This window comes from Enterobacter sp. Lyrl_3, from assembly GCF_051948675.1.
Lineage (GTDB): Bacteria > Pseudomonadota > Gammaproteobacteria > Enterobacterales > Enterobacteriaceae > Enterobacter > Enterobacter cloacae.
Genome location: NZ_JAYJLI010000009.1, coordinates 114,403 through 167,671, shown reverse-complemented (window position 1 = coordinate 167,671; position 53,269 = coordinate 114,403). Strand labels below are relative to the sequence as shown.

Below are 53,269 nucleotides of genomic sequence, written 5' to 3'. Positions count from 1 at the left end.
TTCCCAAACCGACGTTTTATAGATTGCTCTTGAGCGGCCTGGCCGATAACTTCACCTGATTTTTTTGCAGAAATAATTGGGTGAAAAATATGCAAATTGGCTATGTTAGGGTGTCAACAAATGACCAAAATACGGATCTTCAGCGGCAAGCGCTCGAACGCGCAGGATGTGAACAAATTTTCGAAGAAAAAATGAGCGGAACAGTGGCTAACCGGCCAGCGCTGAAAAAACTTCTTAAGACGCTGAAAGAGGGAGATACGCTGGTGGTGTGGAAGCTTGATCGCCTTGGGAGAAGCATGAGGAACTTGGTACTGATGGTCGACGAACTACGGCAGCGCGGGATCCACTTTAAGAGCCTCACGGACAGTATCGATACATCCAGCCCGATGGGGCGCTTCATCTTTCATATCATGTCAGCCCTGGCGGAAATGGAGAGGGAGTTGATTGTGGAGCGCACCCGGGCAGGTCTGGCTGCAGCTCGTGAGAAAGGGCGTATCGGCGGCAGGCGTCCGAAACTTACCCAGGAACAATGGGACCAGGCGGGCAGACTGATTGCGAACGGCGTGGACAGGAAGCAGGTGGCGATCATCTACGATGTAGCTGTATGCACACTGTATAAAAAATTCCCCGTTTCAAAATCTACACTTTCTCAATGAGCCGGGAGCAGGCAAAGATCACTTTTAATTCACTCTCCCGTTTTTAAGAATATTAGCACTGCGTTATTATTCTTTGATTTCTGCCAGAGCTTTCCATTCAGCTTTTCTGGTTTCATCTAATCTGCCTTGGGTTTTAGCGGTTGCTTTGCATCGGAATTCGACTTCAAGTAATTTCTCAATGTCTTGATAGAGGTTATTTTAATGTCATGAAATTAGTCCTTTTATGACCAATTCAAGTCTTTTGCTCAATTGTGGGACTTTTTATCCGAAGAGACATACCAGAGGGCTGTTTGGCTCACTTAACTGCTGAATAGTTTATAGTTATAGTATCTGCTGAGAAACGCAAACTGAGGGAAAAACGATGCAACGCACTTTTTCGGCAATCTGGATTGTCCTGTTTTTCTTCGTCGCACCTCTTCATGCGGAGCCCAAAGTTTACGGAGAACAGCGCATTAACGGCTGGTGGAACGCGCTAACGGACGATATTTCGCAAACCTGGGAGCAGCCTCAACGCTACGATCTCTATCTGCCGTTTCTGAGCTGGCATGCCCGCTTTATGTACGACAAAGAAAAAACCGACAATTACAACGAAATGCCGTGGGGCGGGGGATTGGGCGTGTCCCGCTACAACGAAGAGGGCAACTGGAGCGCACTCTTCGCAATGATGTTCAAAGATTCGCACAATGAATGGCAGCCCGCTATGGGCTACGGCTGGGAGAAGGGCTGGTACCTGGATAACGCCAAAGATTTCCGGCTTGGACTCGGCGCCGCGGCGGGTATCACGGCGCGCGATGATTTTGCGAACTATGTGCCCCTGCCGTTTATCTTTCCGCTGTTTTCTGCGGGGTATAAGCGCGTTACCGTCCAGTTCACCTATATTCCAGGCACCTATAACAACGGTAACGTGCTCTTTGCTTGGCTGCGCCTCGGTTTTTAAAGGGTGATCACCTTTTTTGCCACGGAGTTAGACAGGATCAGCATGGAGAACAGCACCGAGGTGATGAACGTGAGGACGATCAGCGCCAGCTTCATGCCGAGAGACGTCACCGGGATCAGCGCCGTCAGCAGGTGAAACACCGAGTAGTGGACGATATACACGCCGGTCATAGTTTTGCTGATGGCCGCCAGCACCGACTCTTTAAACTCAGCATTGCGGCGAAAGCGTACCCCGTTCGCCGCAATGACCAGCGCAATAATCAAAATGTAGATTTGCGAGCCGGTAAGAATAAAAGCGTTTCTGTCGGCCTTGAACAGGGCAAAAAAGAAATGGCGCTCGTAAAACCAAGTGAAGAGATAAATAAACGGGATAGCGATAACCGCCGTCCTGACCACTACTTTGCGGCCAATCCACTCGGCGATCCTGGGATCGCAGAAAAGCTGCCCCGTCAGGTAAAACAATAGCCACGTCCACAGGCGGTACTGTGGCGAAAGGGAAAGGACATGGACGTTCGGATAGAGGGCTGAAAGCAAATCATACCCGTAGGAGAAGAGCAGCAGGCAGGTAATCACGCCGCAGAACAGCGCGCGGCGCTGGCTAAGCCACTCCACCACCGGATGGAAGGTGTAAATCACGACAAACGAAAACACAAACCACGGCTGGATTAAATATCCCCGCTGATACGGCTCCCACAGGTAGTAGATGGTTACCCAGAACAGAAAAACAATCACCAGACTTTTAATCTTGCCTAACTGCCAGCGGGCACCGTGCCGGGACTGGCCATCGAGATAACCCGCGACCACAAAAAACAGCGGCGTGGCGATGGTCGAAATAAAAGTTAAAAATCCCAGGATCCAGTGATAGTCATAATCATAATGATCCCAGGTATTGTAGATGGTGAAGAAGGTGACCGCCGTCATACAGCCCAGCGTCTTAATAATATTCAGTCCTGTCGCATTCATTGTTGTTCCGCTTAGTCCTTACGATGGAAGCACGCGTAAATTATGGGAAGTACCAGCAGCGTCAGGATTGTAGCAAACCCAAGTCCAAACATAATCACAACGGCCATGCTCTGGAAGAAAACGTCCAGCAGCAGCGGTGCCAGACCCAGTACGGTGGTGAACGCGGTGAGCAGGATAGGGCGCAAGCGCGAGGTGGCGGCGTAAACGATCGCCTCGTGCTGATCTTTATGCGCTTTCTGCTGCTCGATCTCTTCCACCAGCACAATGCCGTTGCGGATCAGCATCCCGCTCAGGCTCAGAAGACCTATCAGCGCCATAAAGCCAAACGGAATACCGGTGATCAAGAATCCCGGCGTGACGCCAATCAGCGCCAGCGGCACGGTCAGCCAGATGGCGACGGCGTTTTTCACCGAGCTGAACATCAAAACGGTGATGACAAACATTACCAAGAACCCGATCGGCAGCGTGGTGAAGATCCCCTGCTGTGCTTCGCTGGAGTTTTCCGCGTCGCCTCCCCATTCGATACTGTAGCCGTGGGGCAGGGTGAGGGCGTCAATGTGCGGTTTCACCCGGGCGAGAATGTCGCCTGACGTTTGCTGGCTAAGGGGATCAGGATCGGTCTGAACCGTCAGCACCCGCGAGCGGTCGCGGCGCAGAATCAGCGGATCTTCCCACTCCAGCGAAAAGCTGCTGACGACGTTACTCAGCGGGATATACTGCTGCCGGGTATGGCTCCAGACCAGCACGTTGTTCAGATGATTAGCGTCCAGCCGTTCGCTTTCCGGGGGGCGAACCACGACCGGAAGAAGGTCGCTGCCTTCTCGGTATAACCCGGCCCGGCTGCCGGAGAAATTCATCTCCAGCGCGTTGTCGACGTCCTGCTTGTCTACGCCAAGCTCGCGGCCCAGCGTGGCGACGTACTGCGGACGGATCACCTTGCTGCGGTTTTGCCAGTCATTTCTCACACTTGCAATGGCCGGGTCGCGCGCCAGAATATCATCCACTTGGCTGGCTATCAGTCGCAGCCTGTCAGGCTCGGGACCCTTGATGCGCACCTCAATGGCGCTGTCGCCGGAGGGACCAAACATCACGCGTTTGGTGCTGGCGTTCACCTGCGGATAGTTTCGCGTAATGTACTCATCAACGTGGCGTGTCAATGCGGCTATGTTGCGCTGGTCATCCATGCGCACCATGATCTGCGCGTAGTTGCTGTACTGCCGCTGTCCGCTGTAGGTAAGAATAAACCGCATGCTGCCCTGACCGATGGTTGAAACGGTAGTTTCGACGCCGGGCTGACCGTTGATGGTTTTCTCAATATCGCCAGTCATCTTCTCGGTCCATTTGATATCGGTGCCGTAAGGTAACCAAAGGTCGACAAAGAAAATCGGCGTATTTGACGATGGGAAGAAGTTTTGCCGCACGGCGCCAAAACCCCAGACAGATGCTGCCAGCAGCGCAGCCATCACGATAAGCGTCGGCGCTTTCCAGTGCAGCAGCGCGTTGAGCAGGCGCTGGTAAAGACGGTAGAGGCGTTTGTCGTAAGGGTCTGACTCGTCAATTTTTTCCGGCGCGCTGTGGTTTTTAAACAACCACCACTTGATCAACACCGGCGTAATGGTGAGCGCCGAGAACCAGCTCAGCATCAGGGAAATCAGCAGCACCTGGAACAGGGATTTACAGTATTCCCCGGTGGAATCCTGCGACAGCCCGATAGGCGCAAACGCCAGGATGGCGATCACCGTTGCCCCCAGTAGCGGCAGGGCGGAGCGACGAATGATGTAGTTAATTGCGTTCAACAGCGGGGAGCCCTGCTGACGCGCAACCAGCACCCCTTCAACAATCACGATGGCGTTATCCACCAGCATGCTGAGGGCTATAATCAGCGCACCGAGCGAGATACGCTGCAGCTCAATACCCCACAGATACATTATCAGCAGAGTTCCCAGCACGTTGAGCGCGAGGGAAAACGCGATGATGATCCCGCTGCGAACGCCCATAAAGATCAGCAGTACTCCGATGACAATCGCCAGCGCCATCAGAAAGTTAATGATAAACCCGTTAACAGAGTGGCCCACTTCCGCTGCCTGATCGTAGAACAGGTCGATGTGTATCCCTGCCGGTTTTTCCGCCGACATCTGGCTGAGCTTCGCCTCCAGCGCGTGTCCCACGTCGATCACGTTCACGCCAGGAATAAATGAGACGCCCATGGTGACGGCTTTCTTACCGTTGGCATGATAAATACTGGCGGGCGATTCGTTCAGCCCGCGCGACAGCGTGGCGATATCCCGCAGACGCGTCGCCGCCCCGGTGCCGGAAGGGGTAATGATGAGATCCGCGAGCTCATCAAGATTTTCGAACTCACCGGTTGGATGCAGGCGAATGGATTCCGTTCCCGAGGTGATTTCTCCGGCGCTGGAAACCACGTTAAGCCTGCTGAGCAGGGCGGAAAGCTGGTTCAGCGTAATGCCGCGCGCGGCCATTTTGGTCAGGGAGATATCGATGTTGACCTGCTGGCTGATGGCCCCACCGATGGCGACCTTGGCAACGCCGGGGACCAGAATCAGTTCGCGACGCAGCTGCTCGGCATACCTCACCAGTTCAGGATTACTGAATTCTTCCCCGGAAATCGCGAAGAAAAAGCCGAATACGTCGCCAAAATCGTCATTCACGAAGGGCGCCACTACGCCTGGTGGGAACTGGCGCGCGGCATCGCCCACGCGACGACGCAGTTCGTCCCAGATCTGAGGCAGCTCGTTCGAATGATAGCGTGAGGCAATGTTCACGGTGATTTGCGACAGGCCGTTGGAAGAGATGGAGCTTACGTTGTCCAGATAGGGCAGCTGTTGAAGGGCATTCTCCAGCGGCAGCGTGACCTCCTCTTCAATCTGCTGAGCGGAGGCACCGGGATAGTGGGTGATCACCACCGCGGTTTTGATGGTAAAGGCGGGGTCTTCCAGCCTGCCGATGTTCAGCAGTGCGAAAATGCCGCCCACGCCCAGCAGCAGGATCGTCAGCCAGACGCGAATGGGGTTATTGATAAACTGACGAGTAATATCCATTACAGTCCCCGTTCACGCGTCCAGATACGCACCGGTTGGTTAGCATGAAGCTCACCCACGCCAGCAGCCACCACGCGCTCGCCGGCCTTAAGCCCACCAGTGATCGTCACGCCCTCTGTGGTCACCTGGCCCACGGTTACCTTGCGGTCTTCAAGATGAAGCGCGTCACCTTCCCCCGCCACGACCCATACGTGCGGCTCATTGCGCGGGCTGTTGTTCGGGTTAAAGACCGCCTCAACCGGCACAATTAAAGCCTGAGCGCCAGCACCAGCCGGGAGGTTGGTTAAATTGATCGTCACCGTACCGCTGACACCGCCCACGGCGGGGAAATCATCCGGGCGCGGCATGGTGAGTATCACCTGCCAGGTCAGAGTATTGCTGTCGCTGCTGCCCGAGTGCTCTTTGTAGACAGCGGTAAACTCCCGATCCGGGATGGCGTTAATTCTCACCACAGGGCGATACTGGGCGTTACGGATATCAAAGGCCTTGAACAGATTCTCAGGAATACTGAACACCACGTCCAGCAGGTCGGTGCGGGTCAGGGTCGCAATGGGCTGACCGGCAGACACCACCTGATGATTCCGCACATGCAAGCTGGCCACCGTTCCGCTAAAGGGGGCGACGAGCGTCATCTGATTCAGCTCTTCACGGGCAATCTGCAGCGCCGCATTCGCCGAATCGCGGTTCGCGCGCTGTACGTCCATCTCCGCTTTAGAGATAGCCTGGCGGCCCGCCAGCGTCTGGAAGCGATCGAACTGTCGCTGGGCCAGCGTCGCCGCTGTTTGCCTGTCGTTAACCCGCTGCTGTGCTTCACGGGCGTTTAGTCTGGCAAGCTGTTGCCCCTGCTTGATGACTGCGCCCTGGCGTATATCCAGCGCTTCAATTTGACCCGCGCGCTTAAATGATAGGTCGGTCGCGTCGCCCGATTCTATGCGGGCGGGGAAAACGCGCTGCTGGGCATGACCGGGAACAGCCACCTCCGCCACTTTTACCATGCGTGGCAGGGGGGAAGCTTGCTCGGGTTTCGGATCGCACGCAGTGAGCGTTAACACCACGAACGGTAAAAGATAGAGGTAGCGGTTCACTGTATTCCCCTAATAAATAACTATTTTATTTATTCCATAGCAAGGGCTGGAAGTAACACTATTCTGCCAGAACAGTGACAACCATATAGGTAAATAGGCCAATTGCAGTGCTGGCAATAATGGCAAGCGCGATAAACAAACTAAGACGAAAAAGGCTTAAACCGTACATTCATTCCTCCATGAGTCGTAAGCAGTGTCTTTCTATGAGCATAGTTGGAGAAAAGATAAATGTTAAATAACCATTATCAGGGGGGACACGCTAATCCTGAAATTCCTGTGCTACGTTTAATATCATTCGCCTTTTTTCCCGTGACGGTCATAAAGGGTAAGCCCCTGCATGTAATGCGTTTTTTCTCTACCCACAATCATTTTAGTAATAAAAAGGATACTCGATATGTACAAAAATATTCTGGTTCCGGTGGATGTTTATGAGACTGGCCTGGCAGATAAAGCGCTGCAGCATGCACAGTTCCTGGCACAAAGCGCGTCGGGAGATATTCACCTGTTGCACGTCATGCCAAAATTTTCCGCTGAGCTGACCCGCGGGTTTATTTCAGATGCGCGAAAGATGGATGAATATATGGTTAATAATTCCAAAGAGAAACTCGCTGCCCTGGTCAAAAAACTGAATCTGCCGGAAGAACATGTCCATCTTCATGTGCGCAGCGGGAATGTCCGTGATGAGGTGATTAAGTTGGCGGATGAACTTGCTGCTGGGGCAATTATTGTCGGTTCTCGAAATCCCAATATTCAAACCCATTTGTTAGGGTCAGAGGCTGCCAGCATTGTGCGCTATGCCCATGTCCCTGTTTTTGTTATTCGTTAATGGCATGAAAGCAAGGTGATTTCTGAAAAGAACCTGAGGAAGAAACGATGAAAACAGGAAAACCTGACCGTCCGTATTATCAACAAACTGTTGACGACACCCTGGCAAATATCAATTCCACCGCGGAGGGGCTGAGCAGCACTGAGGCATCGGCCCGCCTCCAGCAGTATGGTGAGAATGCGTTACCGCAGAAAAAGGGCAAGCCCGCTTGGTTGCGTTTCCTGGCCCACTTTAACGATGTCCTGATCTACGTTCTGCTGGTGGCCGCGTTGCTGAAGCTCTTTATGGGCCACTGGATCGATATGTTTGTGATCCTCGGCGTTGCCGTCATTAACGCGCTGATTGGCCATATTCAGGAGAGCAATGCAGAAAAATCGCTGCAAAGTATTCGCAATATGCTCTCCAGCGAAGCCGTGGTGGTGCGTCAGGGTAATCATGAGACGATCCCCACAACCTCGCTGGTGCCGGGCGATATCGTGGTGATCCGCGCCGGGGATCGTATCCCTGCGGACCTTCGCGTGATCGAGGCGCATAACCTTCGCGTGGAGGAGGCCATCCTGACCGGTGAATCCACCGTGGTAGAGAAAAACAGCGATGCGTTAACTGGTGAGCTGCCTTTAGGCGATCGGTATAACCTACTCTATTCCGGCACCACCGTCAGCTCCGGCGGCGGCAAAGGCGTAGTGGTGGCGACCGGGGGTGAGACCGAGCTTGGTCATATCAACCAGATGATGTCAGATATCGAAAAACACCGTACGCCGCTGATGGTGCAGATGGATAAGCTCGGTAAAACCATCTTCATTACTATTCTGGTGATGATGGTAGCGCTGTTTGTCTTCAGTCTGCTGTTCCGCGATATGCCGGTTTCCGAGCTGGTGCTGTCGCTCATCAGCCTCGCCGTTGCCGCGGTGCCGGAAGGCCTACCGGCCATCATTTCCATCATTCTTTCGCTTGGCGTACAGGCCATGGCGCGCCGCAAGGCCATCATTCGTAAGCTGCCTACGGTAGAAACGCTGGGCGCGATGACGGTCATCTGCTCGGATAAAACCGGCACCCTGACCATGAATGAAATGACGGTCAAAGCGGTCATAACCGCCGACACGACCTATCGCGTGGAGGGCGACAGCTACGAGCCGGTTGGTAATATTCATCCTGTAGATGACCCGAATCCCGTCAGCGTGACGCAGGGCTCCCTGCTGGAACGCTATCTGCGCACCATCGACCTCTGCAATGACAGCCAGCTGATTAAAGATGACCAGGGCCAGTGGAAAATCACTGGCGGCCCGACCGAGGGTGCGCTGAAGGTGCTGGCGGCAAAAATCCCGCTTCCACCGCTCGATACTGAAATGCGCAGTAAAATTCCGTTTGATTCGCTGTATAAATACATGTCCACGCTTTACCGTCTGGGCGATGAAGAGGTTATTTTGATTACCGGCGCTCCGGACGTTCTGTTCCGCCTGTGCCAGTTCCAGCAGACCAACACCGGGTTGCAGCCTTTTGATCAGTCTTACTGGGAAGGGAAGATTGAAGAGTATGCCCGTGAGGGGCTGCGCATGGTGGCGGCAGCCTGGAAGCCTGCCCGTGAGGGACAGCGCGAGCTGGATCATCCGGACCTTAAGGATGGCGTGATCCTGCTTGGCATCGCCGGAATGATGGATCCACCGCGTCCGGAGGCAATTACCGCGATTGCCGACTGCCTGCAGGCGGGGATCCGCGTAAAAATGATCACCGGGGACCACCCGCAAACGGCGATGAGCATTGGGCAAATGCTTGGCATTGGCAACGCCGCCAGCGCTATAACCGGCCGCGAACTGGAAGCGATGGACGATCGTCAGTTGAGCGAAGCCGCGCAGCAGTACGATATTTTCGCGCGAACCAGCCCGGAGGATAAATTCCGCCTTGTACAGGCCCTGCAGAGCAAGCAGGAAGTGGTGGGAATGACGGGGGATGGCGTGAACGATGCCCCGGCGCTCAAGCGGGCGGATGTGGGTATTGCTATGGGGATCAAGGGGACGGAAGTCACCAAGGAAGCCGCCGACATGGTGCTCACGGATGACAACTTTGCCACGATTGCCAGTGCAGTACACGAGGGCCGGCGGGTTTACGACAACCTGAAAAAGACCATTCTGTTCGTTATCCCCAGCAACATTGCTCAGGCTATGCTGATTATCATCGCGCTGCTGGCGGGGAACCTGATCCCGCTGACGCCGGTCCTTATTCTGTGGATGAACATGGCCACCTCGGCGACGCTCTCTTTTGGGCTGGCGTTCGAAGCGGGCGAGAAGGACATCATGAACCGGCCTCCGCGCAAGGCGAACCTGCACGTGATGGACGGCTATGCCATCTGGCGCGTGATATTTGTCGGCTTAATGATTGCCATCAGCGCCTTTATCCTTGAAGCCTGGCTGCAGCCGCGCGGCTATTCAGCAGAATTTATCCGTACCGTGCTGCTGCAAACTCTGGTGACCGCACAGTGGTTCTACATGCTTAACTGCCGCGTGAATGACAGCTTCTCGCTGAGCATAGGCCTGCTGGCGAATAAAGGCATTTGGATTGTGAGTGGTGTGCTCCTGGCGCTTCAGCTTCTCATCATCTACGCGCCGTTCATGCAGATGCTGTTTGGCACGGAACCGCTGCCGTTCCGTTACTGGATCATTACCTTACTGATAGGATTCGCGATGTTCCTAATAATTGAATTTGAAAAGCAACTGACCAGACGTTGGCGCAAAAAACATCTCTGACTGCCTTTATTCAAAGTTATCTCAGGTAGGTAGAGTGTATGTAGATACATACTTTTGGGTGTGTATCTACTCGCGCCTAATGAATATAAATAATACGTTTAGAAAACCTAGGCAGTAAGGGATATTGAGTGAAGCTAAGATCTATAAAGCCGTTAGGTTGTCGCGATCGGCTTTGTCAGCCAAATAGACAAGGTATTCTTCACGTGTTTGAGCTTGTGCCAAACGTTCGCACATGATTACCTCCAGTCAGTCAAACTGAAAGTATAGAAGAAACGAAGAGGGCGGAATCGATAGCTCCAACAGCCCATGTTTCGATTAAGACTGTTGGAGCATAAACACAATGTGTACAAATTTGCGTATTAAAACTCAAAATCGGTAGCAGTTTTTTTGTCTACTTCATTGAATTTAAATAAAAAATACGCAGCCCTATAGCCACTATCGTAAGGCATACCATTCCTTATGCTTCAACGGGTTGGCCATTGCACCCAAAATATCGGAAATTACGTTAACAATAATCACCAGCGAACCAATCACCATGACGCCTGCTGAAATGGCGGCGTAATCCTGCTGACGAATGGCGTTAATGAGCCACCGGCCCAGTCCCGGCCAGCTAAAGACCATCTCAGTGATCATCGCCAGGGTCAGCATGGTCGAAAACTGCAGCCCAAGGCGCGGAATGACCGGCGGGAGCGCGTTATGCAGTACGTGACGACGCAAGATAGTCAGGCGTGAGAGCCCGCGCGTGGCCGCGGCTTTAACGTAGTTCTGATCAAACACTTCCATGGTGCTCAGGCGCATCAGGCGGATCACTTCGGTGGTGGGTGCCACCGCAAGCGTTAGCACCGGCAACACCATATGACGCAGGGCGCTGACGATCATTTCGTGACGCCAGACGGAGTCAGAGAGCCATGCATCAATTATGGCGAAACCGGTCACCGATTTAACCGTGTAGAGGAGGTCAAAGCGGCCTGAAACCGGCAGCCAGCCCATCGTCAGAGAGAAGAACAGCGTCAGCAACAGCGCCAGCCAGAAGACCGGGATAGAAAAGCCGAGCAGGGCGAGGGCGCTGATAAATTTATCCTGCCATTTATTGCGATAAATCCCCGCCAGCATGCCCACCGGAATGCCCACCATCAGGGCAAAGCCGAAGGCCAGAATACAGAGCTCCATCGTGGCCGGGAACACGTCTTTCAACTGCTCAGAGATAAGCTGTCCGTTGATACTGGAGACGCCAAAATCCCAGTGCAGCAGGCCGTTGAACCAGAACAACCAGGCATCCCACAGCGACGATCCCTGAAGCGGGGCGTGCGGCGTAAAGTAGCTCAGGCTGAAGCCCACGAAGGTCAGTAAAAAGAGCGTCACCAGCAGTAACAGGAGTCGACGCAAGGTAAAAATGATCATGGTTTTTTCACCTCTTGTTCTTTTTCACGGTCGACCCCGGCGAAGGAGGCGTTGCCAAACGGGCTCAATACCAGGCCTTTAATATCGTAACGATAGGCCTGCAGACGCAGGGAAGAGGCCAGCGGCAGCACGGGCAGTTCCTTAGCGAGGATCTTTTGCGCTTCATCATAGGCATCAATGCGTGACGAGAGCTGTTGTGACGCCAGCGCTTTTTGCAGAACGGCGTCAAACTCGCGGTTGCACCAGTGAGCGTAGTTGGTCTGTGAGTTTATTGCCGCGCAGCTTAACAACGGACGGAAGAAACTGTCCGGGTCGTTACTGTCAGTCGCCCAGCCCGTCAGCGTGAGGTCATGGTTCATATCCATCAGGCGCGCTTCCTGGAAACGCCCTTCAACCGGAACGATGATCACTTTTACACCCACCTGCGCCATATCAGCCTGCAGCAGCTCGGCGGTTTTCAGTGGGCTAGGGTTCCATGCCTGAGAGCTGGTCGGTACCCAGAGCTGCAGCGTCAGGTTTTCAGCACCCAACGCTTTAAGCTGTTCGCGTGCTTTTGCCGGATTGTATTCCGTGATTTTGGCTTCACCGTCATACGCCCACGAGGCGCGCGGTAAAATAGAGGCAGCGGTTTCCGCGGTGCCGTAATAAATGGACTGCATCAAACGCTGGTTGTTAATGGCCAGCGCCAGCGCATGACGAACTGCCGGGTTATTCAGCGGCGGCTTATCGGTGTTAAAAGCGAGATAGGCAATGTTCATACCCGGGCGCAGCGTCAGGCGCAGGCGCGGATCGTCGCGTAAAATAGTGAGCTGGCTGGCGGCAGGCCAGGCCAGCACATCACATTCGCCGGTCAGCAGCTTTGAGAGCCGTCCTGTACCGCCAGACCCGAGGTCGACCACAACCTGCGGCATCAGCGGCGTGCCGCGCCAGAAGTGTTCGTGGCGCTGCAGGCGAATATATTGCCCGGCGCGGTATTCGGCCAGCTGGAACGGACCGGTGCCGACCGGCTGGCGGTCAAGCAGCTCCTGACGATCCTGCTTGTTCAGCTTTGCCGCGTACTCAGCGGACATGACGGACGCATAGTGGGTCGCCAGATGCCAGAGGAAAGAGGCATCCGGGCGCGTCAGGGAAAATTCAACCGTCCGGTTATCCAGTTTGCGCACGCTTTTAACGGTGTCGGCAAACTGCAGGCTGTCGAAATAGGGGAAGTTCCCCCCGTTGACGTTATGCCAGGGGTGATGGCGGTTGAAGATACGCTGGAACGTAAAGACCACATCGTCTGCATTCAGCTTGCGCGTGGGGGTAAACCACGGCGTATGCTGAAACGCAACGTCATCACGCAGACGGAAACGGTAAGTTGCGCCGTTGTCCAGCACCTCCCAGCTTTCCGCCAGCTCCGGCACCAGACGGTAGGTGTACGGATCAACATCAAGCAGACGGTCGTAAAGCTGAGCGGCGAGAGTATCCACAATCAGGCCGCTGCCCGCTTTTTGTGGGTTGAAGGTATCAACCTGTCCGCTGACGCAGTAGACGAAGCCACTGTCACGAATATCAGGCTGCTCAGTTGGCTCGGGGGCAGCAAAGGCCTGGCTACTGAACAGACTGAGTGCAAAAAAGGACGATAAAACCAGACGCATAATTTTTAAGGTATGATATGTTAAGTGGCTATCTTACTAATATTAAACGAAATTATCCAGTGTCGTTTATCCCTGAGGGCATCCTGGGGGCAGTAGCGTTTGCAGTCGCTCATTCAGCATACCAACCTGATCGGCATTCATACCGACTCTCCACTTTGAATATACCTCATAAACCATCTTAGCATTTTCATGCCCTGTCTGACTCGCTATAAACGAAGGATTCGCCCCGACAGACCGTATGCGGTTAGCAACTGCGTGCGTGATTGGCTGATGGAACTCACGACTGACATCTTCCCGTTACCTCGCGATGCGATATTGGGTGGGCAATAAATCCCCTATAATAAAGTGCGCGCTGTTTATCCTGTGCAAGCATGATGCGATGGCGTGAATTATTATTGAGTCGATGTATTACAATAAGAAATATTCACTAAACGTATACTTGCTTAATTAATGGTTGCGTTACGAGTAATGTTGATTTATATACTGACCCTCTGTTCCTGCAATTTGGCAGGGCGAAAGAAAAAGAATAAAATGAATCATCATAACATCTAAGAAAATTACAGTTTACTGTTGGGGCATACCGAACGGCACTGCGCCTGACTGTCTGCTTTTTTTATATTGATTGTTAAATCTTTTTCATCATGGACGTCTCACGCCTTTCTCGTGGCATGAGAAGTGACTAAAACATCAGAGAGTTAGGGAATGATTGAACCTTTGGGGCTCATTAAGAATTTTGCACGCGTTCGCACGCGCATATTCGTGACGATTGCGTTTTTCTCATCGGTCATAAATATACTGATGCTGGCACCATCTATTTATATGTTGCAGGTTTACGATCGCGCACTGTCATCCGGGAATACCACAACGCTTTTTATGTTGACGCTGCTGGTGTTATTTATGTTTGCCGTCATGGCACTCCTTGATTACGCGCGTGGCATCGTCATCATCCGATTGGGTAATCAATTTGATAATGCGCTTTCGCCTGCACTCTATACCGCTGCATGTGAAAGTAATCTCGTTAAGCACAGCCCGAATGCCGGGCAGGCTATCAGCGACCTCACCGTTATACGCCAGTTTGTTACCGGCCCGGTGTTATTTGCGGTTTTTGATTCCATTTGGTTTCCCGTTTACCTCGGCGTTATTTTTCTTTTTAACACCTGGCTCGGGGTGTTCTCGCTTTCAGGCGCATGTCTGCTGCTGGCCCTGGCGCTTATTAACGAAAAAACGACGCGTCAACTTTTGAATGAAGCGGGGGGGTATGCCTTGATCTCAAATCACCAGGCTAACAGCTCCTTACAATCTGCTGAGACGCTGCATGCCCTGGGGATGACTGACAACGTGAAGGCGCGCTGGTGGCGCGGACATCAACAGTTCCTTTATTGCCAGAGTGCAGCCAGTGAACGCGCTGTATTGATGTCTGCCGTCACCAAAACCGTACGCATGGCGCTTCAGTCCCTGATGTTGGGGCTGGGCTGCTGGCTGGCGATTCTGGGAGACATCTCGCCGGGCATGATGATCGCGGGCTCAATTTTGCTCGGAAGAGCGCTGTCACCGGTGGAACAACTCATCAGCATGGCGAAAGGCTACCGGTCAGCTCGTCTGGCATGGGAACGCGTGGTTCGTCTGACGGGAGACTTTCCCCCGGCGCAGGAGAGCATACGCCTGCCGGCTGCGCAGGGAGTGCTCACGGTTGAGAATGTCACCGTTTTCCCTCCGGGAAACCCCCGGCAACCCATACTGCAAAACATCACTCTGCGGGTAAACCCGGGTGAGGTGCTGGGAATTGTGGGAGCCAGTGCATCGGGGAAATCCTGTCTCGCCAGAGTGTTGTGCGGTGTCTGGCCTGCCGGAGAGGGGGATGTCAGGCTGGATGGGGCAGATATTTACCAGTGGCAGAAGCAGACGCCGGGTCCCGGAATCGGCTACTTGCCGCAGGACGTTACGCTTTTCACGGGAACCCTCGCTGAGAATATTGCCCAGTTTGGGGAGATTGATTCAACGCAACTGATCGCCACGGCAAAGATGGCCGGGATCCACGACATGATTTTGCGTATGCCTGACGGGTATAACACCCTGACCGGCGAGCAGGGGATGGCCCTGTCGGGTGGACAAAAACAGCGCATTGGCCTGGCCCGGGCGCTGTACGGCAATCCGGCACTGGTGATCCTTGATGAGCCCAACGCTCACCTCGATGAATCGGGTGAGCAGGCTTTGCAGCAGGTTATCCGGCAGCTCCGGCAGCAGAAAAAAAGCGTCGTCATCATTTCTCATCGTCCGGGAATATTGCCGCTGACCAGCCATCTGCTCGTCCTCGAAGGCGGAAAAACCAAGCTTTATGGCCCAACGGCACAACTCTTACAGCAATCAGCTCGCCCGGTAAATAAGACAAACAGCGTCACTGCTGAACAAGGAAAAGTCCATGCATAATAGCGATGCGCAGAAGACGCCCCTTGTTGACGTCGTTCCGTTTGTCCGCCTTGGCTGGGTAGTGTTGCTGGCAGGTCTGGGATCTTTCTTGCTCTGGGCGGCACTGGCGCCGCTGGATAAAGGTGTTGTTTCCACCGGAACCGTGGTGGTGGACGGCTACCGTAAGGCCGTTCAGGCACCCACAGGCGGTGTGGTGACAAGCATCGCCGTCAAAGAGGGGCAGACGGTACATAAAGGCGACCTGCTGGTGCTGCTCAGCCAGCAATCGACGCTCGCCCAACTCTCCGCTGCGCGCCAGCATTATCTGACGTCGCTCATTGCTGAAAGCCGCCTGCAGTCTGAGCTGGCGGGCATGCAAACGCTGACCTTACCCCCTGAGACAGAAGACGAAGCCCTGCGGGATGCGATCAAGCCCATTGTGGCTCAGCAACGCCAGCTTATGCATGCCCGGCAGGAGGCGCTGAAAAATGCCCAGGAAAACGACGCTCAGGCCATTGCAGGGCTGGCTCGCCAGCGCGATTCGCTTGCCAGAACCTGCGAGACGAAAGCGCAAGGGCTCGCACTGTTAAATCGTCAACTCAAAGACCTGAAACCACTAATGGAAGAGGGCTATTTCCCCCGTAACCGCTATCTCGATATCCAGGTGCAATCGGCGTCTCTGGCGGGCGAGGTGGGTGAAACCCGCAGCAAAATCGTAGAGTTAGGGAATCAGATCGCCCAGCTCAAACGCGGCATGCGGCAGCGGTTGATTGACAACCGGAAAGATATTGAAACGCAAATTGACCAGCTTCGCCTGCAGGTCAGCGAGAGCAAAAAACAGCTGACGCTCTCCGGTGTCGATCTCTCCCTGACCCGCGTTGTCGCACCGCAGGATGGTGTGGTAATGAACCTCGCGCTTGCCAGCGACAGCGCGGTGGTGAGCGCGGGCGAGCAGCTACTGGAAATTGTCCCGCAGGCCTCCCCCCTGATTATCGACTCGCAAATTGACGTCGCCCTGATCGATAAAGTCCATAAGGGCATGCCCGTTACCCTGATGTTTACCGCCTTCAACCAGCAAAGCACGCCGAAAATCCCGGCCCAGGTCTCGCTGGTGTCAGCGGATCGCCAGACCGATCCCACCACCCAGCAGCCGTACTACAAGATTCAGATCGCCGTTACGCCGGAGGGGATGAAAAAGCTGAAGAGCGAGGAGGTTAAACCGGGTATGCCAGTAGAGGTCTTTATTAAAGCCGGAGAGCGCTCGCTGTTGAGCTATCTGCTGAAACCCATTGTGGATCGTGCATCGCGGTCGTTCATCGAGGAGTAAAGATGCTTACCGCAAAATTCATACCTGTTGTGTATCTGCTCGCGCTGATGACGCCCTTTTCAGCAGGTGCGCTGACACTGACTCAGGGCTGGTTCATGGCGCTGGACAACGATCCGCAATACCGCGCTGCTGTGAAGGATCAGCTTGCCGGAGAAGAGTACATCCCCATCGGTCGCGCCGGGTTACTGCCAAAAGTCAGCGTTAGCTATCAACGCGCACCGCGTAACTGGCAGCGGCAGCAGTACCAGCAGACAAATTTGTTGGGGGAGCGTTCTGAGGTGGTGCAGCATCAACAATATGACAGTTATTCGGGATCGGTTACCGTTGTTCAGCCGCTGTTTGATTACGATGCCTATGCGGGGTATCGCATCGGCATTATCAAAAAAATGCAGTCTGATGAACGCTACCGAAGCAGTCTGATTGATCTGCAAAACCGCTTCATTACCGCCTGGCTGGATCTGACCGAGGCGCATCAACGGCTCCAGCTTGCGACTCTGCATCGTCAGGGGCTGGAAGAGCAGAAAAAGCAGGCTCAGCGACAGTTCGAGGCCGGTGAGGGCGCAGTAACGGATGTCACAGAGACCGCCTCTGCGCTCAGCCTGGCGATTGCGGATGAGGTGGAGGCGCGCGATACGCTGGATACGGCTAACGTTGCGTTATCAGCGATCGTGGGCATGGATCTTTCGCAGACGGCAGCGCTGCCGATACTCGGTGAAAAGCCGCTTAAGCTGCCGCTGGCATCAGGAGACTATCGATACTGGGAACAAAAGGCAGCCGCGCATAATCCCGATATTCTTTCTGCCGGACATAGCGTGGAAGAAAAACGCTATGAAATTGAACGCAGTCGCGCTGGCGCGCTTCCCCGGGTACAGCTTTACGCGATGCATTCAGAGAACGATTCAAGCAACGACAATACCATTCATCAGAAATATCGTACCGACAGCATAGGCCTGCGCGTCAGCATGGATCTCTTTTCCGGGGGCGGCGTTTCAGCGTCCCTGCGTCAGGCAGCGGCCCGCTATGAGCAGGCAAAATATCTTCATGATGCACAGCGGCTGGCGACCTACAGCGAAATTAAAAAATCCTTAAATAAATGCCTCCATGCTTCAGAGCGCCTTGCTGCCTATGCTTCCGCGGTGGACGCCGCCAGGCGACAGATTGAAGCGACGAAAAAAAGCATTCAGGCTGGTCAGCGTATGAATATCGATTTATTAAATGCAGAACAATCTTTCTATAAAACCAAAGTTGAGCTTACTGCAGAAAAACATGCTGTCATTAAGGCATGGGTCAGTTTGCTCGCGCAGACGGGCGAAATAAACAATGATAACGTTATGTTACTTGATTCGTATTTTGCTCAATGATTGTTGATAATAAACAGAGGGACGACTATGCCTGTATTCGATTATCAGGGCGAGAAAAACACGCAGCTTATTAAGGATGCACTGACCATTGAAAGTATCAATTTTGGTGCAGCCACGTATGCTGATTATACCTATACAGAAGAAAATGGCTGGAAAGTATTAGACGGGACCACGCTTAACTACAGCGGCTGTACTAATCCCTATGGTGCTTTTTATGGCGAAAGTCTTCTTGAAACCAGTGCCGAATGCAACGTTATGGGAAAATATGACGCCAATGGCAAGCTGGTCAATATAGGCATTAGCTTCTGGGGGACGGGCACTTACGCCAGCGCGCCTTCACTTCAGCATACCATCAATACCGCGATGGATACCGTCAGCGACGTATTATCTGCACTCGTCGACGGCTATGCGGATAACTATGTTCTCAACGCGTATAAAAACCTCATGAGTTCGGTGGCCGCGTTTGCCACGGCAAATGGCCTGACCGGTAATGACATCATCATTACCGGACATAGTCTTGGCGGACTGGCTGTTAACAGCATGGCAACCCTGTCCGCACAGGGCCAGTGGGGTGGTTTCTTTGAAGACGCAAGCTACGTCGCATTCGCCTCTCCGACTCAAAACCTGGCCGATGACAAAGTGCTTAATATTGGTTATGAGAACGATCCGGTATTTCGTGTGTTAACGGGTCACAGCTTGACGCTGGACAGTTTATTTAACCACGACACGCCGCTTGAAACCTGCACCAACAACATCGTCTCCTTTAATGATTACTATGCCGGCCTGACCAACGATTGTAAGATCTTTTCGATCGCGAATATGGCGTCCTGGGCCGGGCACTCCGGTCAGGGCTATACGGACGGTGCATTACGAATTATGGATTCTGAAATCTATGATTTCACCCATCAAAATTCCAATATCATTGTTTCTAATCTTTCTGAAGCATACCGTTCCACGACCTGGGTTTCGGATCTCAATAAATCCGTAACGCATGTGGGGTCGACATTTATTATTGGTACCGAAACAAATGATTTATTACAAGGCGGGAAGGGTAACGATTATCTCTGCGGTGGTGGCGGAGATGACAGTTTTAAAGATCACAGCGGCTACAACGTTATTTATGGCGGCGCAGGGACTAACACCTACGTAACGGAATGTCATATTGCCGATTTTACGTTTAGCCACGATGCAGAAGGGACGCTGTACTTTAAATATTCCACCGGCGATATTACACGGGCGGAAGATATCCATTACGTTAACGCAGACCACACCTTGTTCAGCCTGTTTGGTATTAACATCAACCAGAACGCGACATGGCAGGTCACGGATTATGGCTTAGAAGGTGACAGTGGCTCAATCGCGTATGCGAAAAGCTATTATGCCGATACAGAGAACAGCTTCACTATCTCGACCGCCAGTAATGACAGCTGGTTCTATTCAGGAGCCAATGACAGTGAGATCAGCGTAAACGGGAACAATAACAATGTGGTTTCCGGGTATGCCGACGACGCCATCCACCTTAACGGCAGCGAAAACACGCTTCTCTTCTATGGTGATTTTGGTCATGACACGGTCTATAACCTCTCCGCCAGTGACAGCCTGATCTTTATGGCTAACCAGAACATTGCCGATAATGACAGCTATCTCAACCACCTGTCGTTTGAAGGTGATAATGCCTTACTTACCTACGGTGACAGCAGCGTCACGCTGGTCGGTGTGAATACCGATATGCTTTCGCAGATGCATATTGCGGTAGCATGACTCTTATCCCCGCGGGATCCTCGCGGGGATAAATCCCGTCAGAATGGCTCTGTCCGTCAGCGCATCTGGTGCTTTTTGAGCAATGCCCTTAACTGGTGGTAGGTCAGCCCCAACAGTTCAGCCGCCCCTTTCTGGTTATATTTCGCCATCCTCAGGCTCTGCTCCAGTAGCTGTTGTTCCTGCTTATGCTGAAACTGGCGCAGATCGAGCGGGAGTGAGGGCCCATCGTTCGAACGCGCCGGCGGGGTAACAGATGGCGCGTTACGCTGAAAAGGATCGAGAATAATGTTGTCCAGTTCCGTTTCGCTGCTGCCGTGACGGTAGACAGAGCGTTCGACGACGTTCTTCAGCTCGCGAATATTCCCCGGCCAGGGGTAGTTAAGCAGCGTCTCCCGGGCATTATCGCTAAAGCCCGGAAAGAGCGGCAGACCCAGCTCACGGCACATCTGAATGGCAAACTGTTCCGCCAGCAGCATAATATCGCTGCGCCGTTCACGCAGCGGTGGAAGCTGGACGACGTCAAAAGCGAGGCGGTCGAGCAGGTCGGCGCGAAATTTATCCTCAGCCACCATTTCCGGCAGGTTGGCATTTGTCGCACAGACCAGACGCACGTTAACCTGTAGCGGCTGGCTGCCGCCGACGCGTTCCAGCTCGCCATATTCAATGACGCGCAACAATTTTTCCTGTACCAGCATTGGCGCGGTGGCCAGCTCGTCAAGGAACAGGGTGCCGCCGTCGGCACGCTCGAAACGGCCAGGATGGCGCTTTTGCGCCCCGGTAAAGGCTCCCGCTTCATGGCCGAACAGCTCGGTATCCAGCAGGTTCTCATTCAGCGCGGCGCAGTTAAGCGAAATAAAAGGACCATCCCAGCGCCCGGACAGATAGTGGAGTCGGTTGGCGATCAGCTCCTTGCCCGTGCCGCGCTCACCGATAATCAGCACCGGTTTGTTGAGAGGGGCGAGGCGTGAAACCTGCTCCAGCACTTCGAGAAAGCTGTTAGCCTCACCGAGTAAATTGTCTTTATATTCAGCCATGATGAAATTAACCACTCCTTAGCGAGATTCACCAGGTGAGCTTAGTTCCATAGTGAGCGAAAATCAATCACATTCAGTAAAATCAATAAGATAAAAAGTTGGCACGGGAATTGTATTATCTGTACAGCAGGGCATTGCCCGATAACAGAAATGTGAGGATTGAATTATGGGTATTTTTTCTCGTTTTGCCGACATCGTGAACGCCAACATCAACTCGCTGCTTGAGAAAGCGGAAGATCCGCAAAAGCTGGTGCGTCTGATGATTCAGGAAATGGAAGATACACTGGTTGAAGTGCGTTCTACCTCCGCCCGTGCGCTGGCTGAGAAAAAGCAGTTAACCCGCCGTATTGAGCAGGCTACCGCCCAGCTTAATGAATGGCAGGAAAAAGCCGAACTGGCGCTGCGTAAAGATAAAGAAGATCTGGCCCGTGCCGCACTGATTGAAAAACAGAAACTGGCGGATATGGTTACCGCGCTGGAACATGAAGTTACGCTGGTGGACGACACGCTCACCCGTATGAAGAAAGAGATTGGCGAGCTTGAGAACAAGCTGAGCGAAACCCGTGCGCGTCAGCAGGCACTTACGCTGCGTCACCAGGCGGCAAACTCTTCCCGCGATGTACGCCGTCAGCTGGACAGCGGTAAGCTTGATGAAGCAATGGCGCGTTTTGAGTCCTTCGAACGTCGTATCGATCAGATGGAAGCGGAAGCGGAAAGCCACAGCATCGGTAAGCAAAAATCGCTCGATCAGCAGTTCGCCGATCTGAAAGCCGACGATGAAATCAGCGAGCAGCTGGCGGCACTGAAAGCCAAAATGAAGCAAGACAATCAATAATAATTCATGCGGCACCTGAGCGTGCCGCCACGCATCGTACGACAAGGAGTACACATGAGCGCGCTTTTTCTCGCTATTCCCCTGACCATTTTCGTGCTGTTCGTGCTGCCGATTTGGTTATGGCTGCACTACAGCAACCGTTCTTCACGGGACGCCCTTTCCCAGAGCGAGCAACAACGTCTGGTACAGCTGTCCGATCAGGCGAATAAGATGCGTGAACGTATTCAGGCGCTGGAAGCTATCCTGGATGCGGAACACCCGAACTGGAGGGAGCGTTAATGTCTGGACTGAATCTGAATAAAAAGCTGTGGCGGATCCCACAACAGGGCATGGTTCGCGGCGTCTGTGCGGGGCTTGCCCACTATCTGGATGTACCGGTTAAGCTGGTGCGCGTGGTAACGGTGTTATCGATTTTCTTCGGTCTGGCGTTTATCACTCTGGTGGCGTACATCGTATTGTCGTTTGTGCTCGACCCCATGCCGGAAGGTGAACTGGCTGCAGAAGGCGCACCGAGCAGTAGTGACATTCTGAACCAGGTGGATGCTGAACTGGCCGCAGGTGAAAAGCGGTTGCGCGAAATGGAACGTTACGTCACGTCTGATACCTTTACGCTGAGAAGTCGTTTTCGTCAGCTTTAAGAGAGAACATAGATGAACAAAAACTGGCAACAGGCCGGTCAGAAGGTAAAACCCGGCCTGAAAATCGCAGGTAAACTGGTCCTGCTGACGGCGTTACGTTATGGTCCGGCAGGCGTGGCTGGCTGGGCAATAAAATCTGTTGCCCGTAAGCCGGTAAGACTGTTATTGGCCGTGGCGCTGGAGCCGCTGCTGCAAAAACTGGCCAAACGTTTTTCCCGTCGATACTTATCCTGATCTCCATGTATACCGCAGTCTTTCTCTTATGAGAGGAGGGCTGCCGGCCTTTCTCTTCGTTTTCTTCCTTTTCTGTCTTTCTTTGCGGCAGCTCACATTACTGCGCTGTGTTGCCTTGAGAAGACATTTTTACCCCCTCAGGTCCGTTGACAGATATTTTTCATGGGAGTAGATTGCGTTCCGTGGGACCGCTACCATGGAAAAATAAAGTGAACGATAAAATTAAAAATTTAATCAATCTTGTTTACGGTGAATCGTTTTCTGAGGCGCACCGTGAAACACTGTCAGGGAAAATCTCCAGAGCTGCTGCTGTTATTACCGAAAAGCGTAAAGCCGGTTGGGATGAAAAAGATATCGTCCTGATAACCTATGCCGATCAGTTCTACAATAAAGGGGAGAAAGCGCTGCCTGTATTTACCCGTTTTTATAACAGATGGCTTTCTCGTTCATTTTCTCATGTGCATCTTTTACCTTTTTACCCGTGGTCCTCTGATGATGGTTTTTCCGTTATCGATTACCATGACGTTGCGCCTGAAACGGGAACATGGCAAGACGTTACTGAATTAAAGCAGTATGCCAGTTTAATGTTCGATTTTGTTTGCAACCATATGTCAGCGAAAAGCCAATGGTTCGCTCATTATCTTGCGCAAAAACCGGGCTATGAAGATTTCTTTATTTCCGTGGATCCGCAAACTGATTTATCTGCTGTGACACGGCCTCGTGCATTGCCTCTCCTGACACCTTTTACACTTGATGATGGAAGCGTTCGGCATCTGTGGACGACCTTCAGCGATGATCAGATTGACCTCAATTTCGCCTCTCCTGAGGTGTTGATTGCAATGGTGGATGTGCTTCTCCATTACCTGATGGAAGGAGCGCGCTATATCCGCCTTGATGCGGTCGGCTTTATGTGGAAGATCCCCGGAACAAGCTGCATCCATCTTGAACAAACGCACCGTTTGATTCAACTCTTCCGCGCCATTACGGACGCTGTGGCACCGGGTACGGTGATCATCACTGAGACCAATGTCCCGCATAAAGACAACGTTTCTTACTTTGGTGACGGCAAGAATGAAGCCCAGATGGTGTATCAGTTCTCCTTGCCACCACTGGTTCTGCATGCCGTTCATCGTCAGGATGTACGGGCACTTTGTCAGTGGGCCTCATCGCTGGAACTGCCGTCAAAGCAAACCACCTGGTTTAACTTTTTGGCCTCGCATGACGGGATCGGACTTAATCCGTTACGCGGAATTTTACCGGAATCGGAAATTCTGTCGCTGGTGGAAACACTCCAGCAGGAAGGTGCGCTGGTTAACTGGAAAAATAACCCTGACGGTACGCGCAGCCCGTATGAAATCAATGTAACCTATCTGGATGCATTAAGTGCTAAGAAGGATGAAGACACTCTGCGCATAGCCCGTTTTATTCTGGCTCATGCCGTTCTGTTGAGTTTCCCGGGGGTGCCTGCAATCTATATTCAGAGTATTATTGGCTCCCGTAATGATTATGAGGGTGTGGAGCGGTTAGGGTATAATAGAGCAATAAACCGAAAGAAATATCAGTCCGGTGAAATTGATCATAAACTCGACGATATTAATAGCCTTCGTCATAAAGTTTATTCTGGATTGAGTGCGTTAATTTCGTTACGCCGTCAGGAAAAAGCGTTCCACCCGGACAGTCAGGCGCGCTTTGAAACATCCGGGGAGCATGTTTTGAAAATAGTTCGCGTTGCCGATAACGGCGAGCGAATTACAGCACTCTTTAATTTCAGTAATGATATTCAGCACGTCCCTTCAAATAGTCAGACAGGAAAAGATTTAATAACCGGGGACAATATTAACGATACGACGTTGACCCTAAATCCATGGCAGGTTATGTGGATTAAAGAAAACTAAAAAAGGACCTTAACAATGAAAATGCCGAGAATTGTGCTGATTTCAGCACTGGTTTCGTGCGCCCTGTTATCAGGCTGCAAGGACGACACACAATCTTCTGTGACCATCGAGTTTATGCATTCGTCGGTGGAGCAGGAGCGTCAGGCCGTCATCACGAAACTGATTGAGAAATTCGAGAAAGAGAATCCCTCCATTACGGTGAAACAGGTGCCGGTGGAAGAGGATGCATACAACACCAAGGTCATTACCCTCGCGCGGACCGGCGCACTGCCGGAGGTGATTGAGGTCAGCCATGACTATGCAAAAGTGATGGATAAAGAGCAGTTGCTGGACCGTGACGCAATTGGCGAAGCCATTAAAGCCGTCGGTGAAAAGACATTTTATGACGGCATTCTCCGTGTTGTTCGCACGGAAGACGGCACCGCGTGGACGGGGGTGCCAATTAGCGCCTGGCTGTCAGGCGTCTGGTACCACAAAGATGTTCTCGCCGCGGCGGGTATTAAAGAGCCGCATAACTGGCAACAGCTGCTGAAAGCCAGTCAGATGCTCAACGACCCGGCTAAGAAACACTACGGTATCGCGCTTCCAACCGCTGAAAGCGTCATGACCGAGCAGGCCTTCTCCCAGTTTGCCCTTTCAGGTGGGGCAAACGTCTTCGACGCGCAGGGCAACATCCAGATCGATACGCCTGAAATGTTAAACGCGCTGGCGTTTTATAAAGAACTGGCGAAGAACACGATGCCAGGCTCGAACGACGTCATGGAGATCAAAGACGCGTTCATGAACGGTTCCGCGCCAATGGCGGTTTACTCCACCTACATTCTGCCTGCCGTGTTTAAAGAAGGGGATCCTGCCAATCTGGGCTTTGTGGTTCCAACGGAAAAATCGTCTGCAGTTTACGGCATGGTGACGTCGCTGACGATCACGACCGGTCAGACTGAAGAAGAAACCAAAGCCGCTGAGAAATTTGTGACCTGGATGGAGCAGGCTCAAAACGCCTCGGACTGGGTCATGATGTCTCCGGGGGCGGCGTTACCGGTGAACAAACTGGTGGTGGATACCGAGAGCTGGAAAAACAACGAGGTCATCAAAGCCTTTGGTCAACTGCCGTATGAGCTGATCGCACAGTTCCCGAATGTGCAGGTATTTGGGGCCGTGGGCGACAAAAACTTTACCCGCATGGGCGACGTGACAGGTTCCGGCATCATCAGTTCGATGGTGCATAACGTGACGGTGGGTCAGCAAGACCTCAACACCACGTTAAGCAACAGCCAGAAACGCCTGACTGACCTGGTTTCACAACGATAGGAGCGCTTCTGCGGAAGGAAATTATGAAGACGTTGTTTTCTGGTCGTTCAGATATGCCTTTCGCCATGCTGCTGTTGGCCCCCAGCCTGATTTTGCTGGGGGGCCTTGTGGCCTGGCCAATGATTTCCAACATTGAAATCAGTTTCTTACGCTTGCCGCTCAACCCGCGCATTAGTGCGGTGTTTGTTGGGCTGGATAACTACATCCGTATTTTGAGTGATGCAGCGTTCTGGCACTCCCTGTGGATGACCTTCTGGTATACGGCCCTGGTGGTGATAGGTAGCACGGGGCTCGGGCTGGCTGTCGCCATCTTCTTTAACCGGGAGTTTCGGCTGCGCAAAACGGCGCGTTCGCTGGTGATTTTATCTTACGTCACGCCGTCTATTTCACTGGTGTTTGCCTGGAAGTACATGTTCAACAACGGCTACGGCATCGTGAACTACCTGGGGGTAGACCTGCTGCATCTGTATGACCAGGCACCGCTGTGGTTCGACAACCCCGGCAGCAGCTTTGTGCTGGTGGTGCTATTCGCCATCTGGCGCTACTTCCCGTATGCGTTTATCTCGTTTCTCGCGATCTTACAAACGATTGATAAATCGTTATACGAAGCCGCAGAAATGGATGGTGCGAATGGCTGGCAACGTTTTCGCATCGTCACGCTGCCCGCGATTATGCCGGTGCTGGCCACGGTCATCACGCTGCGAACCATCTGGATGTTTTACATGTTTGCGGACGTGTACCTGCTGACTACCAAAGTCGATATTTTGGGCGTCTATCTCTACAAAACGGCGTTTGCCTTTAACGATTTGGGTAAAGCTGCGGCTATCTCAGTGGTGCTGTTTGTGATCATTTTCGCCGTCATTCTGCTGACCAGAAAAAGGGTAAATCTCAATGGCAACAAATAAACGCGTACTGGGACGTATTGGTTTTTATCTGGGGCTCGCGGCGTTCCTGATCATCACGCTGTTTCCGTTTTTCGTGATGCTAATGACCTCCTTTAAAAGCGCCAGAGAGGCGATATCGTTGCATCCGACTATTCTGCCGCAGGAGTGGACGTTACAGCATTACATCGACATCTTTAACCCGCTGATTTTCCCGTTTGTGGATTACTTCCGTAACAGCATGGTGGTGTCACTGACCTCGTCGATCGTTGCCGTGTTTCTCGGCACGCTGGGGGCTTACGCCTTATCCAAACTGCGTTTTAAAGGGCGCACGACGATCAACGCCAGCTTCTACACCGTCTACATGTTCTCAGGGATTCTGCTGGTGGTGCCGCTGTTCAAAATCATCACCGCGCTCGGTATCTATGACACCGAACTGGCGCTGATTATCACCATGGTGACTCAGACGTTACCTACGGCGGTGTTTATGCTGCGCAGCTATTTCGACACCATCCCGGACGAAATAGAAGAAGCCGCGATGATGGATGGCCTTAACCGCCTGCAAATCATCTTTCGCATTACCGTTCCGTTAGCGATTTCGGGCCTGGTGTCTGTCTTTGTCTACTGCTTCATGGTGGCGTGGAACGACTATCTGTTTGCCTCCATTTTCCTGTCCAGCGCCAGCAACTTCACCTTGCCGGTAGGACTGAACACGCTTTTCAGTACGCCAGATTACATCTGGGGCCGCATGATGGCGGCATCGCTGGTGACGGCACTGCCGGTGGTCATCATGTATGCGCTGTCTGAACGTTTTATTAAAAGTGGTTTGACCGCCGGTGGCGTTAAGGGCTGAGACGGCCAATTTTAACAAGGAGTGAGTAATGAAGAAGTTAGTTGCGACAGCGCCGCGTGTGGCAGCGCTGGTCGAATATGAAGACCGTCCCGTTGCCGTTCATGAAGTGAAAATTCGCGCCCGCTTTGGCGCACCGAAACACGGCACCGAAGTGGTGGATTTCAGGGCGGCGAGTCCGTTTATCGATGAAGAGTTTAACCCTGACTGGCAGCTCTTTACGCCGCGTGAAGAGGGGGCCGCTCGCGGGATCGAGTTTGGCAAATTCCAGCTCGGGAACATGATCGTCGGGGACATCATTGAGTGTGGCGCTGACGTAACGGAATACCGTGTCGGAGACCGCGTTTGCTGTTATGGACCGCTACAGGAAACGGTCATTGTGAATGCCGTCAACAACTACAAACTGCGCAAAATGCCTCAGGGCGCCTCCTGGAAAAATGCGGTCTGCTACGACCCGGCACAATTCGCAATGAGCGGCGTACGTGATGCCAATGTGCGGGTAGGGGATTTTGTCGTCGTCGTTGGGCTTGGCGCGATTGGTCAGATTGCCATCCAGCTGGCAAAGAAAGCCGGTGCGTCAATCGTTATCGGTGTCGACCCTATCGCGCACCGCTGCGACATTGCCCGTCGCCATGGGGCAGACCACTGTCTGGATCCGATTGGCACGGATGTTGGTCTGGAAATCAAAAAACTGACCGGCAAACAGGGCGCGGATGTGATTATCGAAACCAGCGGCTTTGCTGATGCGCTGCAGTCTGCGCTGCGCGGACTCGCTTACGGCGGCACCATCTCATACGTGGCCTTTGCGAAACCGTTCGCGGAAGGCTTTAACCTCGGCCGCGAAGCGCATTTCAATAATGCGAAAATTGTCTTCTCCCGCGCCTGCAGCGAGCCAAATCCTGATTACCCACGCTGGAACCGTAAGCGTATTGAAGAGACCTGCTGGGAATTGCTGATGAACGGCTATCTCAATTGCGAAGATTTAATCGACCCGGTCGTAACGTTTACCACCAGCGCTGAGAGCTACATGACGTATGTCGATCAGCATCCTGAACTGAGTATCAAAATGGGCGTCACGTTCTGAGCTAAGGAGAGCATGAAAATGAAAATCGCAACGCAAAACCAGGCCTTTTTCCCGACCAATATCCTGGAAAAATTTCAATACATCAAGGCCATGGGCTTTGATGGGTATGAGATAGACGGCAAGCTGCTGGTGGAGAACCTTGAAGAGGTTAAAGCGGCCATTAAGGCTACAGGGCTGCCAGTTACCACGGCCTGCGGCGGGTACGATGGCTGGATTGGTGACTTCATCGAAGAGCGTCGCCTGAACGGATTAACGCAGATCGAACGTATCCTTGAAGCATTAGCAGAGGTGGGCGGTAAAGGAATCGTTGTTCCTGCTGCCTGGGGGATGTTTACCTTCCGCCTGCCGCCGATGACGTCGCCGCGTAGCCTTGAAGGAGACCGCAAGGCGGTGAGCGCCTCGCTGCGCTGGCTGGACGAGGTGGCGGCGCGCACCGGCACCACCGTTTACCTGGAGCCGCTGAACCGCTATCAGGATCACATGATCAACACCCTCGCGGATGCACGTCGTTACATCGAAGAGAATGGGCTGAAACATGTTCAGATTATCGGCGATTTCTATCATATGAATATTGAAGAAGACTCGCTGACGGAAGCGCTGCACCAGAACCGGGACCTGCTGGGCCATGTGCATATTGCCGATAACCATCGTTATCAGCCGGGAAGCGGCTCTCTTGATTTTGCCGCTCTGTTCGACCAGCTGCGTGCCGATTGTTATCAGGGTTACGTTGTTTACGAGTGCCGCGTTCGCGCTGACGATCCTGCGAAGGCCTATCAGGATTCTCTCACTTATCTGCGTGAATGCTAAGGATGACCAGCGTGATGAGTGCTTTAACACCTTCGCCCCTGCGTGTCGCCATTATTGGTGCCGGGCAGGTCGCGGACAAAGTGCATGCCTCGTATTACTCCACGCGCAGTGATGTTCAGATGGTGGCTGTCATGGACAGCCATCCTGAACAGGCTCAGGCGTTTGCTGAACGCCATGCCATTCCGTCGGCATGGCAGGACGTGAATGAAATGCTGCAGGCGGTCAAACCGGATGTGGTGAGCGTCTGTTCGCCCAACCGTTTTCATTTTGAACATGCGATGGCAGCCCTGGAAGCCGGGTGCCATGTAATGTGCGAAAAACCCCCGGCCATGACGCCACACGAAGCCGACCGGATGCGTGTGGCGGCCCGAACGGCGGGAAAAGTGCTGGCCTATGATTTTCACCACCGCTTTGCACGTGATACGCAACTGCTGCGCGAGGCGGTAATGAACGGGACATTGGGTGAAATCTACTTCACTACGGCGCAGGCATTGCGCCGCTGCGGCGTTCCCGGCTGGGGCGTTTTCACCAATAAAGCACTGCAGGGGGGCGGGCCGCTGATTGATATTGGCATCCATATGCTCGACGCCGCGATGTATGTACTCGGTTTCCCGGCGGTAAAACGCGTGACGGCGCACAGCTTTCAAAAACTGGGAAACCGCAAAAACAGTGGCCAGTTTGGTGAATGGGATCCTGCACAGTTTACCGTTGAAGATGCCCTGTTCGGGACGATTGAATTTTGCAATGGCGGCATTCTGCGTCTGGATACCTCCTTTGCCCTCAACATCCGTGAGCAGTCCATCATGAATGTCGTCTTTTGCGGTGAAAAAGCGGGGGCAACGCTGTTCCCGGCCCACATTTACACCGATGAAGGCGGAGTTTTGCAGACCCTGTCCCTGCGCGAAGAGGCAGACGATCAGCGGCATTTACGCAGCATGGATGCGTTTGTCCGTCACGTCATGGGAGAGCCGGTCATGATTGCCGATGCCGAACAAGGGCTGGTGATCCAGCAACTGGTCGCCGCACTGTACGAGGCGGCAGAAAAAGGGGAAAGCGTAACGTTATGCTGAACCTGTCTGTATTAAACGATCCGGGTTTTTGCCCTCACAGCCTCAATAAATACGCGTCAATCATGGCCTGCGGCAACGGCTATATGGGCATACGTGCGGCGCATGAGGAAAACTACACGCAGCAGACCCGGGGAATGTATCTTGCCGGGCTTTATCATCGTGCTGGTCGTAATGAGACCAACGAACTGATCAACGTGCCTGACATCATCGGCATGGATATCGAACTGGACGGCATCCATTTCACCTTGCTGTCAGGGGAGATTATTGACTGGCAGCGGGAGCTGGATTTTGCCAATGGCGAACTGCGTCGTCGCGTAGTGTGGCGCTCGCCAGACGGAAAGCGTTACCGTGTGGAAAGCCGCCGTTTTGTCTCACTGGCTCAACTGCCGTTGGTGGCAATGCAGCTCACCGTCACTCCGCTGGATGCCGCATCAGACGTTATGCTGAGCACGGGGATTGATGCGACGCAAACCAACAGCGGCCGTCAGCATCTGGATGAAATCTCGGTCAGAGTCTTTGACCAATACTACATGCAGGGCGTGTATGAAACGCAGGATCGCGCTGCGGATGTGGTGATATCGGCATGCTGTCGTCTCTCAACCACCAGCGACAGCTGCTTTACCGCGAAAAACCGGCGTATCACGGTTCATCACGCCGTGAAGGTCGCTCAGGGTGACACTGTCACGCTTGAGAAGCTGGTCTGGGTGACGCATCGCAGCGATAAAGCGCTTTCACAGGACACGTTTGCCCGCAATGCTCTGGCTGAGCTCAAAACCTGCGCGACAAGAGGGTATGCCGCGTTACTCGAAAGCGCGGCGTGCGCCTGGAAAAAGGTCTGGCATGACTGCCGGGTGGACGTCACGTCGACCGAACATCAGGATCAGCTGGCGCTGGATTACGCGGTCTGGCACCTCACGGCCATGACGCCTGCCCATGATGAACGGAGCAGTATTGCGGCCAAGGGCCTGACCGGGGAGGGCTATAAAGGCCACGTGTTCTGGGACACCGAAATTTTCCTGCTGCCTTTCCATCTCTTTACCCGACCAGATGTTGCCCGTCGTCTGCTGCGCTACCGCTGGCTTAACCTGCCGGGGGCGCGGGAAAAAGCACGCCGTAACGGCTGGCCTGGCGCCTTGTTCCCCTGGGAGAGTGCCGCGAGCGGTCAGGAAGAGACGCCAGAATTCGCAGCGATCAACATCCGCACCGGCGTACGTCAGAAAGTGGCCTCCGCGCTGGCTGAACATCATATCGTGGCGGATATCGCGTGGGCCGTTGTCGCCTACTGGCAGGCAACGCACGATGATGCCTTTATGTGCAATGAAGGCCTGACGCTGCTCATGGAAACCGCGTTGTTCTGGATGGGACGCGCGACGGAAGTTGGCGACCGTCTGGAGATCCATGATGTGATCGGGCCGGATGAATACACGGAGCACGTAAATAACAACGCCTACACCAACTATCTGGCGTGGCACAACGTCGCCAGTGCCTGCCGGTTTATGTCGATGTTTGAGCGTGAAGATGCGCGTTTTACGGAAAATGCGCAACGGTTCCTGGCGCGCTTATGGCTGCCCGAGGCTAACGCCGACGGGGTCATACCGCAGGATGACACCTTCATGTCCAAACCGGCGCTCGATCTGAGCCGCTATAAAGCCAAAGCGGGCAAGCAGACCATTCTGCTGGATTACTCGCGCGCTGAAGTTAACGAGATGCAGATCCTCAAACAGGCCGATGTGGTAATGCTTAATTACCTGTTGCCGGAACGCTTTACGCCGCAGCAGTGCGCGGCCAACCTGGCATTCTATGAGCCGCGCACAATTCATGACTCGTCTCTGAGCAAAGCCATCCACGGCATTGTGAACGCGCGCTGTGGTGATACAGAAGGGGCTTACGCCTTCTGGCGTGATGGCATTGCCATCGATCTGGGCGACGATCCGCACAGCAGTGATGACGGTATTCATGCTGCCGCAACGGGTGCGATCTGGTCAGGCGTTATTCAGGGATTTGCCGGGCTGCAGATCGTGGACGGGGAGCTACATCTGGCACCCAGGATGCCTGCGCACTGGCAAAGGCTGGCGTTTCCGCTGCGTTGGCAGAATGCGCAGCTGCACTTCATTGTGACGAAAGAGACACTCACGGTGACCAGCTCCGCTCCCGTCACGCTAACGCTCTGGGGTAAAACACTCCAGCTTTCGGGACGGCAGGTCTTGTCCTGCAAGGATTTTCTTACGTCTGTTACTGGGACCGCTACCACGGAGGGAAGAGATGAACCTTAATGCCGTTGTATTCGATCTGGATGGGGTGATCACCGACACCGCTCATCTGCACTTCCTGGCCTGGCGCGCCGTCGCGAAGGAGGTCGGGATCACCATTGATGAGGCCTTCAATGAAACGCTGAAAGGGATTAGTCGCATGGACTCCCTGCAGCGGATCCTGCGTCACGGTGGCAAAGAAGACGCGTTCGATGAACAGCAGCGCCTGGCGCTTGCGCGTAAAAAAAATGCGCTCTATGTCCAGTCGCTGGCTTCGCTTACGCAAGCGTCACTGCTCCCGGGCATTCGTGAGGTGCTGGCCGACATACGCGCGGCAAACGTCAAAATTGGGCTGGCGTCTGTTTCACTCAACGCTCCCGGCATTTTGCAGGCGCTGGGGATCCACAGGGCGTTTGATTTCTGTGCCGATGCGTCCCGTATTGCCCGCTCCAAACCGGACCCGGAAATCTTCCTTGCCGCCTGCGCGGGTCTTAACGTCCTCCCGGAGGAGGCTATCGGCATTGAGGATGCCGCCTCTGGCGTTGAGGCGATCAACGCCGCAGGGATGTTGTCGGTGGGAATAGGGGCAGGCCTCAACCATGCGGGACTTCAACTTCATTCAACACGGGAGCTGACCTGGAAATGCCTGACAGATTTCTGGGCTTCCCGGACGGTACAGATAAGGAATTAAGAATGGCGCAACTATCGCTAAAACATATCCAGAAAATCTATGACAACCAGGTCCATGTGGTCAAAGATTTCAACCTCGACATTGAGGATAAAGAATTTATCGTTTTCGTCGGGCCATCGGGCTGCGGTAAATCGACGACGCTGCGTATGATTGCCGGGCTGGAGGAGATCAGCGCCGGTGAGCTGGTGATTGACGGCGTGCGTATGAATGATGTCCCGGCCAAGTCCCGGGATATCGCGATGGTCTTTCAGAACTATGCGCTGTATCCCCATATGACGGTGTACGACAACATGGCATTTGGGCTGAAGATGCAGAAGATCGCGCCTGCCGTCATTGAAGAGCGCGTTAACTGGGCCGCTCAGATTCTTGGGCTGCGCGAGTACCTCAAGCGTAAGCCCGGTGCGTTATCGGGTGGCCAACGCCAGCGCGTGGCGTTAGGCAGGGCGATTGTGCGTGAAGCGGGCGTCTTCCTGATGGATGAACCGCTCTCAAACCTTGACGCCAAACTGCGTGTTCAAATGCGTGCCGAAATCAGCAAGCTGCATCAAAAGCTGAATACCACCATGATTTATGTGACGCACGATCAGACCGAAGCCATGACGATGGCAACCCGCATTGTGATCCTGAAAGATGGATACATTCAGCAGGTGGGCGCGCCGAAGCAGGTCTATAACGAACCGGCAAATATGTTTGTGGCAGGTTTCATTGGTTCGCCAGCAATGAACTTTATTCGGGGGGCGATCAATGAACGCTACTTCGTGACGGAAACGCTGCGCCTGGAGATCCCCGAAGATATGCTCTCGGTACTTAACGCTCAGGGATATCAACGTAAAGCCGTGGTCTTTGGCATCAGACCGGAGGATATTTTCACCTCGCAAGCCAGCGGTGAGGCGATTGCCGCCAAAATCAGCGTTGCCGAACTGACCGGTGCTGAATTTATGCTGTATGCCACCGTCGGGGGCCACGAACTGGTCGTCCGGGCAGGGGCTGCCACTGATTATGCTGCAGGGGATAATATCGGCATTCAGTTTGATATGAATAAGTGTCATTTTTTTGACGCGGAAACAGAAGCGGCAATCAGATAATAAAAATGTTCGCCGGAAATATTAATTTCCGGTTTTTTTGTTTGTCCATTATAAAGGAATATTTTAATGAGTACTCTACTAAGAAGTGCTGCGCTTATTCTATGCGCAGGGGTTAGCTACGCACACGCCTCAGAACCGGCACCACACTGGAATTTTAATATAGGTGCTATGTATGAAATTGAAAACGTCGAAGGTCAGGGGGATGATAAAGACGGGTTATATGAACCCTCGGTGTGGTTTAACGCCACATGGGATGCGTGGACGATTTCCCTTGCCATGTATCAGGAAGGCCCCGTTGATTACAGCAGTATGACCCGCGGGACCTATTTTGATCGTCCCGAATTCGAGCTGCGCTATCGTTTTATTGGAACCGATGATTTTACCCTCGGCCTGACCGGCGGCTTCCGTAATTACGGTTATCATTTCAAAGATGAACACGGCGCGAAAGACGGTAGCGCGAATATGCAGCGCTACAAAATACAACCAGACTGGGATATTAAGTTAAGCGATGACTGGCGTTTCGGCGGCTGGTTTGCCATGTATCAGTTTGCCAACGACCTGGAAAAAACGGGTTATGCCGACAGTCGCGTTGAAACAGAAACGGGCTTTACATGGACCATTAATGAAACCTTCGCGGCAAAAGTGAATTACTATTTAGAGCGCGGTTTCAATATGGACAGTTCACGTAATAACGGTGAGTTTTCAACGCAGGAGATCCGCGCCTATCTACCCATTTCATTAGGCAATACCACGCTGACGCCGTATACCCGCCTGGGGCTCGACCGCTGGTCAAACTGGGACTGGCAAGACGATCCTGAGCGTGAAGGGCATGATTTCAACCGTCTGGGCCTGCTTTATGCCTACGATTTCAATAACGGTCTTTCAATGACGCTGGAGTATGCCTATGAATGGGAAAACCACGATGAAGGCGAAAGCGATCGATTCCACTATGCGGGCGTGGGCGTGAATTACGCCTTCTGATCGGCTATTCACCAGGGGCTATCAGCCCCTGGTTTAGCGAAGAGAATCAGCGAACGAAAAGTGGGTCTCAATCAGCACTTTATGTGGGGCGGGTTTACCGGAGATACGCCTGAAAAGCAGGTCGCAGCTCTCTTCGCCCAGCTTGCGTGTGGGAATATCAAAACCAGCTGGCGCAGGCGTCAGAATCAGGGAGAGCATCGGGTCGCTGTAACCCGCCACGGCAACCTGCTCAGGTAGCATCAAGTTTAACTCATCCGCAGCGCGATAAAGACTCAGCAATTTCATGCTGTCGGTGGCGAATACCGCATCCGGTGGGGTGGAAGAAGACAACAACGTAATGGCCGCTGAAAGTGCGCTCTCATGGGTATAACCGCCATCAATGATCCAGTCCGGGTTAACAGCAATATTCGCCTTTTCCAGGCTGGCTTTATAACCCGCGAGACGATCAATAGACACGTGATAATCGAGTGGCGCATGCAGACAGGCAATTTTTTTCCGCCCGTTTTTAATAAACGTGTCGGTCAGCATCTCGCTGTCACGAAAATTGTCGGTATCGACGGAGTAAATATTCTGAAAGTCGCCTTCGACTTTACCGATTACGACCACCGGCACACCGTAGGTATCGAGCCGAGAGAAAAAGGATTCATTGGCGGGCGAACTCAGCATAATGACCCCTTTAATCATTTTCTGCTTTATTTTGCTTTCGCATTTTAGCAGGTCATCTTCACTGCTCTTTGACGTTTGCAAAATAACATCAAATCCTTCCTGTTCCGCCTTGGCGGTTATGGCGTGCAATACGTCGGAGAAAAAAGGATTACCGGCAGTGGTTTTTGTTGAGCGGGTGGAAATCACCATAATGGCGTCAAAGCCAGATGAGGTCAGAGCACGGGCAAGTTTATTTGGTTGATAATTTAGCTCTTCAATCGCCTTCAGCACTTTCTCCCTCGCTTCAGGAGAAATATTGGTTTGTTTATTCAACACTCTGGACACGGTTGATTTAGAAACACCAGCAACGCGCGCAATATCATAGATGGTGGGTGACATACACCTTACTCACTCCGGGACGGCAATGTCGTTCATCTTACTGGAGAAAAAACGGCAATAGCAATAATTATGAATTGATAATCAACGATCTGCCCCCATTTACTGTATTCTGAAGCAAGTCATTCCAGGCTTCCAGCGACGAAGGACGGCGATGAAGCGACTTAAAAAAGAACTCAATTCTCTGGTGAACCGCGGCGTCGATCGCCATTTGCGTCTGGCGGTCACCGGGCTTAGCCGCAGTGGCAAAACGGCGTTTATCACGGCGATGGTTAACCAGCTGCTGAACCTGCACGCCGGGGCACGCCTGCCGCTGCTCAGTGCGGTGCGGGAAGAGCGTCTGCTGGGCGTTAAGCGCGTTCCCCAGCGCGATTTCGGTATCCCTCGCTTTACCTATGATGAAGGGCTGGCACAGCTTTACGGTGACCCACCCGCGTGGCCGACACCCACGAGAGGGGTGAGTGAAATCCGTCTCGCGCTGCGTTTTCGTTCCAATGAATCATTGATGCGCCACTTCAAGGATACCTCCACGCTCTATCTGGAGATTGTGGATTACCCGGGCGAATGGCTGCTCGATTTACCCATGCTGGCGCAGGATTATCTCAGCTGGTCGCGACAAATGACCGGTTTGTTACAGGGTCACCGCGCGGAGTGGTCGGCAAAATGGCGGCAGTTATGCGCAGGATTAGATCCGCTGGCACCCGCAGATGAGAACCGCCTGGCGGCGATTGCCGAAGCCTGGATGGATTATCTGCATCAGTGCAAACAGGAAGGGCTTCACTTCATCCAGCCAGGACGGTTTGTTTTGCCGGGCGACCTGGCGGGTGCGCCTGCGCTGCAGTTCTTCCCGTGGCCCGACGTGGATGGCGTGGGAGAGGCAAAGCTGGCGCAGGCAGACAAGCACACCAACGCCGGGATGCTGCGCGAGCGCTACAACTACTACTGTGAAAAAGTGGTGAAAGGTTTTTATAAAAACCACTTTTTACGTTTCGATCGTCAGATTGTGCTGGTGGACTGCCTGCAACCGCTCAACAGCGGGCCGCAGGCTTTCAACGATATGCGCCTGGCGCTGACGCAACTGATGCAAAGTTTTCACTACGGACAGCGTACGCTGTTTCGCCGCCTCTTTTCCCCGGTGATCGACAAACTGCTGTTTGCGGCCACCAAGGCCGATCACGTAACGGTTGATCAGCATGCCAACATGGTGTCGCTGTTACAGCAACTGGTGCAGGACGCCTGGCAAAATGCGGCGTTCGAAGGGATCAGCATGGATTGTCTTGGGCTGGCTTCCGTACAGGCGACGCAAAGTGGGCTGATTGATCTTAACGGCGAGAAAATCCCGGCCCTGCGGGGGAATCGCCTCAGCGACGGCGAACCGCTGACCGTGTATCCGGGCGAAGTGCCTGCACGCCTTCCGGGGCAGGCATTCTGGCAGAGCCAGGGCTTCCAGTTTGAAGCCTTCCGCCCACAGGTCATGACCGTCGATCAGCCGTTACCGCACATTCGTCTGGATGCGGCGCTGGAGTTTTTGATTGGAGATAAATTGCGATGACGGAACCGTTAAAACCCCGCATTGACTTTACCGGGACGCTTGAGCAGGCGCAGCAGGAGGCCTTTAAAACGGCGCAGACGTTCAGCGGCGAGCAGGCAGAACATTTTGCTCCGGCCCTGGCTGACGAGCCGTCCGTTGAGGAGGGCCAGGCGGAAGCGGTCGTTGAGGCGGCTTTACGTCCGAAACGTAGCCTGTGGCGTAAGATGGTTACGGCCGGGCTGGCGCTCTTCGGCGTAAGCGTGGTGGGACAAGGCGTGCAATGGGGTATCAACGCCTGGCAAACCCAGGACTGGGTGGCGCTAGGCGGTTGTGCCGCAGGGGCGTTGATCGTGGGGGCAGGCGTAGGGTCGGTTGTCACCGAGTGGCGTCGACTGTGGCGTCTGAGGCAGCGTGCGCATGAACGGGATGAAGCACGCGATCTGCTGCACAGCCACGGTACCGGAAAGGGTCGGGCATTCTGCGAAAAGCTGGCGGCGCAGGCGGGGATTGACCAGTCGCACCCGGCACTGCAGCGCTGGTATGCCGCCATTCACGAAACGCAAAATGACCGGGAGGTGGTGACGCTCTACTCGCATATGGTGCAGCCTGTGCTGGATGCTCAGGCGCGGCGCGAGATTAGCCGCTCTGCGGCGGAATCAACGCTGATGATCGCGGTCAGCCCGCTGGCGCTGGTGGATATGGCGTTCATCGCCTGGCGTAACCTGCGCCTGATAAACCGTATCGCCAGTCTTTACGGTATTGAGCTTGGCTACTACAGCCGGCTGCGGCTCTTTAAGCTGGTGTTGTTGAACATCGCCTTTGCCGGTGCCAGTGAGCTGGTGCGCGAAGTCGGCATGGACTGGATGTCGCAGGATCTGGCGGCCCGTCTCTCAGCGCGTGCCGCGCAGGGAATTGGGGCAGGGTTGTTAACCGCACGTCTGGGCATTAAAGCGATGGAAGTCTGCCGACCACTGCCGTGGATCGACGGAGATAAACCGCGCCTGGGCGATTTTCGTCGTGAATTGATTGGGCAGCTCAAAGAGACGCTCAATAAAAAACCGGTTCAGTAACCGGTTTGTTTACTTATCGTGCTGGCTGTCAATCTTTCTTGACAGCCATCTTCCGCATCACCGTGTTCTGACATATCATTTTAAGGTTATTGGCTTAAAACGGTGAATTTCCCATGCGTCTTGAAGTCTTCTGTGAAGACCGTCTCGGTCTGACCCGCGAGTTACTCGATCTCCTTGTTTTACGTAGCATTGATTTACGTGGCATTGAGATTGATCCTGTCGGGCGAATTTACCTCAATTTTGCCGAAATTGAATTTAATACTTTTAGCAGCCTGATGGCTGAAATCCGCCGTATCGCTGGCGTTACGGATGTACGCACCATTCCCTGGATGCCGTCTGAGCGCGAGCACCTCGCATTGAGCGCCTTGCTTGAAGCCATGCCAGAGCCTTTCCTGTCACTGGATTTGAAAAGCAAAGTTGAGCGGGTAAACCATGCGAGTTGCCAGCTGTTCGCCCAGAGCCAGGACAAGCTCACTCATCACCATGCCGCGCAGCTGATCCCGGGGTTTAATTTCCAGCGCTGGCTGGACAGCAACCCGCAAAATACGCATAGCGAGCATGTGGTGATCAACGGGCAGAATTTCCTGATGGAGATTACGCCGGTGTACCTGAAAGGAGAGAACGACACTCGCGTTCTGACCGGGGCCGTTATCATGCTGCGCTCTACCGTGCGGATGGGCCGTCAGTTGCAAAATCTCTCCAGCCAGGATGTGGGAGCGTTCAGCCAGATCATTGCCGTCAGCCCGAAAATGCGTCATGTGGTCGATCAGGCCCGTAAGCTCGCCAGCCTGACCGCGCCGCTGCTGATTACCGGCGATACCGGGACCGGGAAGGATCTGCTGGCCCACGCCGTGCATCTTGCCAGCCCACGCGCGGCAAAACCGTATCTGGCGCTGAACTGTGCCTCTATTCCTGAGGATGCGGTCGAAAGCGAGCTGTTTGGCCACGCCCCGGAAGGCAAAAAAGGCTTCTTCGAGCAGGCGAACGGCGGTTCCGTGCTGCTGGACGAAATTGGCGAAATGTCGCCGCGCATGCAGGCCAAACTGCTGCGCTTCCTGAACGATGGGACCTTCCGTCGCGTAGGGGAAGATCACGAAGTTCACGTGGATGTGCGCGTGATTTGTGCCACTCAGAAAAACCTCGTTGAGCTGGTACAGAAAGGGATGTTCCGGGAAGATCTCTACTATCGACTGAACGTGTTGACGTTGAACATTCCGCCGCTGCGCGATTGCCCGCAAGATATCATTCCGCTGACGGAGCTGTTTGTGGCACGCTTCGCCGACGAGCAGGGGGTACCGCGTCCGAAACTGTCAGCCGATCTGGGTACGGTGCTGACGCGCTACGGCTGGCCGGGAAATATTCGTCAGCTGAAAAACGCCGTTTATCGTGCGCTGACGCAGCTGGAAGGGTACGAGTTGCGTCCACAGGATATCCTGTTACCGGATTACGATGCCGGAACGGTATCGGTGGGCGAAGAGGCGATGGAAGGCTCGCTGGATGATATTACCAGCCGTTTCGAACGTTCCGTGCTGACACAGCTTTATCGCAGCTACCCAAGCACACGTAAGCTGGCAAAACGCCTGGGGGTATCCCATACCGCGATTGCGAATAAGCTTCGTGAATATGGACTCAACCACAAGAAGGGTGACGAATAACGATAAAAGCCTCTGTAAAGAGGCTTTTTTTTGCACTTACTCTTTCGCCAGAGGCGTGGTATCTACCTCGACTTTCGTTTCGCCCTGAATCACCGCAATTTTCTGTTCAACCTCTTTCACCTGTTCCTTGCTGTGAAGCAGGGTATAGGTCAGGTCGAATTGCGTGCTGGCGCCAGGTTGTAGCTGCTTAACGCGTTTCTGCTCGCGTTCAATGGTGACGGGATAGGCGTAGCTGGTTCCCGGCTCAATACCCGTGACATAGCCCTGTTTGAGCGTATCGGTATTTTTCCATAAGGTCAGGACAGGCAACTGCCGCGTGTCGAACTGAATTGACGCACCTTTGTCTCCCGCTTTATTGACCACTGCCGCCAGGGTTTCATGATTATTATCCGCGAGCGGTTTGATATTGAAGACCATTTCATCAAAGCCCTGAGTGGGGCCAGCGTAGGTTTGCCAGTTATCCAGACCCGCTTTGGCATAGTCATTGAAAGGACCAATGCTGGCGGCCGGCGCAAGGAAGCGGGCACCTTCTTCGAGGATTGGCGTACCAAAGTTGCTGTGATAGATAATCTGATAATCATGAGGATAATCAGCATGGTTGGTCAGAACATCATGCAGGCTGAACTGGTTGCTGCCCGGTACGTAACGCAGTTCGGTCATCGTTTGCAGATCTGCTTTTTTAAACGTGCTCTCTTTGATTAATCCGCGAATACGAATTTCATGCGGTGCGGCATCAGCAACATCGACTTCCACCTGCGACGCAGGCGTATTTCCCGCCTTGCCGTGCAGGGTATAAATCTGACCGTCAGCCGTAACCGGGTGGCCTGTCCATTCATAGCCGCAACGAACCATCATTTCGTTGAAACCTTCCAGCCAGCCAAGTCCGTTTCGACTTTCCAGATTGATATAGGCCGGATTCACCACCTCTTTAACAGGAGAATCCCACCCCATTCGGGTACCAAAGCCTTCGACATGCAGCAAATTCATCCCACGCGTCGGGCTGAGGGTAATTGTCAGACCATTTTTGCTGCTGATAACGATTACCTTGCTGCCTTCCTGCTTGCCACCATGCAGGACTTTTTGCTCGATGCTGAAAGGCTGTCCCTGAAACTTCAGCTCATCGCTGGAAATTTTCCAGTTTCCTTTCTCCACGCCGCTTTCAGCGCTTGTCAGCACCCAGGTTTTAGCGGCGGCATGTCCAGATATCAGTACCGCAAGAACCGTAAAAGCCAGTTTAATCTTCATATTTAATCCCTTTTGCTGAAACGATTTTTTATTACGTAAGCAAATCTAATGTTTAGGCGAGAAGGGAAATGTGACGGGCTTCACTGGCGGAGAAATTACGGTTTTTAAACCTTTATTATGTGTTAGCGATCTCGTTATGGTGAGAATGGAACGTTTTTATTTCATGATATATGTGATTTTAGAACGTTTTTGATTTAACGATTCAGCTATTGAGGCAATAAAAAACCCCGCATCGGCGAGGTTTGGAACGCAAGGTCTATTCTTAAATAAACCTTTTATTTCATTACATTGCTAAGCTTTATAAAATGCCTGTAAATAATCAGGCTTTCAGTGATTCCAGCGCAGCGGTGTAGTCAGGTTCGGTGGTGATTTCGTTGACCAGTTCGCTGAACACGACGTTATCGTTTTCATCGATTACCAGCACGGCACGCGCCGCCAGGCCTTTCAGTGGGCCTTCAGCAATGCCAACGCCGTATTTTTCCAGGAAATCCGGGCTGCGCAGAGTGGAAAGGGTAATGACGTTGCTCAGACCTTCAGCACCGCAGAAACGGGACTGCGCGAATGGCAGGTCTGCTGAAACGCACAGCACCACGGTGTTGTCCATTTCAGTGGCCAACTGGTTGAATTTGCGCACTGATGCGGCACAGACGCCGGTATCAATGCTTGGGAAAATGTTCAGTACTTTGCGTTTGCCAGCAAACTGGCTCAGTGTGACGTCAGACAGATCTTTAGCCACCAGAGTAAAAGCCTGCGCTTTGCTGCCAGCCTGAGGAATGGAACCTGCTACAGCAACCGGGTTGCCCTGGAAATGAACGAGTTGTGACATAGATATCTTCCTGTTTACATATAGTTAACGTCGAGGCTAGTGTATGCCATCAGCGGATAACACGGCAAACCAATTTTTTCGCCTTACCGGGCTGCAAGGAGTCAGTGATGAGAAGCGTTAAGGTCTATGAAGAAGCCTGGCCATTGCATTCCCCGTTTGTGATCTCCCGTGGCAGCCGAAGTGAAGCCTGCGTGGTAGTGGTCGAAATAGAAGAAGAAGGGGTTAAAGGGGTTGGTGAATGCACGCCGTATCCTCGCTACGGAGAAAGCCTTGCCTCGGTGATGGCGCAAATTATGACCCTGGTACCTGACCTGCAAACCGGGTTGACGCGTGAGGCGTTACAGCAGCGTTTACCTGCCGGGGCGGCGCGTAATGCAATTGACTGTGCGCTGTGGAGTCTTGAGGCGGCGAGGCAGCAGATATCCTTACCGTCGCTGGTCGGCGTGACGCTTCCGGAGAAAGTGGTGACCGCGCAAACCGTGGTGATTGGCGAGCCGGAGCAGATGGCCGCCAGCGCAAAAGCGCTCTTTGAGGCTGGTGCCACGCTGCTGAAGGTGAAACTCGACGATCGCTTGATCAGTGAACGCATGGTCGCCATTCGCGCGGCGGTGCCGGACGCCACGCTGATTGTCGACGCCAACGAGTCATGGCACCCGGAAGGGCTGGCCGCGCGCTGCCAGCTGCTGGCCGATCTGGGTGTGGCTATGCTGGAGCAACCGCTTCCCGTACAGGATGATGCGGCATTGAAGAACTTTATCCACCCGCTGCCGATCTGCGCCGATGAAAGCTGCCATACCCGCGACAGTCTCGACGGTTTAGCGGGCTGCTATGAGATGGTGAATATCAAACTCGATAAAACCGGTGGGCTGACCGAGGCGCTGGCGCTGGCGTCGCAGGCACAGGCGAAGGGGTTTACGTTGATGCTGGGATGCATGCTCTGTACTTCCCGGGCGATTAATGCGGCGCTACCGCTGGTGAATCAGGTCCGGTTTGCCGATCTCGATGGCCCAACCTGGCTGGCGGTTGACGTTTCGCCTGCGCTCACCTTCACCAGCGGAGTGCTTCATCTCTGAGGCTGCCAGCGCAGAAGATCTACCATCGCTTTCAGGTATTTTTCGCTGGCTTCGTCGGAAGATATCGGGGGAAATTCAGCGGTGATGCAGTGCAAATCCAGATCGGCGCACCAGCTACCAAATGACCCCGGGGTTTCATAACCGACGCTGCTGACCAGAGGCAGGGCGAAGGCATCGGCAAGCCACTGCCCCAGTGCGGAGTGACGGGGATCTTCAATACAGGCCAGCGGATCGTGAAATGAGACAACCCATGCGGGGTGGATTTTGTGGATTAACTGGCAGAGCGCCTGTGTTTCTGGCTCTGAGCCGGGTTTTTCTCCCGTCAGTAACACCACGTCACGCTCTTCAGCCGAGCTGTTCCAGCGGTATACCGTTTCACCGGCGCGCCAGTTGGCCGCCGGGAAGTTGCGGTTTAAATCTATCCCTCTCGCATTCGCCCTCAGCCCAAGCTGACAGCCATCCGGGTTGACGGTCAGGATCACATGATGCCGGCGTAGTGTCGGTGCAAGGGTGCGTAACGCGCAGGAGAGGGTGACGATCGAGGAGTTCTCATCGCCGTGCGTTCCCGCAATAATCAGGCCGCTATGACGATCGGCATCCGGTGCGGGAAACCAGATTAGCGGTGCACCTAAGAAAGACTGGCCATAATGTTCGGTGCCTGGCGGGAAAGCGCCACGTTCCGTTCTTGGTCGGGTAACTGCCATAGGAAATCCTGATAAAGAAGTGCTTACTGGCAGTGTTGTGCAAAACCCACGTTTAATCAAATAGTTTCATCGAAGAACGAAGATTGCCAGATATCACCTTTCCGGCTTAAGGTATTTGCATTTCGCCGTTTCGAAACAAATAATTACGCATTCGCGTATTACCGATTTCTAAAGGGGATCTCATGAAGCATCCTGTTTCGCTGCTTTTTTCTGCACTGTGCCTTTGCGGGCTATCGTCATTTTCTTACGCTGCTGATGTGCCAAAGGGGACGGTGCTGGCGCAAAAACAGGAGCTGGTCAGACACATCAAAGACGAGCCCGCGTCGCTTGACCCGGCCAAGGCCGTGGGGCTACCCGAGATTCAGGTGATTCGCGATCTGTTTGAAGGCCTGGTCAATCAGAATGAGAAAGGGGAGTTGACGCCGGGCGTGGCGACGCGCTGGCAGAGTAACGATAACCGCATCTGGACATTTACCCTGCGCGATGATGCAAAATGGTCTGACGGCACGCCAGTCACGGCGCAGGATTTTGTCTACAGCTGGCAGCGTCTGGTTGACCCGAAAACCACCTCGCCGTTTGCCTGGTTTGCTGCTCTGGCAGGCATTAACAACGCTCAGGCGATTATTGATGGCAAAGCCGCGCCCGATACGCTGGGGGTAACGGCGGTGGATGCCAGAACGTTACGCGTTCAGCTCGATAAACCGCTGCCGTGGTTCAGCAACCTGACGGCAAACTTCGCGTTCTATCCGGTTCAGAAAGCGAACGTCGAAAGTGGTAAAGAGTGGACGCGTCCGGGATCCCTGGTGGGCAATGGTGCCTACGTGCTGAAAGATCGTGTGGTGAATGAGAAGCTGGTCGTTGTGCCGAATACCCACTACTGGGATAACGCGAAAACTGTTCTTCAAAAAGTGACGTTTATTCCGATCAACCAGGAGTCTTCCGCCACCAAACGCTACCTGGCAGGTGATATTGATATCACCGAGTCGTTCCCGAAAAACCTGTACCAGAAATTGCTCAAGGATATTCCTGGACAGGTATACACGCCGCCGCAGCTGGGAACGTATTACTATGCATTTAACACGCAAAAGGGCCCGACCGCCGATTCCCGCGTGCGTCTGGCGCTGAGTATGACCATCGATCGCCGGATTATGGCGGAGAAAGTGTTAGGTACGGGAGAAAAACCAGCCTGGCATTTCACGCCTGATGTGACGGCAGGTTTCACGCCAGAGACATCACCGTTTGAGCAGATGTCGCAGCAGGAGCTAAACGCGCAGGCCAAAACCTTGCTGCAGGCGGCGGGATATGGCCCTCAGCGTCCACTGAAGCTGACCCTGTTGTATAACACTTCAGAGAACCATCAGAAAATCGCAATTGCGGTGGCTTCGATGTGGAAGAAGAACCTGGGGGTAGACGTCAAACTGCAAAACCAGGAGTGGAAAACCTATATCGATAGCCGAAACACAGGGAATTTTGATGTGATCCGCGCGTCCTGGGTCGGGGACTACAACGAGCCATCGACCTTCCTGTCGCTGCTGACATCAACCCACAGCGGCAATATCTCCCGCTTTAACGACCCGGCTTACGATAAGATTATCAATCAGGCGACGCTGGAAACCACCGCAGAAGCCCGTAATGCGGATTACAACCGGGCGGAGAAGATCCTCACGGAAAAAGCGCCAATTGCGCCGATCTACCAGTACACCAACGGACGTCTGATTAAACCATGGGTGAAGGGATATCCGATCAATAACCCTGAAGATGTGGCGTATAGCCGCACGATGTATATTGTGAAGCACTGAAAACGCGAGTCCGCTAATTTATTTCCCCTCCTGATACTGCGCTGGCCCGATATCACGTGCCAGCGCTTTTCTGTTCATTGTAGGTCGTGAAGATGGCGCTGCATTGATACTGTGTTTTACAGCGCTGGATATTGCTCTGTTTTTTTAATTAAGAGAAATATTCATATTTTGAATATATTGCATTTCGTTAAAAAAAACTGTCCACTATTGGACTTTTTAATGGGTGTCGCGTCTTGCGGAAGCGTGTAAACATTGATGCGGGTCATATTATTAGGTGGCGCTGTAGATATTTTCTCTCGTATTGATTTAAATCAATAACGTTGCTTTGTTTGGATATGGATCTTCATTTTTTCACAGAAATAGCCACTAATGCTGACTATTTTCGGAGTTGTGGTTGATATTTCTTTATGAAAAGGCATGCTGCAAAACCATATTTTATTTCTATGGAGTAAAATTCTTAAGGAATGTCTTAATTTGGCCTTTGATTCCAGGTAGTTGATCTATTGTAGCGTTTTGTTCTAATATCGATTTATTCAGAAACGTCGTTAACTTCAACAAACATTCCTTAAGGAAAGGGACTGCTATGGCTGATACGTTCCAGAACGAAGTGCCTAAGGCACGCATTAATTTAAAACTTGCATTGCATACCGGAGGGGCGCAGAAGAAAGTTGAGTTACCCCTTAAATTACTCACTGTCGGTGATTTCAGTAACGGTAAAGAGAGCCGACCATTATCTGAAAGAAAGAAAATTGACGTCAATAAAAATAACCTCAACAGTGTACTTTCGGAATTTAACCCGGAGGTCAACATGACGGTTCCGAATACGCTGGCGGGTGAGCGTACGGAAGAGAATGTGACGCTGCGCTTTTCAGATATGAAAGATTTTGAACCCGAACAGGTGGCCCGACAAATTCCTCAGTTACGTGCCATGCTGGCGATGCGTAATTTATTACGTGACCTCAAGTCCAATCTGCTGGATAACGCCACTTTCAGAAAAGAGCTCGAGAAAATTCTTAAGGACCCGGCGCTGTCTCAGGAATTACGTAACGAAATGAGTGCCCTGGCCCCGAAATAAAAACGGGCGCGTCTTTTAATGGATTAAACGAGAGAATGCTGATGTCTGTTAATACTGAAAATGGCTCCGCGCAGGGGCAGACCACTGTGCTGGAAAAAGAGAGCGTCTACGCCTCCCTGTTCGACAAAATCAACCTGACCCCGGCCACAAGCCTGGGCGATATCAATGCGTTTCTGGACGACGCCGCACTGTCTGATGCTCCGGCAGGTGAGCGCCTGACGGCCGCGATGCAGGTATTTATGGACTGCATCCGCAAATCCGGCCAGCCTGTGGAAAAACTCGATAAGACCCTGATTGACCACCATATTGCAGAGCTGGATTTCCAAATCAGCCGCCAGCTGGATGCGGTGATGCATCATGCAGAATTCCAGAAAGTGGAATCCCTGTGGCGCGGCCTGAAGCAGCTGGTGGACAACACCGACTACCGCCAGAACGTGAAAACGGAAATTCTGGATGTGTCCAAAGACGACCTGCGCCAGGACTTCGAAGATGCGCCGGAACTTATCCAGAGCGGCCTGTACTGGCACACCTATACCGCTGAATACGACACCCCGGGCGGCGAGCCGATTGGTTCAGTCATTTCCGCCTATGAGTTCGATGCCAGCCCGCAGGACGTGGCGCTGCTGCGCAATATCTCTAAAGTCTCTGCCGCCGCGCATATGCCGTTTATCGGTGCCGTCGGGCCGAAATTCTTCCTCAAGGAATCGATGGAAGAGGTGGCCGCGATTAAGGACATCGGTAACTACTTCGACCGTGCCGAATACATCAAATGGAAATCCTTCCGCGACACCGACGATGCCCGTTATATCGGCCTGGTGATGCCGCGCGTGCTGGGGCGTCTGCCTTACGGTCCGGACACGGTGCCGGTGCGCAGTTTCAACTACGTTGAGCAGGTGAAAGGTCCGGACCACGAAAAATACCTGTGGACAAGCGCATCTTTCTCCTTCGCCTCCAACATGGTGAAGAGCTTCATCAATAACGGCTGGTGCGTGCAAATTCGTGGCCCGCAGGCGGGCGGGGCGGTGAAAGAGCTGCCGATCCACCTGTACGATCTGGGTACCGGCAACCAGGTGAAGATCCCGTCAGAGGTGATGATCCCGGAAACCCGCGAGTTTGAATTCGCTAACCTGGGCTTTATACCGCTGTCGTACTACAAGAACCGTGATTACGCCTGCTTCTTCTCGGCGAACTCGGCGCAGAAACCGGCGCTGTACGACACCGCCGACGCCACTGCCAACAGCCGCATCAATGCCCGTCTGCCATATATCTTCCTGCTGTCGCGCATTGCGCATTACCTGAAGCTGATTCAGCGCGAAAATATCGGTACGACGAAAGATCGCCGTCTGCTGGAGCTGGAACTCAATACATGGGTACGCAGTCTGGTGACCGAAATGACCGATCCGGGCGACGAACTGCAGGCCTCACACCCGCTGCGCGATGCGAAGGTGGTGGTGGAAGATATTGAGGACAACCCGGGCTTCTTCCGCGTGAAGCTGTTCGCGGTGCCGCACTTCCAGGTGGAAGGCATGGACGTGAACCTGTCGCTGGTGAGCCAGATGCCGAAAGCGAAAGCGTAAGTTAAGGCAGGAAGCCAATGAAAACGGAACAACCGTTATGGGGCAGGGGCCAGATGGTCTCTCCCCAGCACTTCCAGCAACAGGCCGCGTATGCGGCCTGGTCTGCGGAATGCATCGCCCGGTTAGGTCTCTCCCATCCCTGGGGAGTGATTGATGCCACTTTCGAACCGGATGCACTGAAACTGGGCCGCCTGCAGGCTCGTCGTCTGCACATTCGTTTCCCTGACGGGACGCTTATCGACACTGATAATGCTGACGATCTTCCACCGGTTCTGGCGCTTGAGAGTGGATCACAGGATGCGGTGGTGGTGCTGGCCCTCCCGCTGCTGCGGGCGAATGGCGGCAACTGTCTTACACCCGATGCGGTGGCCGAACGCCCTGTTCGCTATCGCCAGCGCTGGCGGGATATCCGCAACGCTTATGGGGACGATACCCGCCAGATTGCGGTGATGAAACCTGAGTTGACGCTGCGGTTTGCCTGTCAGGACAACAGCGATTATCTGACCTGCCCGGTTGCCCGCCTGCAGCAGGATTCGCAGGGAGCATGGTTACTGGATGAGACGTTTCTTCCGCCACTGCTGGCTCTGCAGGGCAGTCGCTGGCTGATGACCCAGCTGGAACAGCTGATGAGCCAGCTTCGTGTACGCCTGAGTCGGCTGATGGCCATGCGCCGGGAAAGTAATGAGCGGATGGCCGATTTTGCCGTGGCGGATGTGTCCCTGTTCTGGCTGCTCAATGCCCTTAACAGCGCAGAACCCGTGCTCGGACAGTTTCAGCGCCACCCGCAAAGCCCGCCGGAGCGTCTATATCCGGAACTGGCACGCCTGGCGGGCAGTCTGCTGACTTTCTCGCTGGAGCATCAGGTGAGTGCGATCCCGGTCTGGCAGCACGAGCAACAGAATAACGTATTCCCGCCGCTGTTTGATTTACTGGGTGACCTGCTCGAAGCCAGCCTGCCGTCGCGGGTGGTAGCGATTGAGCTTGAGCATGATGCCCGGCTGCACTTCTGGCAGGCCCGTCTGCATGACCCACGTCTGCGTGAAGGGGCTGATTACTACCTCTCGGTGCGTTCAACGGTACCGGTGGCACAACTGCAGGAGCAGTTCCCGCGCCAGTGCAAGGTCGGCAGCCCCGATCATGTCAGAAGTATCGTCAATTCATCGCGGGTCGGCGTGCCTCTGACGCCGCTGCGCCATGTACCGGCAGCCATTCCGTTACGTCTGGAAAATCAGTATTTCAGTCTTGATGTCTCTCATCCTCAGGCCACTGAAATGCTTCAGGGTGGGACCTGCATGTTTTACGTTCCGGGCATGCTCGGCGAGCCTGAACTTGAACTCTTTGCGGTGTTGAGAACATGAGTGAGCGTAAACGCGGCACTGCCGCGGCCATTGATATTGATGCCCTGCTGCAGGACACCTGGCTGCAGGTGATCAGCCTGCGTCACGGTCCGACGTTTCAGGCGGGCGAAGGGCGCACGCTGTGGGAGCGCTGTATTGCTGATGTCGAACGTGTGCAGCGTGAGCTGAAAGCGAGCGAACTCGATGAAGCCAGCTGTCAGCATATTCTTACTGCACAGTGCGCCTTGCTCGATGAGGCGGTGAAAGGTCGTGGTGTGGAAGATGACGCCTGTGTGCAGTGGTATGACATTCCCCTGCAGGGGCACTTCCTCGGCACTATGGACGCCGGCGACACGCTGTGCGATCGGATGCGCGATGTGCTGCGTGAACCGGCGCCTGACCACGCTGTCGTGACCTGCTTCCAGCGGGTCATGATGCTGGGTTTTCTCGGCAGTTACCGCTCACTGAATGACCCGGAGCGCCAGAAACTTGTCAACGCACTCAGTGAATATGTCACGCCGTTCAGCTATCCACAGTCCCACCCCGTACAGAGGAACAACTGCGACAGCTGGCAGATCTTCCTGAAAACCAGCCGTGGCCTGCCGCGCAGCAGAGCCAGACAGAACAGCATCTGCAGCAGTTGATTGCTCGTTATGCCCTGATGAAACAAAAAACGGCGGAATAGCTACAAACGGTTCCCTCGTTTAAGAAGGCGAGGAAGTATCCGGGAAGATAAAAATGGCCGGTCAGCGCAGGGGGCGCAGATCCTGGTTTAACCGTGTGAAAATGAACAGAGGCAACAACGTGTCAGCCAGAGAACGTTTCTTTAAAAAAGTGCAACAGAGTAGCAAGAACATAACGTCAGGTAACACCTCAGTTGAGGCTGAAATCGTTGAATTCTGCGAGCGGTTAGAGGGGCTGGCGCAGCAAATCATTGAGTGGTTTGCGGGCACCAGCATTGAAGTCACGTTATCACGTCAGTATCTTCACGATCTGAGCACATTAGGTTATAGCCTGAGCAGCGGAATTTGCCGCTATGAGATAGCGACTATCCTTCTGCAGAATGGCGAGCGTAGTGTCAGTATCGTGCCAGAACAGCTCTTCCGTGCAGGAGAAACGGGTTGCGTAAGAATGCGTGTTGAAGCTCCGGGCTTTCGTGAGGTGTTTTATCTGAGTATGGCGCCGGAAGCAGGCTGGTTTATCCGGCGCGAGTTTCAGAGCATTAAAGAGCGTGCTCTTTTGACGGAAGAACGCTTTTTTGTTGCGGTCGATCGTCTGGCTTGAAGAGCGTATGTAAAGAGCAGGTTGCCTTGCTGGCCTATTCCAACAACTTCGCAAATTTCGCCAGCCACTGCGGATGCGCAGGCCAGGCCGGCGCGGTGACCAGGTTACCGTCAACGTGAGCCTGATCGATACCGATATCGGCGTACTCGCCGCCGCTGAGTCGTACTTCAGGCGCACAGGCCGGGTAGGCGCTACAGGTTCGTCCTTTTAAGACCCCGGCGGCGGCCAGCAACTGTGGGCCATGGCACACGGCCGCAATCGGTTTGTGCGCGGCATCAAATGCCTGCACCAGCTTCAATACGTCATCATTTAACCGCAGGTATTCAGGCGCTCTGCCGCCAGGGATCAGCAGGGCGTCATAGTCCTGCTCGTTAACGGCGGAAAAATCGGCATTGAGGATAAAACGGTGACCCGGTTTTTCGCTATAGGTCTGAGCACCGTCGAAATCATGGATAGCGGTCATGACATAGTCACCCTTCGCTTTATCCGGGCAGACGGCGTCAACCTGATGACTAATCATCTGTAAGGCCTGAAAAGGGACCATGGTTTCGTAATCTTCGGCGTAATCGCCCACCAGCATCAGGATCTTCTTGCTCATCATTTTCTCACTTTTATGGTTAACGACGTTTTAGATATAGCCTGGTGTAGCGCAAATGTCGGAAATAAAAAAGCCCGTCAGAGCACGGGCAAAATAAGCAAGTAATTTAGCAATTCGTTACCAACATAATGGAGGATAACGGCGCATATCTTACGCGCCTGTTGAGTTGGCCGATACCTGATAATTTCGGTAGGTGAAACAACGGATTAAACGTGCGTTACAGCGCGTCGAAAGTGGGGTAAATGCTGTTTTCAATATATTCCGCCACTAACCAGATCTCGCCGCTGAAGATAAACCAGAATCCGAAAATAATAAGCATTAAAATAATTATGGTGAGGATTATTTCTGTTCTTCCCATTGCAGACGATACCCACCCATAGTCTTTTTCATCAAGATGGGCATTGTAGCGGGGCTTTATCCAATACACCAGTTTCATGCCGCCAGGACTTTATTTCGGCCATCATTCTTGGCGCGATAAAGCGCGTCATCTACCCGTTTAAAGAGATCGTCGATACTCTCATCCTGGTTGTGCCGCGCCACGCCAATGCTGACCGTAAATCGCGGCAGGCCGGGGATCGAGATGCGGGCAACCGCTGCCCGGATCGTTTCGGCGATTTGCATTGCAGTATCGAGAGAGGTACGTGGCAGCAGAA

General features: G+C 53.4%; 45 protein-coding genes and 4 pseudogenes (1 of these 49 cut by a window edge). 34 read left to right on the top strand and 15 right to left on the bottom strand.

Going from position 1 to position 53,269, the window contains the following annotated elements; all coding sequences use genetic code 11:
* Positions 1–89: 89 nt before the first annotated feature.
* Both VF709_RS16965 and pagP read left to right on the top strand, forming a co-directional pair.
* On the top strand, positions 90–656 hold the full coding sequence (locus VF709_RS16965) for a recombinase family protein (protein ID WP_038986207.1): 567 nt from the start codon (positions 90–92) through the stop codon (positions 654–656).
* A gap of 361 nt (positions 657–1,017) precedes the next feature.
* Complete coding sequence (gene pagP, locus VF709_RS16960; RefSeq protein ID WP_038986203.1) at positions 1,018–1,593, top strand: lipid IV(A) palmitoyltransferase PagP; 576 nt, start codon at positions 1,018–1,020, stop codon at positions 1,591–1,593.
* Here the strand turns inward: pagP and VF709_RS16955 are convergent.
* The 3 genes from VF709_RS16955 to VF709_RS16945 are packed head-to-tail and all read right to left on the bottom strand — an operon-like array spanning position 1,590 to position 6,699.
* Entirely contained in the window at positions 1,590–2,555 is a 966-nt protein-coding gene (locus VF709_RS16955) for an acyltransferase (RefSeq protein WP_114518856.1), read from the bottom strand. The genes pagP and VF709_RS16955 overlap by 4 nt on opposite strands.
* An 11-nt stretch (positions 2,556–2,566) precedes the next feature.
* Entirely contained in the window at positions 2,567–5,614 is a 3,048-nt protein-coding gene (locus tag VF709_RS16950) for an efflux RND transporter permease subunit (RefSeq protein WP_440231979.1), read from the bottom strand.
* On the bottom strand, positions 5,614–6,699 hold the full coding sequence (locus tag VF709_RS16945) for an efflux RND transporter periplasmic adaptor subunit (protein ID WP_038986197.1): 1,086 nt from the start codon (positions 6,697–6,699) through the stop codon (positions 5,614–5,616). Before VF709_RS16945 ends, VF709_RS16950 begins: the two co-directional genes overlap by 1 nt.
* A 394-nt stretch (positions 6,700–7,093) precedes the next feature.
* Here VF709_RS16945 and VF709_RS16940 point away from each other — a divergent pair, with 394 nt between their 5' ends.
* Both VF709_RS16940 and VF709_RS16935 read left to right on the top strand, forming a co-directional pair.
* Positions 7,094–7,525, top strand: a complete 432-nt coding sequence (locus tag VF709_RS16940) for a universal stress protein (protein WP_029883556.1) — start codon at positions 7,094–7,096, stop codon at positions 7,523–7,525.
* Between the two features lie 47 nt (positions 7,526–7,572).
* On the top strand, positions 7,573–10,266 hold the full coding sequence (locus tag VF709_RS16935; RefSeq protein ID WP_040022822.1) for a cation-transporting P-type ATPase: 2,694 nt from the start codon (positions 7,573–7,575) through the stop codon (positions 10,264–10,266).
* A gap of 159 nt (positions 10,267–10,425) precedes the next feature.
* Here VF709_RS16935 and VF709_RS16930 read toward each other — a convergent pair.
* The 4 genes and pseudogenes from VF709_RS16930 to VF709_RS16915 all read right to left on the bottom strand — a co-directional run.
* A pseudogene (locus VF709_RS16930) lies at positions 10,426–10,500 on the bottom strand (SOS response-associated peptidase); the annotation flags it as partial.
* Between the two features lie 201 nt (positions 10,501–10,701).
* Entirely contained in the window at positions 10,702–11,667 is a 966-nt protein-coding gene (gene sapB / locus VF709_RS16925; RefSeq protein ID WP_013096396.1) for a putrescine export ABC transporter permease SapB, read from the bottom strand.
* Positions 11,664–13,304: an ABC transporter substrate-binding protein SapA gene (gene sapA / locus VF709_RS16920; RefSeq protein WP_038419595.1), complete on the bottom strand. Its 1,641-nt coding sequence runs from the start codon at positions 13,302–13,304 to the stop codon at positions 11,664–11,666. The genes sapB and sapA overlap by 4 nt, the downstream gene beginning before the upstream one ends.
* Before the next feature lie 66 nt (positions 13,305–13,370).
* Positions 13,371–13,535 (bottom strand): annotated as a pseudogene (locus VF709_RS16915) (site-specific integrase); the annotation flags it as partial.
* Positions 13,536–14,006: 471 nt separating this feature from the next.
* Here VF709_RS16915 and VF709_RS16910 point away from each other — a divergent pair.
* The 4 genes from VF709_RS16910 to VF709_RS16895 are packed head-to-tail and all read left to right on the top strand — an operon-like array spanning position 14,007 to position 20,159.
* A complete protein-coding gene (locus VF709_RS16910) occupies positions 14,007–15,731 on the top strand; it encodes a type I secretion system permease/ATPase (protein WP_440231977.1) in 1,725 nt (574 codons plus the stop codon).
* Complete coding sequence (locus VF709_RS16905) at positions 15,724–17,037, top strand: HlyD family type I secretion periplasmic adaptor subunit (protein ID WP_038419591.1); 1,314 nt, start codon at positions 15,724–15,726, stop codon at positions 17,035–17,037. Before VF709_RS16910 ends, VF709_RS16905 begins: the two co-directional genes overlap by 8 nt.
* Positions 17,038–17,039: 2 nt before the next feature.
* Positions 17,040–18,398: a TolC family outer membrane protein gene (locus tag VF709_RS16900; protein WP_038419590.1), complete on the top strand. Its 1,359-nt coding sequence runs from the start codon at positions 17,040–17,042 to the stop codon at positions 18,396–18,398.
* Between the two features lie 27 nt (positions 18,399–18,425).
* Positions 18,426–20,159 (top strand): polyurethane esterase, encoded by a 1,734-nt coding sequence (locus VF709_RS16895; protein ID WP_023622385.1) that lies wholly within the window; start codon positions 18,426–18,428, stop codon positions 20,157–20,159.
* Positions 20,160–20,215: 56 nt separating this feature from the next.
* On the opposite strand, the gene pspF is transcribed toward VF709_RS16895, so the two are convergent.
* Positions 20,216–21,193, bottom strand: a complete 978-nt coding sequence (pspF, locus tag VF709_RS16890) for a phage shock protein operon transcriptional activator (protein WP_038419589.1) — start codon at positions 21,191–21,193, stop codon at positions 20,216–20,218.
* A gap of 166 nt (positions 21,194–21,359) precedes the next feature.
* Between pspF and pspA the strand changes: the two genes are divergently transcribed.
* The 15 genes from pspA (at position 21,360) to VF709_RS16815 (ending at position 35,801) form a co-directional block, all read left to right on the top strand.
* The gene (pspA, locus tag VF709_RS16885) at positions 21,360–22,028 is read left to right on the top strand and encodes a phage shock protein PspA (RefSeq protein WP_013096403.1); all 669 of its coding nucleotides are present in this window, start codon (positions 21,360–21,362) and stop codon (positions 22,026–22,028) included.
* Between the two features lie 54 nt (positions 22,029–22,082).
* Positions 22,083–22,307 (top strand): envelope stress response membrane protein PspB, encoded by a 225-nt coding sequence (gene pspB, locus VF709_RS16880; protein ID WP_013096404.1) that lies wholly within the window; start codon positions 22,083–22,085, stop codon positions 22,305–22,307.
* Entirely contained in the window at positions 22,307–22,666 is a 360-nt protein-coding gene (gene pspC, locus VF709_RS16875; RefSeq protein ID WP_013096405.1) for an envelope stress response membrane protein PspC, read from the top strand. Before pspB ends, pspC begins: the two co-directional genes overlap by 1 nt.
* Before the next feature lie 12 nt (positions 22,667–22,678).
* Complete coding sequence (gene pspD / locus VF709_RS16870; RefSeq protein WP_013096406.1) at positions 22,679–22,900, top strand: phage shock protein PspD; 222 nt, start codon at positions 22,679–22,681, stop codon at positions 22,898–22,900.
* Positions 22,901–23,109: 209 nt separating this feature from the next.
* Positions 23,110–24,795, top strand: coding sequence for a sugar phosphorylase (locus VF709_RS16865; RefSeq protein ID WP_038419588.1), 1,686 nt, complete (start codon positions 23,110–23,112; stop codon positions 24,793–24,795).
* Positions 24,796–24,810: 15 nt separating this feature from the next.
* A complete protein-coding gene (locus tag VF709_RS16860; protein ID WP_013096408.1) occupies positions 24,811–26,103 on the top strand; it encodes an ABC transporter substrate-binding protein in 1,293 nt (430 codons plus the stop codon).
* Between the two features lie 23 nt (positions 26,104–26,126).
* On the top strand, positions 26,127–27,008 hold the full coding sequence (locus tag VF709_RS16855) for a carbohydrate ABC transporter permease (protein ID WP_013096409.1): 882 nt from the start codon (positions 26,127–26,129) through the stop codon (positions 27,006–27,008).
* Positions 26,995–27,837, top strand: a complete 843-nt coding sequence (locus tag VF709_RS16850; RefSeq protein ID WP_013096410.1) for a carbohydrate ABC transporter permease — start codon at positions 26,995–26,997, stop codon at positions 27,835–27,837. Before VF709_RS16855 ends, VF709_RS16850 begins: the two co-directional genes overlap by 14 nt.
* Positions 27,838–27,865: 28 nt before the next feature.
* On the top strand, positions 27,866–28,918 hold the full coding sequence (locus VF709_RS16845) for a zinc-dependent alcohol dehydrogenase (RefSeq protein ID WP_013096411.1): 1,053 nt from the start codon (positions 27,866–27,868) through the stop codon (positions 28,916–28,918).
* Between the two features lie 18 nt (positions 28,919–28,936).
* Positions 28,937–29,725: a sugar phosphate isomerase/epimerase family protein gene (locus tag VF709_RS16840; protein WP_038420918.1), complete on the top strand. Its 789-nt coding sequence runs from the start codon at positions 28,937–28,939 to the stop codon at positions 29,723–29,725.
* Between the two features lie 11 nt (positions 29,726–29,736).
* Complete coding sequence (locus VF709_RS16835) at positions 29,737–30,795, top strand: Gfo/Idh/MocA family protein (protein ID WP_100168880.1); 1,059 nt, start codon at positions 29,737–29,739, stop codon at positions 30,793–30,795.
* Positions 30,789–33,068 (top strand): glycoside hydrolase family 65 protein, encoded by a 2,280-nt coding sequence (locus VF709_RS16830; protein WP_038419580.1) that lies wholly within the window; start codon positions 30,789–30,791, stop codon positions 33,066–33,068. Before VF709_RS16835 ends, VF709_RS16830 begins: the two co-directional genes overlap by 7 nt.
* Positions 33,058–33,735: a beta-phosphoglucomutase gene (gene pgmB, locus VF709_RS16825; RefSeq protein WP_038419578.1), complete on the top strand. Its 678-nt coding sequence runs from the start codon at positions 33,058–33,060 to the stop codon at positions 33,733–33,735. Before VF709_RS16830 ends, pgmB begins: the two co-directional genes overlap by 11 nt.
* Before the next feature lie 2 nt (positions 33,736–33,737).
* Entirely contained in the window at positions 33,738–34,820 is a 1,083-nt protein-coding gene (locus tag VF709_RS16820) for an ABC transporter ATP-binding protein (protein ID WP_038419576.1), read from the top strand.
* A 66-nt stretch (positions 34,821–34,886) separates the two neighbouring features.
* Positions 34,887–35,801: an OmpG family monomeric porin gene (locus tag VF709_RS16815; RefSeq protein WP_038419574.1), complete on the top strand. Its 915-nt coding sequence runs from the start codon at positions 34,887–34,889 to the stop codon at positions 35,799–35,801.
* Between the two features lie 33 nt (positions 35,802–35,834).
* On the opposite strand, the gene VF709_RS16810 is transcribed toward VF709_RS16815, so the two are convergent.
* Positions 35,835–36,845 (bottom strand): LacI family DNA-binding transcriptional regulator, encoded by a 1,011-nt coding sequence (locus tag VF709_RS16810; protein ID WP_023621299.1) that lies wholly within the window; start codon positions 36,843–36,845, stop codon positions 35,835–35,837.
* A gap of 151 nt (positions 36,846–36,996) precedes the next feature.
* Here VF709_RS16810 and VF709_RS16805 point away from each other — a divergent pair, with 151 nt between their 5' ends.
* The 3 genes from VF709_RS16805 (at position 36,997) to tyrR (ending at position 41,098) form a co-directional block, all read left to right on the top strand.
* Positions 36,997–38,394, top strand: a complete 1,398-nt coding sequence (locus VF709_RS16805) for a YcjX family protein (protein ID WP_440231972.1) — start codon at positions 36,997–36,999, stop codon at positions 38,392–38,394.
* On the top strand, positions 38,391–39,443 hold the full coding sequence (locus VF709_RS16800) for a YcjF family protein (RefSeq protein ID WP_038419568.1): 1,053 nt from the start codon (positions 38,391–38,393) through the stop codon (positions 39,441–39,443). The genes VF709_RS16805 and VF709_RS16800 overlap by 4 nt, the downstream gene beginning before the upstream one ends.
* Positions 39,444–39,556: 113 nt before the next feature.
* Positions 39,557–41,098: a transcriptional regulator TyrR gene (tyrR, locus tag VF709_RS16795; RefSeq protein ID WP_013096421.1), complete on the top strand. Its 1,542-nt coding sequence runs from the start codon at positions 39,557–39,559 to the stop codon at positions 41,096–41,098.
* A gap of 36 nt (positions 41,099–41,134) precedes the next feature.
* Here the strand turns inward: tyrR and VF709_RS16790 are convergent, their stop codons facing one another.
* Positions 41,135–42,343, bottom strand: a complete 1,209-nt coding sequence (locus tag VF709_RS16790; RefSeq protein WP_038419566.1) for an aldose 1-epimerase family protein — start codon at positions 42,341–42,343, stop codon at positions 41,135–41,137.
* A 319-nt stretch (positions 42,344–42,662) separates the two neighbouring features.
* The gene (gene tpx, locus VF709_RS16785) at positions 42,663–43,169 is read right to left on the bottom strand and encodes a thiol peroxidase (RefSeq protein ID WP_013096423.1); all 507 of its coding nucleotides are present in this window, start codon (positions 43,167–43,169) and stop codon (positions 42,663–42,665) included.
* A gap of 107 nt (positions 43,170–43,276) precedes the next feature.
* On the opposite strand from tpx, the gene ycjG reads away from it, so the two are divergent.
* Positions 43,277–44,242, top strand: a complete 966-nt coding sequence (gene ycjG, locus VF709_RS16780) for an L-Ala-D/L-Glu epimerase (RefSeq protein ID WP_038419565.1) — start codon at positions 43,277–43,279, stop codon at positions 44,240–44,242.
* Here ycjG and mpaA read toward each other — a convergent pair.
* Positions 44,233–44,946, bottom strand: a complete 714-nt coding sequence (gene mpaA / locus VF709_RS16775) for a murein tripeptide amidase MpaA (RefSeq protein ID WP_013096425.1) — start codon at positions 44,944–44,946, stop codon at positions 44,233–44,235. The genes ycjG and mpaA overlap by 10 nt on opposite strands.
* A 182-nt stretch (positions 44,947–45,128) precedes the next feature.
* On the opposite strand from mpaA, the gene VF709_RS16770 reads away from it, so the two are divergent.
* The 7 genes and pseudogenes from VF709_RS16770 to VF709_RS16740 all read left to right on the top strand — a co-directional run bounded on the left by VF709_RS16770 (position 45,129) and on the right by VF709_RS16740 (position 52,018).
* Entirely contained in the window at positions 45,129–46,745 is a 1,617-nt protein-coding gene (locus VF709_RS16770; RefSeq protein ID WP_029883682.1) for a peptide ABC transporter substrate-binding protein, read from the top strand.
* Between the two features lie 583 nt (positions 46,746–47,328).
* A complete protein-coding gene (gene tssB / locus VF709_RS16765; protein ID WP_038419561.1) occupies positions 47,329–47,820 on the top strand; it encodes a type VI secretion system contractile sheath small subunit in 492 nt (163 codons plus the stop codon).
* A 41-nt stretch (positions 47,821–47,861) separates the two neighbouring features.
* Entirely contained in the window at positions 47,862–49,397 is a 1,536-nt protein-coding gene (gene tssC, locus VF709_RS16760) for a type VI secretion system contractile sheath large subunit (RefSeq protein WP_063252326.1), read from the top strand.
* A gap of 17 nt (positions 49,398–49,414) precedes the next feature.
* Positions 49,415–50,755: a type VI secretion system baseplate subunit TssK gene (gene tssK, locus VF709_RS16755; RefSeq protein WP_062729473.1), complete on the top strand. Its 1,341-nt coding sequence runs from the start codon at positions 49,415–49,417 to the stop codon at positions 50,753–50,755.
* A pseudogene (gene tssL, locus VF709_RS16750) lies at positions 50,752–51,282 on the top strand (type VI secretion system protein TssL, short form); the annotation flags it as partial. The gene tssK and the pseudogene tssL, both read left to right, overlap by 4 nt.
* Before the next feature lie 2 nt (positions 51,283–51,284).
* Positions 51,285–51,419: pseudogene (locus VF709_RS16745) on the top strand (VasL domain-containing protein); the annotation flags it as partial.
* 119 nt (positions 51,420–51,538) lie between these two features.
* Entirely contained in the window at positions 51,539–52,018 is a 480-nt protein-coding gene (locus tag VF709_RS16740; RefSeq protein WP_013096446.1) for a hypothetical protein, read from the top strand.
* Positions 52,019–52,052: 34 nt separating this feature from the next.
* Here the strand turns inward: VF709_RS16740 and VF709_RS16735 are convergent, their stop codons facing one another.
* The 3 genes from VF709_RS16735 to VF709_RS16725 form a co-directional block, all read right to left on the bottom strand.
* Positions 52,053–52,616 carry a DJ-1/PfpI family protein gene (locus tag VF709_RS16735; RefSeq protein ID WP_149896740.1) on the bottom strand — a complete coding sequence of 188 codons (564 nt, stop codon included), beginning with the start codon at positions 52,614–52,616 and terminating at the stop codon, positions 52,053–52,055.
* 217 nt (positions 52,617–52,833) lie between these two features.
* A complete protein-coding gene (locus VF709_RS16730; RefSeq protein ID WP_047023104.1) occupies positions 52,834–53,052 on the bottom strand; it encodes an Ecr family regulatory small membrane protein in 219 nt (72 codons plus the stop codon).
* On the bottom strand, positions 53,049–53,269 hold the final stretch of the coding sequence (locus VF709_RS16725) for a sensor domain-containing diguanylate cyclase (RefSeq protein WP_149896727.1). 1,012 nt of this gene lie beyond the right edge of the window; the window shows 221 of its 1,233 coding nt (coding positions 1,013–1,233); its start codon lies beyond the right edge, outside the window; it ends in the stop codon at positions 53,049–53,051. The genes VF709_RS16730 and VF709_RS16725 overlap by 4 nt, the downstream gene beginning before the upstream one ends.

Coding starts and splice junctions, on each gene's coding strand:
- VF709_RS16805 (WP_440231972.1), top strand. CDS start 36,997: ATGAAGCGACTTAAAAAAGAACTCAATTCTCTGGTGAACCGCGGCGTC.
- pagP (WP_038986203.1), top strand. CDS start 1,018: ATGCAACGCACTTTTTCGGCAATCTGGATTGTCCTGTTTTTCTTCGTC.
- VF709_RS16815 (WP_038419574.1), top strand. CDS start 34,887: ATGAGTACTCTACTAAGAAGTGCTGCGCTTATTCTATGCGCAGGGGTT.
- VF709_RS16770 (WP_029883682.1), top strand. CDS start 45,129: ATGAAGCATCCTGTTTCGCTGCTTTTTTCTGCACTGTGCCTTTGCGGG.
- VF709_RS16735 (WP_149896740.1), bottom strand. CDS start 52,616: ATGAGCAAGAAGATCCTGATGCTGGTGGGCGATTACGCCGAAGATTAC.
- tyrR (WP_013096421.1), top strand. CDS start 39,557: ATGCGTCTTGAAGTCTTCTGTGAAGACCGTCTCGGTCTGACCCGCGAG.
- VF709_RS16895 (WP_023622385.1), top strand. CDS start 18,426: ATGCCTGTATTCGATTATCAGGGCGAGAAAAACACGCAGCTTATTAAG.
- VF709_RS16955 (WP_114518856.1), bottom strand. CDS start 2,555: ATGAATGCGACAGGACTGAATATTATTAAGACGCTGGGCTGTATGACG.
- VF709_RS16855 (WP_013096409.1), top strand. CDS start 26,127: ATGAAGACGTTGTTTTCTGGTCGTTCAGATATGCCTTTCGCCATGCTG.
- VF709_RS16860 (WP_013096408.1), top strand. CDS start 24,811: ATGAAAATGCCGAGAATTGTGCTGATTTCAGCACTGGTTTCGTGCGCC.
- VF709_RS16850 (WP_013096410.1), top strand. CDS start 26,995: ATGGCAACAAATAAACGCGTACTGGGACGTATTGGTTTTTATCTGGGG.
- sapA (WP_038419595.1), bottom strand. CDS start 13,304: ATGCGTCTGGTTTTATCGTCCTTTTTTGCACTCAGTCTGTTCAGTAGC.
- pgmB (WP_038419578.1), top strand. CDS start 33,058: ATGAACCTTAATGCCGTTGTATTCGATCTGGATGGGGTGATCACCGAC.
- VF709_RS16940 (WP_029883556.1), top strand. CDS start 7,094: ATGTACAAAAATATTCTGGTTCCGGTGGATGTTTATGAGACTGGCCTG.
- VF709_RS16800 (WP_038419568.1), top strand. CDS start 38,391: ATGACGGAACCGTTAAAACCCCGCATTGACTTTACCGGGACGCTTGAG.
- VF709_RS16965 (WP_038986207.1), top strand. CDS start 90: ATGCAAATTGGCTATGTTAGGGTGTCAACAAATGACCAAAATACGGAT.
- mpaA (WP_013096425.1), bottom strand. CDS start 44,946: ATGGCAGTTACCCGACCAAGAACGGAACGTGGCGCTTTCCCGCCAGGC.
- pspD (WP_013096406.1), top strand. CDS start 22,679: ATGAACAAAAACTGGCAACAGGCCGGTCAGAAGGTAAAACCCGGCCTG.
- pspB (WP_013096404.1), top strand. CDS start 22,083: ATGAGCGCGCTTTTTCTCGCTATTCCCCTGACCATTTTCGTGCTGTTC.
- VF709_RS16820 (WP_038419576.1), top strand. CDS start 33,738: ATGGCGCAACTATCGCTAAAACATATCCAGAAAATCTATGACAACCAG.
- tssC (WP_063252326.1), top strand. CDS start 47,862: ATGTCTGTTAATACTGAAAATGGCTCCGCGCAGGGGCAGACCACTGTG.
- pspC (WP_013096405.1), top strand. CDS start 22,307: ATGTCTGGACTGAATCTGAATAAAAAGCTGTGGCGGATCCCACAACAG.
- VF709_RS16845 (WP_013096411.1), top strand. CDS start 27,866: ATGAAGAAGTTAGTTGCGACAGCGCCGCGTGTGGCAGCGCTGGTCGAA.
- VF709_RS16810 (WP_023621299.1), bottom strand. CDS start 36,845: ATGTCACCCACCATCTATGATATTGCGCGCGTTGCTGGTGTTTCTAAA.
- VF709_RS16790 (WP_038419566.1), bottom strand. CDS start 42,343: ATGAAGATTAAACTGGCTTTTACGGTTCTTGCGGTACTGATATCTGGA.
- VF709_RS16905 (WP_038419591.1), top strand. CDS start 15,724: ATGCATAATAGCGATGCGCAGAAGACGCCCCTTGTTGACGTCGTTCCG.
- VF709_RS16950 (WP_440231979.1), bottom strand. CDS start 5,614: ATGGATATTACTCGTCAGTTTATCAATAACCCCATTCGCGTCTGGCTG.
- VF709_RS16840 (WP_038420918.1), top strand. CDS start 28,937: ATGAAAATCGCAACGCAAAACCAGGCCTTTTTCCCGACCAATATCCTG.
- tssB (WP_038419561.1), top strand. CDS start 47,329: ATGGCTGATACGTTCCAGAACGAAGTGCCTAAGGCACGCATTAATTTA.
- sapB (WP_013096396.1), bottom strand. CDS start 11,667: ATGATCATTTTTACCTTGCGTCGACTCCTGTTACTGCTGGTGACGCTC.
- pspF (WP_038419589.1), bottom strand. CDS start 21,193: ATGGCTGAATATAAAGACAATTTACTCGGTGAGGCTAACAGCTTTCTC.
- VF709_RS16830 (WP_038419580.1), top strand. CDS start 30,789: ATGCTGAACCTGTCTGTATTAAACGATCCGGGTTTTTGCCCTCACAGC.
- pspA (WP_013096403.1), top strand. CDS start 21,360: ATGGGTATTTTTTCTCGTTTTGCCGACATCGTGAACGCCAACATCAAC.
- VF709_RS16900 (WP_038419590.1), top strand. CDS start 17,040: ATGCTTACCGCAAAATTCATACCTGTTGTGTATCTGCTCGCGCTGATG.
- VF709_RS16935 (WP_040022822.1), top strand. CDS start 7,573: ATGAAAACAGGAAAACCTGACCGTCCGTATTATCAACAAACTGTTGAC.
- tssK (WP_062729473.1), top strand. CDS start 49,415: ATGAAAACGGAACAACCGTTATGGGGCAGGGGCCAGATGGTCTCTCCC.
- VF709_RS16730 (WP_047023104.1), bottom strand. CDS start 53,052: ATGAAACTGGTGTATTGGATAAAGCCCCGCTACAATGCCCATCTTGAT.
- ycjG (WP_038419565.1), top strand. CDS start 43,277: ATGAGAAGCGTTAAGGTCTATGAAGAAGCCTGGCCATTGCATTCCCCG.
- VF709_RS16910 (WP_440231977.1), top strand. CDS start 14,007: ATGATTGAACCTTTGGGGCTCATTAAGAATTTTGCACGCGTTCGCACG.
- tpx (WP_013096423.1), bottom strand. CDS start 43,169: ATGTCACAACTCGTTCATTTCCAGGGCAACCCGGTTGCTGTAGCAGGT.